The 44,693-nt window shown below is 70.9% G+C and carries 47 protein-coding genes and 1 rRNA gene (1 of these 48 only partly in view); 16 read left to right on the top strand and 32 right to left on the bottom strand.

The window, feature by feature from the left end; all coding sequences use genetic code 11:
- Together H343_RS0112800 and H343_RS0112795 are read right to left on the bottom strand one after the other, a co-directional pair.
- Positions 1 to 119 (bottom strand): 16S ribosomal RNA (locus tag H343_RS0112800); the annotation flags it as partial.
- 402 nt (positions 120 to 521) lie between these two features.
- Positions 522 to 1,217, bottom strand: a complete 696-nt coding sequence (locus tag H343_RS0112795; RefSeq protein WP_028431479.1) for a DNA-3-methyladenine glycosylase — start codon at positions 1,215 to 1,217, stop codon at positions 522 to 524.
- Between the two features lie 163 nt (positions 1,218 to 1,380).
- Between H343_RS0112795 and H343_RS0112790 the strand changes: the two genes are divergently transcribed.
- Complete coding sequence (locus tag H343_RS0112790; RefSeq protein WP_028431478.1) at positions 1,381 to 2,163, top strand: sporulation protein; 783 nt, start codon at positions 1,381 to 1,383, stop codon at positions 2,161 to 2,163.
- Positions 2,164 to 2,267: 104 nt separating this feature from the next.
- Here the strand turns inward: H343_RS0112790 and H343_RS0112785 are convergent, their stop codons facing one another.
- Positions 2,268 to 2,708: a barstar family protein gene (locus H343_RS0112785; RefSeq protein ID WP_028431477.1), complete on the bottom strand. Its 441-nt coding sequence runs from the start codon at positions 2,706 to 2,708 to the stop codon at positions 2,268 to 2,270.
- Positions 2,709 to 2,820: 112 nt separating this feature from the next.
- Between H343_RS0112785 and H343_RS0112780 the strand changes: the two genes are divergently transcribed.
- Together H343_RS0112780 and H343_RS0112775 are read left to right on the top strand one after the other, a co-directional pair.
- Complete coding sequence (locus tag H343_RS0112780) at positions 2,821 to 3,360, top strand: YbhB/YbcL family Raf kinase inhibitor-like protein (protein WP_028431476.1); 540 nt, start codon at positions 2,821 to 2,823, stop codon at positions 3,358 to 3,360.
- 425 nt (positions 3,361 to 3,785) lie between these two features.
- Complete coding sequence (locus H343_RS0112775; RefSeq protein WP_028431475.1) at positions 3,786 to 4,322, top strand: HNH endonuclease; 537 nt, start codon at positions 3,786 to 3,788, stop codon at positions 4,320 to 4,322.
- A 74-nt stretch (positions 4,323 to 4,396) separates the two neighbouring features.
- Here the strand turns inward: H343_RS0112775 and H343_RS0112770 are convergent, their stop codons facing one another.
- The 4 genes from H343_RS0112770 to H343_RS0112755 form a co-directional block, all read right to left on the bottom strand.
- On the bottom strand, positions 4,397 to 5,164 hold the full coding sequence (locus tag H343_RS0112770; protein WP_028431474.1) for a sulfite exporter TauE/SafE family protein: 768 nt from the start codon (positions 5,162 to 5,164) through the stop codon (positions 4,397 to 4,399).
- A 73-nt stretch (positions 5,165 to 5,237) separates the two neighbouring features.
- Positions 5,238 to 6,194 (bottom strand): SPFH domain-containing protein, encoded by a 957-nt coding sequence (locus tag H343_RS0112765; protein WP_028431473.1) that lies wholly within the window; start codon positions 6,192 to 6,194, stop codon positions 5,238 to 5,240.
- A 97-nt stretch (positions 6,195 to 6,291) separates the two neighbouring features.
- On the bottom strand, positions 6,292 to 6,717 hold the full coding sequence (locus H343_RS0112760; RefSeq protein WP_037903476.1) for an NfeD family protein: 426 nt from the start codon (positions 6,715 to 6,717) through the stop codon (positions 6,292 to 6,294).
- A gap of 21 nt (positions 6,718 to 6,738) precedes the next feature.
- Positions 6,739 to 7,530, bottom strand: a complete 792-nt coding sequence (locus H343_RS0112755; RefSeq protein WP_028431471.1) for an ABC transporter ATP-binding protein — start codon at positions 7,528 to 7,530, stop codon at positions 6,739 to 6,741.
- Positions 7,531 to 7,637: 107 nt separating this feature from the next.
- Here H343_RS0112755 and H343_RS0112750 point away from each other — a divergent pair, with 107 nt between their 5' ends.
- Positions 7,638 to 8,483 carry a hypothetical protein gene (locus H343_RS0112750; RefSeq protein WP_028431470.1) on the top strand — a complete coding sequence of 282 codons (846 nt, stop codon included), beginning with the start codon at positions 7,638 to 7,640 and terminating at the stop codon, positions 8,481 to 8,483.
- A gap of 37 nt (positions 8,484 to 8,520) precedes the next feature.
- Here the strand turns inward: H343_RS0112750 and H343_RS0112745 are convergent, their stop codons facing one another.
- Together H343_RS0112745 and H343_RS0112740 are read right to left on the bottom strand one after the other, a co-directional pair.
- Complete coding sequence (locus H343_RS0112745) at positions 8,521 to 9,159, bottom strand: response regulator transcription factor (RefSeq protein WP_028431469.1); 639 nt, start codon at positions 9,157 to 9,159, stop codon at positions 8,521 to 8,523.
- Positions 9,152 to 10,345, bottom strand: a complete 1,194-nt coding sequence (locus tag H343_RS0112740; RefSeq protein ID WP_028431468.1) for a GAF domain-containing sensor histidine kinase — start codon at positions 10,343 to 10,345, stop codon at positions 9,152 to 9,154. The genes H343_RS0112745 and H343_RS0112740 overlap by 8 nt, the downstream gene beginning before the upstream one ends.
- A 371-nt stretch (positions 10,346 to 10,716) precedes the next feature.
- Here H343_RS0112740 and H343_RS0112735 point away from each other — a divergent pair, with 371 nt between their 5' ends.
- A complete protein-coding gene (locus H343_RS0112735) occupies positions 10,717 to 11,415 on the top strand; it encodes a lytic transglycosylase domain-containing protein (protein WP_051265066.1) in 699 nt (232 codons plus the stop codon).
- A gap of 131 nt (positions 11,416 to 11,546) precedes the next feature.
- Here H343_RS0112735 and H343_RS0112730 read toward each other — a convergent pair whose 3' ends face one another.
- Positions 11,547 to 14,219, bottom strand: a complete 2,673-nt coding sequence (locus H343_RS0112730) for an FHA domain-containing protein (RefSeq protein WP_028431466.1) — start codon at positions 14,217 to 14,219, stop codon at positions 11,547 to 11,549.
- A gap of 281 nt (positions 14,220 to 14,500) precedes the next feature.
- Between H343_RS0112730 and serB the strand changes: the two genes are divergently transcribed.
- Positions 14,501 to 15,799 (top strand): phosphoserine phosphatase SerB, encoded by a 1,299-nt coding sequence (serB, locus tag H343_RS30335; protein WP_078505537.1) that lies wholly within the window; start codon positions 14,501 to 14,503, stop codon positions 15,797 to 15,799.
- Between the two features lie 173 nt (positions 15,800 to 15,972).
- Here serB and H343_RS0112720 read toward each other — a convergent pair whose 3' ends face one another.
- The 4 genes from H343_RS0112720 to H343_RS0112705 form a co-directional block, all read right to left on the bottom strand.
- Positions 15,973 to 16,500 (bottom strand): SixA phosphatase family protein, encoded by a 528-nt coding sequence (locus tag H343_RS0112720; RefSeq protein WP_028431465.1) that lies wholly within the window; start codon positions 16,498 to 16,500, stop codon positions 15,973 to 15,975.
- Between the two features lie 77 nt (positions 16,501 to 16,577).
- Positions 16,578 to 16,820, bottom strand: coding sequence for a hypothetical protein (locus tag H343_RS0112715; RefSeq protein ID WP_028431464.1), 243 nt, complete (start codon positions 16,818 to 16,820; stop codon positions 16,578 to 16,580).
- Positions 16,821 to 17,010: 190 nt separating this feature from the next.
- Positions 17,011 to 17,127 carry an SGM_5486 family transporter-associated protein gene (locus H343_RS35905; RefSeq protein ID WP_486586885.1) on the bottom strand — a complete coding sequence of 39 codons (117 nt, stop codon included), beginning with the start codon at positions 17,125 to 17,127 and terminating at the stop codon, positions 17,011 to 17,013.
- Between the two features lie 17 nt (positions 17,128 to 17,144).
- The gene (locus tag H343_RS0112705; RefSeq protein WP_486586889.1) at positions 17,145 to 18,446 is read right to left on the bottom strand and encodes a CynX/NimT family MFS transporter; all 1,302 of its coding nucleotides are present in this window, start codon (positions 18,444 to 18,446) and stop codon (positions 17,145 to 17,147) included.
- A gap of 90 nt (positions 18,447 to 18,536) precedes the next feature.
- On the opposite strand from H343_RS0112705, the gene H343_RS0112700 reads away from it, so the two are divergent.
- On the top strand, positions 18,537 to 19,226 hold the full coding sequence (locus H343_RS0112700) for a FadR/GntR family transcriptional regulator (RefSeq protein WP_028431462.1): 690 nt from the start codon (positions 18,537 to 18,539) through the stop codon (positions 19,224 to 19,226).
- Positions 19,227 to 19,341: 115 nt separating this feature from the next.
- Here the strand turns inward: H343_RS0112700 and fabI are convergent, their stop codons facing one another.
- Positions 19,342 to 20,103: an enoyl-ACP reductase FabI gene (gene fabI / locus H343_RS0112695; protein ID WP_028431461.1), complete on the bottom strand. Its 762-nt coding sequence runs from the start codon at positions 20,101 to 20,103 to the stop codon at positions 19,342 to 19,344.
- Positions 20,104 to 20,105: 2 nt separating this feature from the next.
- Positions 20,106 to 20,810 (bottom strand): 3-oxoacyl-[acyl-carrier-protein] reductase, encoded by a 705-nt coding sequence (gene fabG / locus H343_RS0112690; protein WP_028431460.1) that lies wholly within the window; start codon positions 20,808 to 20,810, stop codon positions 20,106 to 20,108.
- A 339-nt stretch (positions 20,811 to 21,149) separates the two neighbouring features.
- Between fabG and tyrS the strand changes: the two genes are divergently transcribed.
- Positions 21,150 to 22,568 (top strand): tyrosine--tRNA ligase, encoded by a 1,419-nt coding sequence (tyrS, locus tag H343_RS0112685; protein ID WP_028431459.1) that lies wholly within the window; start codon positions 21,150 to 21,152, stop codon positions 22,566 to 22,568.
- Positions 22,569 to 22,628: 60 nt separating this feature from the next.
- Here the strand turns inward: tyrS and H343_RS0112680 are convergent, their stop codons facing one another.
- Positions 22,629 to 22,910, bottom strand: a complete 282-nt coding sequence (locus H343_RS0112680; RefSeq protein WP_028431458.1) for a GlsB/YeaQ/YmgE family stress response membrane protein — start codon at positions 22,908 to 22,910, stop codon at positions 22,629 to 22,631.
- A 239-nt stretch (positions 22,911 to 23,149) separates the two neighbouring features.
- Here H343_RS0112680 and H343_RS0112675 point away from each other — a divergent pair, with 239 nt between their 5' ends.
- A complete protein-coding gene (locus H343_RS0112675; RefSeq protein ID WP_028431457.1) occupies positions 23,150 to 23,506 on the top strand; it encodes a DUF3099 domain-containing protein in 357 nt (118 codons plus the stop codon).
- Positions 23,507 to 23,765: 259 nt separating this feature from the next.
- Positions 23,766 to 24,032, top strand: coding sequence for a hypothetical protein (locus H343_RS0112670; RefSeq protein ID WP_051265064.1), 267 nt, complete (start codon positions 23,766 to 23,768; stop codon positions 24,030 to 24,032).
- On the opposite strand, the gene moaA is transcribed toward H343_RS0112670, so the two are convergent.
- From moaA to H343_RS0112655, 3 genes are all read right to left on the bottom strand, one after another.
- Entirely contained in the window at positions 24,015 to 25,004 is a 990-nt protein-coding gene (moaA, locus tag H343_RS0112665; protein ID WP_028431455.1) for a GTP 3',8-cyclase MoaA, read from the bottom strand. The two genes, H343_RS0112670 and moaA, sit on opposite strands and share 18 nt — an antisense overlap.
- A 134-nt stretch (positions 25,005 to 25,138) precedes the next feature.
- On the bottom strand, positions 25,139 to 26,800 hold the full coding sequence (locus H343_RS0112660) for a sodium/solute symporter (RefSeq protein ID WP_028431454.1): 1,662 nt from the start codon (positions 26,798 to 26,800) through the stop codon (positions 25,139 to 25,141).
- Positions 26,797 to 27,147, bottom strand: a complete 351-nt coding sequence (locus H343_RS0112655; RefSeq protein ID WP_028431453.1) for a DUF485 domain-containing protein — start codon at positions 27,145 to 27,147, stop codon at positions 26,797 to 26,799. The genes H343_RS0112660 and H343_RS0112655 overlap by 4 nt, the downstream gene beginning before the upstream one ends.
- Positions 27,148 to 27,397: 250 nt before the next feature.
- On the opposite strand from H343_RS0112655, the gene H343_RS0112650 reads away from it, so the two are divergent.
- Positions 27,398 to 28,939: a S8 family peptidase gene (locus tag H343_RS0112650; RefSeq protein ID WP_486586884.1), complete on the top strand. Its 1,542-nt coding sequence runs from the start codon at positions 27,398 to 27,400 to the stop codon at positions 28,937 to 28,939.
- 148 nt (positions 28,940 to 29,087) lie between these two features.
- On the opposite strand, the gene H343_RS30330 is transcribed toward H343_RS0112650, so the two are convergent.
- Positions 29,088 to 30,050, bottom strand: coding sequence for a sterol desaturase family protein (locus H343_RS30330; RefSeq protein ID WP_051265062.1), 963 nt, complete (start codon positions 30,048 to 30,050; stop codon positions 29,088 to 29,090).
- Between the two features lie 278 nt (positions 30,051 to 30,328).
- Between H343_RS30330 and H343_RS0112640 the strand changes: the two genes are divergently transcribed.
- Genes H343_RS0112640 through H343_RS0112630 form a run of 3 tightly spaced genes read left to right on the top strand, consistent with a single transcriptional unit; the run spans position 30,329 to position 33,148 of the window.
- Positions 30,329 to 31,423 carry a DEDDh family exonuclease gene (locus tag H343_RS0112640; RefSeq protein WP_078505535.1) on the top strand — a complete coding sequence of 365 codons (1,095 nt, stop codon included), beginning with the start codon at positions 30,329 to 30,331 and terminating at the stop codon, positions 31,421 to 31,423.
- An 18-nt stretch (positions 31,424 to 31,441) separates the two neighbouring features.
- Positions 31,442 to 32,338, top strand: a complete 897-nt coding sequence (locus tag H343_RS30325) for an SURF1 family cytochrome oxidase biogenesis protein (RefSeq protein WP_078505509.1) — start codon at positions 31,442 to 31,444, stop codon at positions 32,336 to 32,338.
- 48 nt (positions 32,339 to 32,386) lie between these two features.
- Positions 32,387 to 33,148: an SDR family oxidoreductase gene (locus tag H343_RS0112630; protein WP_028431450.1), complete on the top strand. Its 762-nt coding sequence runs from the start codon at positions 32,387 to 32,389 to the stop codon at positions 33,146 to 33,148.
- Positions 33,149 to 33,261: 113 nt separating this feature from the next.
- On the opposite strand, the gene amaP is transcribed toward H343_RS0112630, so the two are convergent.
- From amaP to H343_RS0112605, 5 genes are read right to left on the bottom strand one after another with little or no spacing between them, the layout of a single operon-like run.
- Positions 33,262 to 33,867, bottom strand: coding sequence for an alkaline shock response membrane anchor protein AmaP (gene amaP, locus H343_RS0112625; protein WP_028431449.1), 606 nt, complete (start codon positions 33,865 to 33,867; stop codon positions 33,262 to 33,264).
- A gap of 5 nt (positions 33,868 to 33,872) precedes the next feature.
- The gene (locus H343_RS0112620; RefSeq protein ID WP_078505507.1) at positions 33,873 to 34,559 is read right to left on the bottom strand and encodes a DUF6286 domain-containing protein; all 687 of its coding nucleotides are present in this window, start codon (positions 34,557 to 34,559) and stop codon (positions 33,873 to 33,875) included.
- Positions 34,556 to 34,924, bottom strand: coding sequence for a hypothetical protein (locus tag H343_RS0112615; protein ID WP_028431447.1), 369 nt, complete (start codon positions 34,922 to 34,924; stop codon positions 34,556 to 34,558). Before H343_RS0112615 ends, H343_RS0112620 begins: the two co-directional genes overlap by 4 nt.
- Before the next feature lie 40 nt (positions 34,925 to 34,964).
- Positions 34,965 to 35,153, bottom strand: a complete 189-nt coding sequence (locus H343_RS0112610) for a hypothetical protein (protein ID WP_028431446.1) — start codon at positions 35,151 to 35,153, stop codon at positions 34,965 to 34,967.
- A gap of 60 nt (positions 35,154 to 35,213) precedes the next feature.
- Complete coding sequence (locus H343_RS0112605; RefSeq protein ID WP_028431445.1) at positions 35,214 to 35,714, bottom strand: Asp23/Gls24 family envelope stress response protein; 501 nt, start codon at positions 35,712 to 35,714, stop codon at positions 35,214 to 35,216.
- A gap of 203 nt (positions 35,715 to 35,917) precedes the next feature.
- Between H343_RS0112605 and H343_RS0112600 the strand changes: the two genes are divergently transcribed.
- The gene (locus H343_RS0112600) at positions 35,918 to 36,820 is read left to right on the top strand and encodes a hypothetical protein (RefSeq protein WP_028431444.1); all 903 of its coding nucleotides are present in this window, start codon (positions 35,918 to 35,920) and stop codon (positions 36,818 to 36,820) included.
- Between the two features lie 111 nt (positions 36,821 to 36,931).
- On the opposite strand, the gene H343_RS0112595 is transcribed toward H343_RS0112600, so the two are convergent.
- The 6 genes from H343_RS0112595 to H343_RS0112570 form a co-directional block, all read right to left on the bottom strand.
- Positions 36,932 to 37,711 (bottom strand): enoyl-CoA hydratase/isomerase family protein, encoded by a 780-nt coding sequence (locus H343_RS0112595; RefSeq protein WP_028431443.1) that lies wholly within the window; start codon positions 37,709 to 37,711, stop codon positions 36,932 to 36,934.
- Between the two features lie 74 nt (positions 37,712 to 37,785).
- The gene (locus tag H343_RS0112590; RefSeq protein ID WP_028431442.1) at positions 37,786 to 38,007 is read right to left on the bottom strand and encodes a helix-turn-helix domain-containing protein; all 222 of its coding nucleotides are present in this window, start codon (positions 38,005 to 38,007) and stop codon (positions 37,786 to 37,788) included.
- Positions 38,008 to 38,364: 357 nt separating this feature from the next.
- A complete protein-coding gene (locus H343_RS0112585; RefSeq protein WP_028431441.1) occupies positions 38,365 to 39,963 on the bottom strand; it encodes an ABC-F family ATP-binding cassette domain-containing protein in 1,599 nt (532 codons plus the stop codon).
- Positions 39,964 to 40,124: 161 nt separating this feature from the next.
- Positions 40,125 to 41,594 (bottom strand): hypothetical protein, encoded by a 1,470-nt coding sequence (locus tag H343_RS0112580; RefSeq protein WP_037903591.1) that lies wholly within the window; start codon positions 41,592 to 41,594, stop codon positions 40,125 to 40,127.
- 271 nt (positions 41,595 to 41,865) lie between these two features.
- Positions 41,866 to 43,068 carry an alpha/beta hydrolase gene (locus tag H343_RS0112575; protein ID WP_028431439.1) on the bottom strand — a complete coding sequence of 401 codons (1,203 nt, stop codon included), beginning with the start codon at positions 43,066 to 43,068 and terminating at the stop codon, positions 41,866 to 41,868.
- A 121-nt stretch (positions 43,069 to 43,189) separates the two neighbouring features.
- Positions 43,190 to 43,831: a class II aldolase/adducin family protein gene (locus tag H343_RS0112570; RefSeq protein WP_028431438.1), complete on the bottom strand. Its 642-nt coding sequence runs from the start codon at positions 43,829 to 43,831 to the stop codon at positions 43,190 to 43,192.
- A 209-nt stretch (positions 43,832 to 44,040) separates the two neighbouring features.
- On the opposite strand from H343_RS0112570, the gene H343_RS30320 reads away from it, so the two are divergent.
- Positions 44,041 to 44,693 carry the 5' portion of an inorganic phosphate transporter gene (locus H343_RS30320; RefSeq protein ID WP_078505505.1) on the top strand. Its footprint extends 718 nt past the window's final position, so 653 of the gene's 1,371 nt are visible here — the first part of the coding sequence; it begins with the start codon at positions 44,041 to 44,043; the stop codon falls past the right edge of the window.

The raw sequence follows: 44,693 nt of genomic DNA, 5'->3' as shown, positions 1-44,693 counted from the left end.
CCACGTGTTACTCACCCGTTCGCCACTAATCCACCCCCGAAAGGGCTTCATCGTTCGACTTGCATGTGTTAAGCACGCCGCCAGCGTTCGTCCTGAGCCAGGATCAAACTCTCCGTGAATGCTTCATCAGCAACCACCGAAGAGCGGCACCACCGGGAGGAATCATCCCGGCATGCACAACATCCTCGCTGATCAATCTCAAAGAAACCCCACCCCACAAAACTGTGAGGCACGAGGTATCAACATATCTGGCGTTGACTTTTGGCACACTGTTGAGTTCTCAAAGAACGGACGATCCCTTCAAAACCCCTCACAGGGCCTCTCCGGACGTTTCCCTCTCGGTGTCCACTACTTTAGCGGATTTCCCTGCCGACTCCTAATCGGAGCCCCTGGACCGAATTTCGGCATGCCGAATGCGATCCCGTATGGGAAGTCGTAGGTAGTGTTTGGTCGCATCCGGGGCATCCGCTCGGCTTGACGCCTGGGCGATTGCCTGCCCGGTTTCAGCGACTCGGTCAACGTTAGACCTTCGGTCGACCGGAGTCAAGCGACCTCCGGCGCTGCCGGGGCTGGTGAGCACGGTAGGGGCTCACCGTGGGATCGCCGTCGGTCCAGTACCGCCACGGGTGGAGTGCTCCGGCACCGCCCACACCCGTACGGGGCCCGCTGCGCACCCGGTCGCCAGGGACGGGATCACCGGCCAGGACGCCGAGCGGAGCCTTGTCGTCCGGGGAGCAGAGGTCGATGCCGTTCAGTGCCTTGTCCACGTCCAGCGCCGTCGCCAGTCGCGCCGGGCCCTTGGCAAGCTCCGCGTCGTTGCGGGCCTTGGGCCGGCGTCTGCGGGCGTGTTCCTCCCCGGTCAGGACCTCGCCCGCGCGCAGGAGGACACCGCCGGCGTGGCCCTCCGGTCCGCACACGAGGTTGAGGCTGAACCACATCCCGTAGATGAAGTACACATACGCGTGGCCCGGGGGGCCGAACATCGAGGCGTTGCGGCGGGTGCGCCCGCGGAAGGCGTGCGAGCCGGGGTCCGCCTCCCCCGCGTACGCCTCGACCTCGGTGATGCGCAGGACGATCCGGCTCCCGTCGCCCGTGCGGACCAGATGGCGGCCGAGCAGATCGGGCGCGACCTCGAGGACGGGGCGGTCGAAGAAGGAGCGGGGCAGCGGTGTGTGGCCGCCATCGCTCCTTCGCGTACGGTCTCGGCCAGCGATCATGCCGCCCGAGGGTAACGGAGGAAGGGGAACGTGCTGCGCCTTCGCCGGTTCGGCTCTTGCGTCCGGGATGGAACCGCCGGGGCCCGGAGGGCGTAAGTCGTAGCAGGAACCGCCCGGCTGTGATCGCCGGAGACATGAGAAGTGCCTGGGAGGGACTGGAGAGATGGGTTTCAAGAAGCTGTTCGCGAGTCTGGGCGTCGGAAGTGCGTCGGTGGACACCGTGCTGCACGAGCCGAACGTGGTACCGGGCGGGGTCGTGCAGGGTGAGGTGCACATAGAGGCCGGCTCCGTGGACCAGCAGATCCAGGGGCTGTCCGTCGGCCTCATGGCGAAGGTCGAGGTCGAGACCAACGACGGGGAGATGAAGCAGAACATCGAGTTCGGCCGGCAGCAGCTCGGGGGCGCCCTGGAGCTGAAGGAGGGGGCGAAGCACACCGTGCCCTTCCAGCTCGCCGTGCCGTGGGAGACACCGGTCACGATGTTCATGGGGCAGCAGCTGACCGGCATGAGCATCGGCGTCTCGACCGAGCTGGCGATCGCCCAGGCCGTCGACTCCACGGACATCGACCCGGTGAACGTGCACGCCCTGCCCGCGCAGCAGGCCATCCTGGACGCCTTCGGGTCGCTCGGGTTCCGCTTCAAGTCGGCCGACATGGAGAAGGGGCGCATCCGCGGTACGCGGCAGCAGCTGCCCTTCTACCAGGAGATCGAGTTCTTCGCCCCGCAGCAGTTCCGCGGGCTCTCCCAGGTCGAGCTGTCGTTCGTGGCCGACGGCCACGAGATGGACGTCGTGATGGAGATGGACAAGAAGCCGGGCCTGTTCACCGGTGGCAGCGACTCCTTCCGCGCGTTCCAGGTGAACCTCGCCGACTACCAGGGCACGGACTGGACGGCCTTCATCAACCAGTGGCTGACCGAGGTCGGGGGGCGGCGGAACTGGATGTGATCCGGCGGCCGGACCGGCGGCCGGGCTGAAGTCCTCGTGACCGGCCGGGTGGGGTGCGGCGTACTCGCCGCCCGCCGCCCGGCCGCGTGCCTGTACGGGCCGGGTCAGCCGAGAAGAACGGTCAGCGGCGCGTCGCGCACCGCCCAGTAGCCGACCGCCGCGGTGAAGACGTTGACGGCGGTGGCGGCGGCGTTGGGGTCCGCCTGTTCGAAACCCGGCCAGCCCGCGGTCATCAGCAGATATCCGTTCGTCTCCCCCCACCACGACAGGTCGGTGAGGGAGTCGGCGAGCGCGTCCCAGTTGCGTCCGAACCAGTCGGGCAGCTCCAGCCCCGTGACGCAGCGGTTCATGAACTCCGCCTTGTCGGTCACGTCGCTGAGGTCGATCACGGCGCCGGTCCAGTTCGCGGCCTCCGCCTGCATCAGCACGTCCGGGCCCACGGAGGCGCAGCGGTACACACCGGGCGGAACGGTGCCCTCGAAGAGGCCGGGCAGGCCCTCGTCGGGCAGTTCTGGCAGTTCTGGCAGGTCCACGGGACTGGTCATCGTCGCACCACCGCTTTGCAGGTCTCGTCGTAGCCACCATGGTGACAAAGACCGGGACAATGGCTCGTTAGGCTGGCCGGTGCAGCGATTCGTGCCATCAGGAGGTTCCGACGTGACCGAGCAGAAGCAACCGCCGCTCCCCCACGACTTCCACCCGCCCGTGGCCTCGTTCGAGGTGGTGAGTGAGGACGTCTCCGAGGGCGGCCGGCTGCGTCCGGAGCAGTTGTACGCGAAGGGCAACATCTCCCCCCATCTGCGCTGGGAGGGCTTCCCCCCGGACACCCGCAGCTTCGCGGTGACCTGCTTCGACCCGGACGCCCCCACGGGCAGCGGCTTCTGGCACTGGTCCGTCTTCGACATCCCGGTCTCCGTCACCGAGCTGCCCGCCGGTGCCGGCACGGGTGACATGCCGGGGCTTCCCGAGGGTGCGGTGCACGTACGCAACGACTTCGGGACCCGGGACTTCGGGGGAGCCGCGCCGCCGCCCGGGGACGGTCCGCACCGCTACGTCTTCACCGTCTACGCGGTGGGTGAGGAGAAGCTGGGGCCGGACGCGGACGGCTCCCCCGCATTCGTGGGCTTCAATCTGCGCTTCAAGACCATCGGGCGTGCCCAGTTGATCGGGCTGCACGAGGAGCCCGACGGGAGCTGATCCGGGAGCGGGCAGGGCAGCAAAACCCTTTGCGCCCCGCCGTCCCTGATCGCACAGTGGTGCCGGGCAGCCGGCACCGCAGTGCGGGGACGGCGGGGCGCTCGTGTCTGCGCCGGCCGTCCGCCGGAGTCGGGCCGGGGGCCGGACGACCGCGTCGGCTGCCCCTTGTTCCGCGAAGGCCCGCCGCTGGCTGCCTTCTTTTCATGCCGCTGATTCGGTGCCCGGAGTCGCCGGCTCCCGCAATTCCCTCCGGGGAGGCCGAATTCTCTTCCCGGTGTCCGGATTCCGTGTCCCGCCTTCATCTTTTCCGCCTCTCCGCTCCATCTTCCGTACAGCAGGCTGAAATTGCGTTGTTCCGGAGATCGGGCAACGGCACAGTGGAGCCACCGCCACGGAGGCGGGAGGGAATCGGGGAGGTGCAGGGGATGCGCGAGACACTGGTCCTCAACGCGAGCTTCGAGCCGCTCTCGACGGTCTCGCTGCGACGCGCCGTGGTCCTGGTGATGCAGGACAAGGCTGTCGTGGAGCACTCGCACCCCGGTCTCCGCGTGAGGGCGGCGAGCATCGATCTTCCCGTGCCGCAGGTGATCAGGCTCTGCAGATATGTACGGGTCCCGTTCCGACAACGGGCCCCGTGGTCGCGGCGCGGTGTCCTCGTCAGGGACCGGCACAGGTGCGCGTACTGCGGGCGCCGTGCGACCACGGTGGATCACGTGCTGCCGCGTTCGCAGGGCGGCGCGGACACCTGGCTCAACACGGTCGCGGCCTGCGCGGCGGACAATCACCGTAAGGCTGACCGTACGCCCGCGCAGGCGGGCATGGCGATGTCGGTGAAGCCCTTCGAGCCGACCCCCGCCGACGCGCTGCTTCTGGCACTGGGCCTGCGGGACGGGGAGACGCTGCCCGAGTGGCTCACGGTGTCCGCACCGGCGGCCTCCGCGGCACTGCCCGCCACCGCCTGACCCCGCGCGGAGGGCGTGCCGGACGTGCCGGACGTGCCGGACGTACCGGACGTACCGGACGTACCGCGCGGGCCTCAGCGCAGCAGCAACTGGACGATCGCGACGGTGCCGACCGCCACGATCACGGCCCGCAGCGCGGCCGGCGGCATCCGGCGTCCGATCAGGGCCCCGAACTGGCCGCCGACCGCGCTGCCCACGGCGATCAGCAGGACGGCCGTCCAGTCGAAGTCGGCGACGAAGAGGAAGAAGGCGGCGGCGGCGCCGTTGACGATCGCGCCGAGGACGTTCTTGACGGCGTTGATCCGCTGCAGGCTCTCGTCGAGGAACATCCCCATCAGGGCGAGGTAGATGATGCCCTGGGCGGCACCGAAGTACCCGCCGTAGGCGCTGGCCAGCAGCAGTCCGCCCGGCAGCAGCGCGCCGCCGTTCGGATGAGGCGTGGTGCCGCGCCGCTCACGTCGGCGCTGGGTGAGGCGGGCCAGCCACGGCTGGAGTACGACGAGGAAGAGCGCCACGCCGATGAGGGCGGGGACGATCATGTCGAAGGCGCTGGACGGAAGCGTGATGAGCAGCGCGGCACCGGCGAGGGCTCCGGCGAGAGCGACCACGCCGAGGAGCAGTACGCGCCGCCTCTGCCCCCGCAGTTCGCGCCTGTAGCCGATGGCGCCGCTGACCGAACCGGGAACGAGCCCGAGGGCGTTCGAGACGTTGGCGGTGACGGGCGGAAGGCCGACGGCGAGCAGCACCGGGAAGGTGATCAGGGTTCCGGAGCCGACGATGGTGTTGATGGCTCCGGCGCCGACGCCCGCGACGGCGACGGCGAGTGCCTCCCAGATGGTCACACGAAACGCCCCTCCTGATCAGTGCCTGCACACTGATCATGCATGAGGGGCGTCCGGTGTGCGTCAGCGGGTCTCAGTCGATCTTCGGCCTCTCCCGTGGCGGCTTGACCATGCTCGCCGCGTCCCCGCCGCCGCTGTTGCCTCCGTTGCCGCCGCCCGGCCGGAATCCGTCGAGCGCGCCGCCGAGGCCCTTGAGCGCGTCGCCGATCTCGCTGGGCACGATCCACAGCTTGTTGGCGTCGCCCTCGGCGATCTTCGGGAGCATCTGCAGGTACTGGTACGACAGCAGCTTCTGGTCCGGGTCGCCCGCGTGGATCGACTCGAAGACCGTACGGATGGCCTGCGCCTCGCCCTCGGCGCGCAGGGCAGCGGAGCGGGCCTCGCCCTCGGCGCGCAGGATCGAGGACTGCTTCTCGCCCTCCGCGGTGAGGATGGCCGACTGCCTTACGCCTTCGGCCTGGAGGATGGCCGCGCGCTTGTCGCGGTCGGCGCGCATCTGCTTCTCCATCGAGTCCTGGATGGAGGTCGGCGGCTCGATGGCCTTCAACTCGACGCGGTTGACGCGGATTCCCCACTTTCCGGTGGCCTCGTCGAGCACACCGCGAAGCGCCGCGTTGATCTCCTCACGGGAGGTGAGGGTCCGCTCCAGGTCCATGCCGCCGATGATGTTGCGGAGCGTGGTCACGGTGAGCTGCTCGATCGCCTGGATGTAGCTGGCGACTTCGTACGTGGCGGCGCGGGCGTCGGTGACCTGGTAATAGATGACGGTGTCGATGTTGACGACCAGGTTGTCCTGGGTGATCACCGGCTGCGGGGGGAAGGGCACGACCTGTTCACGCAGGTCGACCCTGTTGCGGACGGTGTCGATGAAGGGGACCACGATGTTCAGGCCCGCGTTGAGCGTACGGGTGTAGCGGCCGAAGCGCTCGACGATGGCGGCGCTGGCCTGCGGGATGACCTGGATCGTCTTGATGAGTGCGATGAAGACAAGCACCACCAGGATGATCAGGACAATGATGATGGCGTCCATCGCCGTCCCCCTGCACGTATGTCACTGATAATGACGTCGATAAGATCGAAGAACATCGTCGCACGGCAACGCGCCGTGTACGTACGGTTGTTGGCCGCTATCCCATCACGATCGCCGTGGCTCCGTCGATCTCGACCACGTCGACCTGGCTGCCCGGCTCGTACGCCTGTCCGCCGTCCAGCGCCCGGGCCGACCAGACCTCGCCGGCCAGCTTGATCCGCCCGCCCTGGCCGTCCACCCGCTCCAGTACGGTCGCCTGCCTTCCGCGCAGCGCGTCCACGCCGCTGCTCATGGCAGGGGGCTGGGTCCGCGAGCGCCGCGCCATGGGCCGTACGACCAATATCAGGGCGCTGGAGACGATCGCGAAGACGAGCACCTGCGCGACCATTCCCCCGCCCAGCCCGGCCGTCACGGCTCCGGCGACACCGCCGACCGCGAGCATTCCGAATTCCGGCATCGCGGTGAGGACGAGTGGAATCCCCAGCCCTACCGCGGCAATCAACCACCACACCCATGCGTCCACACAGCCATGGTAGGCGCGCGCTCAGCTCAGCGGCAGACCCTGAGCGGTCCAGCGGTCGCCCCTCTTCTCCACCACCAGGGGAAGTCCGAAGCAGCGGGAGAGGTTTCGGGAGGTCAGTTCGGTCTCCAGCGGGCCGGCGGCGAGAACCTGTCCCTGGCGGATCATCAGAACGTGGGTGAATCCGGGGGCGATCTCCTCGACATGGTGGGTGACCATGATCATCGAGGGGGCGTACGGATCCCGCGCGAGACGCCCCAGCCGGCGCACCAGGTCCTCCCGCCCGCCGAGGTCGAGGCCGGCCGCCGGCTCGTCCAGGAGCAGCAGTTCGGGGTCGGTCATCATGGCGCGGGCGATGAGGGTCCGCTTGCGTTCGCCCTCGGAGAGGGTGCCGAACCTGCGGTCGAGGTAGTCGCTCATGCCGAGCCGGTCGAGGAAGGCGCGGGCGCGCTCCTCGTCCACCCGCTCGTACTCCTCCTGCCAGTGGGCGGTCATGCCGTACGCGGCCGTGAGCACTGTCCGCAGCACGGTCTGGTTGCGCGGCAGCTTGTCGGCCATGGCGATGCCCGCCATCCCGACGCGCGGGCGGAGTTCGAAGACGTCGACAGCGCCGAGCCGTTCGCCCAGGACCGTGGCGGAGCCCGTGCTCGGGAAGAGATAACTGGAGGCCATGTTCAGCAAGGTGGTCTTGCCGGCGCCGTTGGGACCGAGGATGACCCAGCGCTCGCCCTCCTTGACCGACCAGGAGACGTCGTCCAGCAGAGCGTGGCCGTCGCGGACCACGGATACGTCCACCAGCTCCAGTACTTCGCTCATGAGCGCGTTGTCTCCCATAGCAGTCGCCGTTTCCCGTGCCTTGTGGGCACAGTCCCCAGACAAAACCTACGCCACGCGTTCGACGGCCCGTTCTTTAGGCTGGTCTCATGCTCGACGAACCTCGCTCGGGGCGGCTGGCCGCCTGGGGAAACGCGCTCCTCGCAGGGATGATCTCGCCCGACGAGGCGGCGGACCGGATCGCCGGCGACGACGCCGTGCACCGGGTGGAGCACCTGCCCTCCTCCCCGGGGCCGGACGCGGCACCGGAGCCCTCCCCCGTCGGACTGACACTGGCGCTGGGGCGGCTGCGCTCGCTGGGCACGGCGGGGCTGCGGGTGGCGCTCCCCGCGCCCGGCCATCCGCTGGGGCTGAGCGGTCCGCCGGAGTTCAACTCCCTGGCGCTGGAGGCCGGTGAGGCCGTCGTGGCCACCGGCGCGGGCCTCGGTCTGACGCCCGAGGTGCACGCGGCCGGCCCGGAGGGCGACCAGCATGTGGAGGTGGTCTGGCGCTGCCTTCCCGTACGGGAGGGGCCGCCGGCCGATGTGCCCTCGCTGAGCGAGGCGGAGCGTGAACTGGCCGAGGCGCTGCGGGACGCCACGCAGGTACTCACGGACCTGGACGTGGCGGGGTCCGGGCCGGTCGCCGACGCCGCGCTGGAGGCGTACCGGGCGCGGATGGAGGCGGGGAGGCGGCTGCTGGCGCCCGGATATCCGCCGCGTGCGGTGCGGGTGCTGGAGCTGGCCCAGCGGGTGGGGGCGCTCGTGGCCATCGCCCACGGCCGGGCGGGCGGGGGCGGCGGCACGGGCGACGGCCGTGAGCACGGGGGTGCCGTGAGCGCCTCGCAGATCGCCGCCCGGGCCGAGGCGCTGCGGCCTGTGGAGCGTACGGCGAGGCGGGCGCAGGTCGCCGCGTACAACGCCTACGCGGAGGAGCTCGAGCGCAAGCGGTCGTGAGAAGCGGCGGGCGGAGAGGTGCCGGGCGTCGGGCCGGTCATGTCGCCAGTCCGTGGCGAACGGCCCACAGGGCCGCCTGTGTACGGTCGGCGAGGTCGAGTTTCATCAGGATGTTCGACACATGGGTCTTGACCGTCTTCTCGGAGAGCACCAGGCTGCGGGCGATCTCGCGGTTGGAGCGTCCGTCCGCGATGAGCCCGAGCACCTCGCGCTCCCGGTCGGTCAGGGCGCTGCTCCGGCCGGCGCCGCCGCCCGCCCCGTCCGAGAGCAGCGCGCCCGCCAGCTCGGGCTGGAGCAGCACGTGTCCGGCGTGCACGGAGCGGATGGCGCCCGCGAGAGCGTCCGGGTCGACGTCCTTGTAGACGTAGCCCGCGGCTCCGGCGCGGAGCGCGGGGACGACCGTGCGCTGCTCGGTGAAGCTCGTGACGACGAGAACGCGCGCGGGATTGCCCAGTTCACGAAGGCGCCGCAACGCCCCGATGCCGTCGGTGCCGGGCATCTTCACATCCATCAGGACGATGTCGGGGCGCAGTTCCTCGGCGCGCGCGACACCCTCGTCGCCGTCGACGGCCTCGCCGACCACCTCGATGTCCTCCTGGATCTCGAGGAAGGTGCGCAGGCCGCGCCGTACGACTTGGTGGTCGTCGACGATCAGTACGCGGACGGGGTCAGCCACCGGGCACCTCCAGCTCGATCACGGAGCCCTCACCGGGCTGGGATTCCACGGTCAGCCTGCCGCCCACTCCGCCGGCCCTGTCGCTCATGGAGACCAGTCCCAGGTGGCGTCCCGCTTTGCGCACGGCCTTCGGGTCGAAGCCCCGGCCGTCGTCGCTGACGCGCAGCCGCGCTCCGGTGCTGCCGTAGGAGAGATCGACGCGGACGCGGGTCGCGGAGGCGTGGCGCAGCGCGTTGTGCAGGGCCTCCTGGGCGACGCGCAGCAGCGCCTCGTCCTGGGCGGCGGGCAGCGCGCGCAGGGCGCCGGCGGTGGTGAAGGTGACCTCGGCGGTGTGGGCGCGGTGCAGGACCTGCACCTGGGTGCGCAGGGTGGCGACGAGGCCGTCGTCGTCGAGCGCCGCGGGGCGCAGTTCGACCACGGCCGCACGCAGTTCCTCGGAGGCCTCGGCGGCCATGCGGCCGATCTCGTGCAGTTCGTCCTTCGCCCGCTCCGGGTCGCGGTCGACGAGCGCTGTGGCGGCCTGGGCCGTGAGGCGGAGCGAGAAGAGTTCCTGGGCGACGGCGTCGTGCAGGTCGTGTGCGATGCGGGCGCGCTCTTCGGCGATGGTCAGTTCCCGGCTGCGTTCGTGGAGACGGGCGTTGGTCAGGGCGATGGCGGCGTGCTGGGCGAGGAGGCGCAGCAGCAGTTCGTCCTCGTCGGAGAAGGAGCAGCAGCGGGGCGGGCCGTCCCCGCGGGCGTCATCCGTGCGGACCGGGGCCTGCCGGCTGCTTCCGTGCGGGCAGCGCTTGTTGGCGAGGAAGAGGGCGCCGAGCACGTCCTCACCGTCTGCGACGGGCATGCCGAGGAAGTCGGCCAGTTCGGGGTGCGCCCGGGGCCATCCCTCGAAGCGGGGGTCCGTCCGGACGTCCGCGAGCCGCTGCGGTGTGGCCTCGTGCAGCATCGCGGCGAGGATGCCGTGCTGGCGCGGGAGCGGGCCGATGGCGCGCCACTGCCGGTCCGTCACGCCGTCCACCACGAACTGTGCGAAGCCGCCCTGGTCGTCGGGTACGCCCAGGGCCGCGTACTCGGCGTCCAGCAGGTCGCGGGCGGAGGCGACGATCGTCTGCAGGACCTCGCGCACTTCGAGCTGCCTGTTCATGGCGAGCAGCGCGGCGCTGACTGCGGTCAGCCCTGAGCGGGGGAGCATGCGGTCACCGTACCGGCGGGGCGGCCGGCCGGGATCAGGCGCGGGAAGGGCGCCGGCGTGGGTCGGTGGGACCAGGACCGGAGACCCAGGAGTGTGACCCTGCGTTTATATCTTCTACACACTGCGTACATGTAGCCACTGTGCGGTGTGAGTCACCGCATAGGACCCAGATCACGTACGAGCTTGCTTAGTAGATGTTGTCTACAGACCGGACGTGCAGTGCAGGCACGTCAAGGCATCCGCTCTGCTCCCAATCCACTACCAACGTTAGTAATGGTGATTTTTGCTCGGTGACTGAAGGCAGCTGAGAATTACTGCCGCCGCTGCGGCCACTGTCGCTGCGGTCCGCAAACTGGAAGAGGTTTCCTCCCATGAGCGTTCCCACTCCCGAACGCCACGGCAAGCTGTCCCGTCTGCACAAGATCTCCGCCGCGACCGGTGCGGCGGCAGTCGGAATGACGGCTCTCGCCTTCACCGTCGTCCCAGGTCAGAAGGACAGCGGAAGCGAGAATGCCGGATCGGAGATGGTGGCCGCCCCCGTCGCGTTGCAGACCGCCGCCGAAGGCCCGTCCGCGCAGAAGGTGAGCATCGACGCTCAGACCTCGGCCGCGGACGAACGGGCACGCGCGGACGCCAGGGCCGAAGCGGTGAAGAAGGCCGAAGCACGGGCCGAGAAGCGGGCCGAGGCGGCGGAGCAGGCGAAGAAGGCCGAACGCGACCGCGAGCGCGAGCAGGCCGCGAGCCGGTCCGCGAAGCGCAGCACGTCCTCCGACGCGGCCCCCTCGGGCTCGCCGAAGCAGATCGCCCGGCAGCTGATCGGCAGCGGTTCGCAGTTCCAGTGCTTCTCGAACATCGTCGAGCACGAGAGCGGCTGGGACGTGCACGCCCAGAACCCCAGCGGCGCCTACGGTCTGATGCAGGCGCTGCCCGGCTCCAAGATGTCCTCCGCGGGCCCCGACTGGCGCAACAACGCCGCCACCCAGATCAAGTGGGGGCTGGGCTACATGGAGGACCGCTACGGCAGCCCCTGCGGTGCCTGGTCCTTCTGGCAGTCCAACAACTGGTACTGAGCTCCCCGCAGGGGGCCGCGCACGGGCCCTGCGGCACAGTGCCACGCACGCACACGTGAGGGCGGCGGCTTCCCGGGGGAGGCCGCCGCCCTTCTCGGCGCTCTCGGCGCCGAAGGAATTCGCCTGCGCTGCTACTTGCGCATGACCTCCGGCTCGTGGCGGCGCAGCAGACGCGCCACGACGAAGACCAGCACCACACCGAGCCCCAGCAGGACACCCATGTCCAGCGCGTAGGTGCCGGCAGTGTGCTCCCACAGCGGGTCGGGGTTGCCCTTCTCCCACGGCAGCAGCGTGTTCATGTCGGCGGTGGAGCCCATCGCGGCCACCGCCCAGCGCGACGGCATCAGCCAGGCGAACTGCGCGACGCCTGGGGTGTCGAAGAGCTGGAAGAGGACACCGGTGAAGACGACCTGGACGATGGCGAACATCACCAGCAGCGGCATGGTCTTCTCGGCGGTCTTCACCAGCGAGGAGATGATCAGGCCGAACATCATCGAGGTGAAGCCGAGCGTGATGACGGCGAGCGTCATCTCCAGGGCCGGCAGGTTCTCCGCGACGACGCCCTCCTCGGGCAGCTCGCGCGGGCCGAAGCCGATGGCGGCGATGATCAGGCCCTGCACGGCCGTGACGATCCCGAGCACGATCACCTTGGACATCAGGTAGGCCGAGCGCGAGAGGCCGGTGGCCCGTTCACGCTCGTAGATGACCCGCTCCTTGATCAGCTCGCGGACGGAGTTCGCCGCACCCGAGAAGCACATGCCGACCGCGAGGATGAGCATGATCGTACTGGCGTCGCGGTTGGTGAGGGCCTTGCGCTCCGGCCCGTAACCGAGCCCGAAGTCGCTCGGGATCAGCGTGCTGACCCCGCCCAGGACGACGGGCAGGATCACCGTCAGCGCGAGGAAGCCCCTGTCGGAGGCGATGACCGAGACGTAGCGGCGCACCAGTGTCCAGAACTGCGAGCCCCAGCTCTGCGGCTTCTGCGTACGGGCGGGGGGCGCCTGCTGCTGCGCGAGCTGCTGCGGTGCGACCGAGTCGAGGTCGGCGGCGTACATCTGGTAGTGCTGGGAGCCCTGCCAGCGGCCCATCCAGTCGTAGTCGCGGTAGTTCTCGAAGGCCGAGAAGACATCCGCCCAGGTGCCGTATCCGAAGAAGTTCAGCGCCTCCTCCGGCGGCCCGAAGTAGGCCACGCCGCCGCCCGGCGCCATCACCAGCAGCCTGTCGCACAGGCCGAGTTCGGCCACCGAGTGGGTGACGACGAGGCACGTGCGGCCGTCGTCGGCGAGCCCGCGCAGAAGCTGCATGACGTCGCGGTCCATACCCGGGTCGAGGCCGGAGGTGGGCTCGTCGAGGAAGATCAGCGACGGCTTCGTCAGCAGCTCCAGGGCGACCGAGACGCGCTTGCGCTGGCCGCCGGAGAGCGAGGTGACCTTCTTGTCCGCGTGGATGTCGAGCTTGAGTTCGGCGAGGACCTCCTCGACACGGGCGTTGCGCTCCGCCTCCGCCACGTCACCGGGGAAGCGCAGCCGCGCGGCGTAGCGCAGGGCGGTGCGCACCCGCAGCTCCTTGTGCAGGATGTCGTCCTGCGGAACCAGGCCGATGCGCTGCCGCAGTTCGGCGAAGTGCTGGTAGAGGTTGCGGTTGTCGTAGAGGACCTCGCCCACATCCGCGGGGCGGTAGCCGGTCAGGGCACGCAGGAGTGTCGACTTGCCCGAGCCCGACGGGCCGATCACGCCGATCAGCGACTTCTCCGGGACGCCGAAGGTGACGTTGTTCAGGATCACCTTGTCGTTGTCGACCTTCACCGTGAGGTGCCGGGCCGAGAAGGAGACCTCACCGGTGTCGACGAACTCCTCCAGCCGGTCACCGACCAGCCGGAACGTGGAGTGGCCGACGCCGACGGTGTCCTGCGCGGTGATGACGGCGGAACCGGACTTGGGCAGCGGCTGGCCGTTGACGTACGTGCCGTTGTGGCTGCCCAGGTCGTGGATCTCGAAGCGGCCCTGGGGCGTGGCGCGGAACTCCGCGTGGTGCCGGGAGACCTGGAGGTCGGAGACCACCAGTTCGTTCTCCAGCGAACGGCCGATCCGCATGACACGGCCCAGGGAGAGCTGGTGGAAGGTGGTGGGGCTGCGGTCCCCGCCCTGCGGGTGCGGCGGCGGGGCGGCCGGGCCACCGTGGCCCTGCGCCGCTGGTCCGCCGTGCTGGTGCATGTGCGCCTGCGCACGGGCCTGCTGCGGCACGGGAGGCTGCTGCACGGGCTGCTGCTGCGGCATCTGCTGCTGCGCGGGCGGCGGCCCGGCCGCGTGGCCCTGCTGGGGCACGCCCGGCTGCTGCTGCCAGCCGGGGCTGGGCTGCGGCTGCTGCCCCCAGCCGGGGCCGGCGGGTCCGCCCGGCCCGGGCTGCACGCCTCCGCCCGGTGCTCCCCCCGCTTGCCGCTGGGGCGCCTGGTGCGGCTCCGGTGCGACGGTGTGGGCGCTGTGGACGTCCGCACCCGGGGCGCCGGCCGCGCCCGTCCCCGAGAGGTCCAGCCGCGGACCGTCGGTGGCGTTGCCCAAGTGGACGCTCATGCCGGGGGCGAGTTCCATCTGCTGGATGCGCTGCCCGCGCGCGTACGAGCCGTTGGTGCTGCCCTGGTCCTCGATGATCCAGCCACGCCCGCCCCAGCGGATCGTGGCGTGCCGCCAGGAGACCCTGGCGTCGTCGATCACCACGTCACCGTGCGGATCGCGGCCCAGGCTGTAAGCCCTGGACGGTTCGAGCGTCCAGGTTTGTCCGTTCAATTCCAGTACGAGTTCCGGCACTCCATGCCCCAAAAGTTGTCCCCCGAGTGACTCCCCGAACCGGGAGCCTAGGGATGGTGAACATCGGGAGGAACTATTTCAGGCCCGCACCCCGGACAGGAAGTCGGCCCATGTCACAACCCCACTTCGTCCGTGACGGGCCCGGAACGGCCACCGCGGGAGGCGGAATGCGGCCACCGTCCGTCGTGAACGAGCCGGAGCGCCGGAATCCGGGCAGAGTTCCGGGCGGATGGCAGCCCCGGCAGGTGGCGCGGGCCGCGCAGCGATACCGTAAGAACATCATGACCACATCGCCGGCCACTCCGCCTTCGTACGCCGACACCCCCACCCTTCTGGTCAAGATCTTCGGCAGGGACCGGCCGGGCATCACCGCCGGACTCTTCGACACCCTCGCCGCCTTCGCGGTGGAGGTCGTCGACATCGAGCAGCTCGTGACCCGGGGCCGCATCACGCTGTGCGCCCTGGTGACCGCCCCGGGCACGGAGACGGGCGGCGGAGCGTCCACCGCGAGTGAGGGCGAACTGCGGGCCACCGTGCACGGCTGGGCGGAGTCGATGGGCCTGGAGGCGGAGATCATCTCCGGCACGGGCGACAACAAGCCGCGCGGCACCGGCCGTTCACATGTGACCGTGCTGGGACAGCCGCTCACCGCCCGGTCGGCCTCCGCCATCGCCGCCAGCATCACCGCCACCGGCGGCAACATCGACCGTATCTTCCGGCTCGCGAAATACCCGGTCACGGCCGTCGAGTTCGACGTCTCCGGCACCGAGACCTCCACGCTGCGCACCTCGCTCGCGCTGGAGGCGGCCAGGCACCGCGTCGACATCGCGGTCGTCGCCTCCGGGCTGCAGCGCCGTGCGCAGCGGCTGGTCGTCATGGACGTCGACTCCACCCTCATCCAGGACGAGGTGATCGAACTCTTCGCCGCTCACGCGGGATGCGAGGAAGAGGTCGCCGAGGTCACCGCACGCGCGATGCGCGGCGAGCTGGACTTCGAGCAGTCCCTCCACGCGCGGGTGGCACTGCTGGAAGGGCTGGACGCATCGGTGGCGGAGACCGTGCGCAAGGACGTACGGCTCACGCCCGGCGCACGGACCCTGGTGCGCACCCTCAAGCGTCTCGGGTACCAGGTGGGCGTCGTCTCCGGCGGCTTCACCCAGATCACCGACGCCCTGCGGGACGAACTCGGCCTCGACTTCGCCGCCGCCAACACCCTCGAGGTCGTGGACGGCAAGCTCACCGGCCGCGTCACCGGCGACATAGTGGACCGGGAGGGCAAGACACGGCTGCTGCGCCGCTTCGCAGCCGAGGCGGGCGTACCCCTGATGCAGACGGTCGCGATCGGAGACGGCGCGAACGACCTGGGCATGCTCAACGCCGCGGGGCTCGGGGTGGCCTTCAACGCGAAGCCGGTGGTCCGCGAGGCGGCGCACACCGCCGTCAACGTGCCCTTCCTGGACACCGTCCTGTATCTGCTGGGCGTGACGCGGGAAGAGGTCGAGGCCGCCGACTGCAGCAGCGACGACGACCGCACCGGCCCTGGCGACGCGGAGAGCCAACTCCTCCGGGGCGGCGACTGAACGGCGGTCCGGCGGCGGCCGACGGGGCGACAGCGTTGCACCGGAGGCGTCCCGACGGCCCCCGTGACCCTCGCGCGGGCGCGCGCCGGTCACGGATCAGACCGGCCGCCCTCCCGGCAACCTTCAGCCGTCCACCGGCCCGTCCTCCCGGGCATGTTGCCCGGACCAGACGCTCACTCGTGCGGTTCGTGCGGCGCCCAGTACTCGCTCAGCGTGGCCACGCCCGGCTCGACGGACTTCCACGAGCCGTCGAAGCGGAGCACGGCGACCGCCGACGTGGGGAAGCCGTTGCGCGCCATGCGCTCACCGGCGTCGCCCTCGGCGGCACCCGAGAGCGCCTCGGCAACTCCCTGGATTCCGGGGTTGTGTCCGACCACGAGCAGGTCGTGCACGTCCTCGTCCACGTCGTTGAGCACTGCGATGATCTCGCCGGGAGAGGCCTCGTACAGCCGCTCCTCGTAGACGGTCCTGGGGCGGTGGGGAAGGTGGTGGACGGCCAGCTTCCAGGTCTCACGGGTGCGGACGGCGGTCGAGCAGAGGGTCAGCCCGGGGTCGACGCCGTGTGCGGCGAGCCACTCACCCACCGCCGGGGCGTCCTTGCGGCCCCGGTCCGCGAGAGGACGCTCGTGGTCTGCCACCTCTGGCCAGTCGGCCTTGGCGTGCCGGACAAGGACGATACTGCGGGGAAGATCGACGCTCATGCATCCCAGCTTCGCATGAAACGCCGCGCGGAGCGGAGGGTGTTGACAGAGCACGAAGGGCTGACGTCTCCCGTGCGTCAGCCCAGCAGGGCCTGCTCCACCCGCTCGAGGACCTGGGCGAGCACGTACACCCCGGCCCGGCCTTCCGCGGCGTTCGCCTCCCCGCCGCCGAGGAGCGGGGCGAGCAGCACGGCGAAGGCCAGGACCGGCAGCACCGCGGCCCACCAGGGCAGCCGTGTCTGCCCGCCGGCGGGGCGGGTGTGCGTGCGGGCAGCGCTTCCGCCGGGTGCGGGCCGGGTGCGGGCACGGGCCGTGGTCATGGCCTCGCCCTCCTCATTCCGTGAGTCGTCGAGCGTGTACCCACACGCTACGAAGACGGGGCGTGCCCTCCCATCCGGTGAGCCACCCACTTCCCCCTGACCCAGCCCCCCTAGGGGGGTGGGGCCAGCACCACCACGGTGCGCGGGGCGGGTGGCTCGGGCTGCCTCGGGGCCGGCGGTCCGGGACGGTTCAGGGGGCGGCGATGCTCGCGATCACCCCGATGACGACCATGATTCCGAAGATCACGCCGACGATGAGGAGCAGCTTCTTCTGCCCGTTCTGCGGCTCGGGTTCCAGCAGTGGCATACCGGCCAGTGTCGCACTCAGCGTCCGTCCTCGATCACGCGGTCCCGGCCGGCCAGTACGCCCATCACCGTCTGCGCGAGCAGCAGCGCCGTCATCAGCATCAGCGGTAGGTGCCAGCCGCCGCTCGCGTCGCGCAGTGCCCCGACGAGCAGCGGGCCGGGGACGGAGAGCAGATAGCCCGTGCTCTGTGCGAAGGCGGAGAGCTTGACCACCCCGGCGCTGGACCGCGAGCGCAGGCTGATCATCGTGAGCGCGACGGGGAAGGCGCAGTTGGCGATACCCAGCAGCAGCGCCCACAGCCAGGCTCCGGCGGCGGGGGCGAACCACAGCCCGGCATACCCCGTCAGCCCGCACAGGGCGAGCACGACGACCAGCGGGCCCTGATGCCGCATACGGGTCGCGAGCCTGGGCACCACGAACGCCAGCGGCACACCCATGCCCATGGTCAGGGCGAGCATCAGGCCCGCCGAGGAGGCGGAGACCCCCGCGTCCCTGAATATCTGCGGCAGCCAGCCCAGGACGATGTACGCGGCGGAGGCCTGGAGCCCGAAGAACCCGCTGAGCGCCCAGGCGGTGGGTGAGGCGCCGATGCGGATGCGGGCGGGCGCGGACGCGGGAGCGCCCGCCGGGGCGCCGCTGCCCGCCGCGGGCGGGGGACGGCGGCTGCCCGGGTCCTTGAGGACGGCGGCCCAGGGCAGGATCGCGAGTACGCCGAGCAGCGCCCAGGCACCCAGTCCCGCACGCCAACTGCCGCCCAGGGCGCCGGTCATGGGTACGGTCACGGCCGCGGCGCACGCCGTGCCGAGCGCGAGCCCCATCGAGTACAGGCCCGTCATCGAACCGACACGGTGGGGGAACCAGCGCTTGACCACCACCGGCATCAGCACGTTGCTCACCGCGATACCGGCCAGGGCGAGCGCGCTGGAGGCGAGGAAGGTGCCGGTGCCGCCGGCGAGGGGGCGCAGCGCGAGTCCCGCGGTGATGGCGACCATGCCCGCCAGTACCACCGGGGCGGACCCGCGGCGACGCGCGAGCCGTGGTGCGAGGCTGCCGAAGGCGGCGAAGCACAGCGCGGGCGCGGACGTCAGCAGCCCGGCGACGAGGCCGCTCATGCCGAGGTCGGCCCGCACCTCCTTCAGCAGGGGCCCGAGCGCGGATATGGCGGGCCGGAGGTTGAGGGCGGCGAGGAGGAGTCCGGCGGCGACGAGGCCCGCCACCCAGCGCGGGACGTCCGGGGAGCCGCCCGTGGCGGCTTTCCCGGATACCGGGGAACCGTCGGTGTTCTTCAGGCCTTCTTCCGTCATCGCCATGGAACCCATCATAGAATCATGGGATGAATGGACGTTACCGCGTCCCGCCACGCCAGAGAACCCGCCGGAACCCGCCGGCGAACTCCTCCCGGGAGAGAGATGACCCTGTCCTCGCCGCAGCGCTCCGCCCTGTCCGACCAGGTGATCTCCGCGCTGCGCGCCCAGATCACCTCGGGAGAGTGGCCGGTCGGCGCCCGTATCCCCACCGAGCCCGAACTCGTGGACCAGCTCGGGGTGGCCCGCAACACCGTCCGCGAGGCGGTGCGCGCGCTCGCGCACAACGGTCTGCTGGACATCCGGCAGGGCTCGGGCACCTACGTCGTGGCGACCAGTGAGCTGGCCGGGGTGATGCACCGCCGCTTCGCGGACGCCGATCCGCGTCATGTCGCCGAGATGCGGGCCACCCTGGAGTCCTCCGGCGCACGGCTGGCTGCGCTGCGGCGCACGCAGAGCGACCTGGGACAGCTCGACGCGCTGCTGGAGCGGCGCGAGGCGGCCTGGGTCTCCGGGGACGTCGAACGCTTCGTGGAGGCCGACGCGGGACTGCACCTCGGGGTCGTCGCCGCGTCGCACAACGAGGTGCTGACCGCCGTCTACGCCGACCTCGGCGAGGTGATGCGCGACTTCCTCCGCACGGATGTGGGCGAGGAGCTGCGCCCCGGGAAGCACATGGATCACGCGGGTCTGATCGAGGCAGTCAGGGCGGGCGATCCGGAGGCGGCGGCGAGCGAGGCCGCTTCTCACACGAAGGAGTGGGGCTGCGGGGTGCGGGGGACAGCTCGGGGCTGACGCTGCCGCTGGAGCATACGCGCAAGGGCCCGGTACCGGGACGCGGGTGCGTCCGGATGCCGGGCCCTACGCCGGGAAGCGGGCGCGCGTACAGACGCGCCGGCGTCCCCGTCGCTCAGGCGCCCATCATGTGCACGCCGCCGTCGACGTGGACGATCTCCCCCGTCGTCTTCGGGAAGAAGTCCGAGAGCAGACCGACGACTCCGCGCCCGGTCGGCTCGGGGTCGCTCAGGTCCCAGCCGATCGGGGCGCGGTGGTTCCACACCTCCGCCAACTCCTCGAAGCCCGGGATGGACTTGGCCGCCATCGACCTGACCGGCCCGGCGGAGACGAGGTTGCACCGCACGTTCCGCCCGCCCAGATCGCGCGCCAGATAGCGGTTGGTCGACTCCAGAGCCGCCTTGGCCACGCCCATCCAGTCGTACTTGGGCCAGGCGATCTGCGCGTCGAAGGTCAGGCCGACCACGGAGCCGCCGCGCGGCATCAGCGGAAGGCAGGCCGTGGTCAGGGACTTGAGCGAGTACGCGGAGATCTGTACGGCCGTGGCGACGTCCTCCCAGCTCGCTTCGAGGAAGTTGAAGACGCCCTCCGGTCCGAAGGCGATGGAGTGGACGATGCCGTCCAGTTCGCCGACGTGCTCGCCGACCCTGTCGGCGAGGGAGTCGAGGTGCTCCTGGTTCGTCACGTCCAGCTCGATGACGGGAGCTTCCTTCGGGAGACGCTTGGCGATCCGCCGGACCAGGCTGAGGCGTCCGAATCCGGTCAGTACGACCTCCGCGCCCTCCTCCTGGGCGATCTTCGCGGCGTGGAAGGCGATCGACCCGTCCGTGAGGACTCCCGTGACGAGGATGCGCTTGCCTGCGAGGATTCCGCTCATCTTCAGTGGCCCATGCCCAATCCGCCGTCGACAGGAATGACGGCTCCGGTGATGTACGCGGCTTCGTCGGAGGCGAGGAAGCGGACGGAGGCGGCGACCTCCTCGGGCTGGGCGTAACGGCCCAGCGGCACCTGCTCGACGATGTTCGCGCGCTGTTCGTCTGTGAGGGCCTGCGTCATGTCGGTGTCGACGAAGCCGGGCGCGATCACATTGCAGGTGATGTTACGTGAGCCCAGCTCACGGGCGAGCGAGCGGGCGAAGCCGACCAGACCGGCCTTGGACGCGGCGTAGTTGGACTGTCCCGCGGAGCCGAGCAGCCCGACCACGGAGGAGATCAGCACGATACGACCGGTGCGCGCCCGCAGCATCCGCTTGGCGGCGCGCTTGGTGACCCGGAAGGTGCCGGTGAGGTTGGTCTCCAGCACCGAGCTGAAGTCCTCCTCGGACATCCGCAGCAGCAACTGGTCGCGCGTCACACCGGCGTTGGCGACCAGTACCTCGACGGGGCCGTGCTTCTCCTCGATCTCCTTGTAGGCCCCCTCCACCTGTTCGGGGTCGGTGATGTCGCACCTGACCGCCAGGAAGCCCTCCGGCGGCTCCCCCGAGCGGTAGGTGACGGCAACCTTGTCCCCTGCGTCGACGAAGGCGCGGGCGATGGCAAGGCCGATGCCCCGGTTGCCTCCGGTGACGAGTACGGAGCGGCTCAAGGTGGGTCCACCCTTTCTGCGGTCTCCGTGTCCCGCGCGCAGTGGGCGCCGGCCACGGCCGATGTCTGTCCGTACGCAAACTATCGGCCGGGACCGCCTTCCAGTGACTCGGGCAGCGACAGGGGGCCGCGCGGGCTCCTGTCGGATCTCTACAGTCCGACGACGGTGCCGGCGGGCCTGGCGAGGCACGTGGCGGGCTGCGGGAACGCTCACACCGGGAACACCCGGCGGGGAAAGCTCTGCCTGCCGCCCGTACGAGGGCCGCAACTCACAAGGAGCGCCCGCGCACGAATAGAATCTCGGGCGGCCCCTTCCACATACGACTCCCCAGGACAGAACGTGACACGCCTCGGCGACTCCGTACAGCGCGCCAGCCAGCTGCTGACGCAGGACCTCTCATCCGACGAGACCGTCGAGCGGCTGCTCGCGGAGACGGGGTCGCGGCGCCGTCTCGATCTGAGTGATCTTCCCGCGAAGGAGCAGGCGGCACTGGTCGGTGCGCGCGCGGTGGACGTGCTGCCGGGTGTGGACAAGCTCGCCGAGGAGATCGAGGCGAAGCGCGCGCAGGGCAAGGGACTGCACGTGAAACTGGGCATCGACCCGACCTCGGCCGATGTCCATCTCGGTCACGCCGTCCCCATCATCGTCCTCAGCCGCTTCCAGCGGATGGGGCACGACGTCACGCTGATCATCGGCGACTTCACCGCGAAGATCGGCGACCCCTCAGGACGTACGGCCGAGCGCCCGGCCCTGACGGACGAGGACATCGCCAAGAACCTCTCGGGCTACCAGGACCAGGTCAGGCCCTTCTTCGACTTCGAGCGGGTGAGCTTCCGCCACAACAGCGACTGGCTCGGCAGGATCGGCTTCGCGCAGCTGATCACCCTGCTCGCGCAGGTGCCCGCCTCGGCGCTGCTGCAGCGCGACGACTTCCGCAACCGGCTCGCGCAGGGTTCCGGACTGACCATGTCCGAGCTGATCTACCCGGTGGCGATGGCGATGGACTCCGTCGAGCTGGACTGCGACATCGAACTCGGCGGCGTCGACCAGCTCTTGAACATGCAGATGGGCCGCCGTGTGATGGAACTGCACGACCAGCGGCCGCAGATGGTCGCGTCCATGCCGCTGATCGAGGGCACGGACGGCTCGGGCGCCAAGATGTCGAAGTCCAAGGACAACTACATCGGGCTCACGGCCGACGCGGACGACGTCTTCGGGAAGATCATGTCAATTCCGGACCGGCTGACGGTGCCGTACCTGCGCGCCTGGACGGAGTGGACGGACCCCGAGATCGACCGGGCGACCGCCCGTGTCGAGGCGAAGTCGCTGCACCCGATGGACCTGAAGAAGATCCTCGCGGGCGAGGTCGTCACCGCACTGCACGGCGCGGACGCGGCGAAGGCGGCCCGCGCCGGCTTCACCGCGCAGTTCTCCAGGAAGACCTTCGGGGACCTGGAGGCACTGCCGTCCGTGGACGCCGGTGTCCACGGCGGCGAGGGCATCGCCGCGATCCTCACGCGCGTCCTGGAGTTCACACCGAGCGCGTCTGCGGCCCGGCGTATCGCGAAGCAGAACGGGCTGAGGCTCGTCGTCGAGACGGCCGGCGGAAGCGGCGAGCAGCGCTCCATCGTGCTGCCCGAGGCGGACGCGCTGCGCCCGCTCGCCGAGGTCGTGCCGGAGAAGCTGGCCGAGGCAGGGGTGAGCGGAACGGTGTACCTCAAGGCCGGGCGGCGGGTCGCCCAGATCGACGGGCTGTGAGGACGCTCCCGCACCCGGCGTCGCCGTGGTCGGGCGGCGGCGGTGTCCCCCGCGGCGGGGTCAGGCGCGGGGGCGTGTGCTCCTCCCCCTGACCGTCGCCCACAGCGGCGACCCCAGGGCGACGATCACCACGGCGCCCGCCAGTTGCAGCACGTGCCGGATCCAGTCGATGCCCTTGGTGTCGCCCACCCCGGCCCATGTGGCGACGGCGTTCCCGAGGACGCTTCCCAGCAGTCCGAAGAGCACCGTCAGCCACAGGGGGATGCCCTGCCGGCCGGGGAGGACCGCCCGCGCGATGACGCCCAGGACCAGCCCCACGAGGATCGCCCACAACCAGTCCATCGTGCCTCCGTCGACGTACTGCCCTCGCCGCGCCGCTACGGCGGGCGTGCGCCGTCAGCTTGGCGCCGGGCCGGCTACGCCGCACTGCGGAGTGCGCCGTACGGGCGGTGGCGCATCCGCGCCGGCCGGGGCGGATGCGCGGCCCGCCCTCGAAGGCCGCCGGGGCGGGGCGTACGGTGAGGAACGTGCGCAAGCCCGGCAGGGGCGCGCCGGCCGGCCCGGTGAGGTGGTGGAGAGCGATGCGGAAGAAGCGTGAGGACGAGGTCTTCCGGATCACCGGCGCCCGGCAGGGTCTGGCCGACGACGTCCGCGGGCGGCAGCGGCGCTATGTGATCTCTATGCTGATCCGGACGCTTTCGGTCCTGCTGACCGTGGTGCTCTGGAACGTCGAACGGCCGCTTGCCGTGGTGACTCTCGTGGTGGGCGCGCTTCTGCCGTATGTGGCCGTCGTCATCGCCAACGCGGGCCGGGAGCAGCCTCCTTCACTGCCGTCCTCCTACATGCAGGCGCCCGTGCGGCCCGCGCTCGGGCCGTCCGAGCCCGTGGCGGAAGCTCCGGGCGGCAGGCCCGAAGGCCCTGCGGCCGACGGCCGTTGAGCCGGAAGAGCACCGTCGCCGCCGAACGGACGGCGGCCGGCAGCACAACAGGCGGCACAACCGGTGGCCAAGCCCCCCGGCCACCCTCAAGAAATGCTCAGATCAATCATGTTGTTCCGCTGCACCTGGCAGGGGTCCCCATGCCATACTTCATAAGCGCTCCGCATCCCCCGTCGGAGCGACAGACCGACGCCGGGCGGCTCCCCCCGTGGCTGCCCGGCGTCGCTTGTCGTCCGCTTCCGGGTGTTGGATAGGGACCGTGTTTCCCTCAACTCCCCCGTCTTCCCCAGCAGAAGACCCCGAGAGCCCGATCTGCTCCGCCAAGGGCTGCCGTGCGGCCGCCGTGTGGGTACTGGCCTGGAACAATCCCAAGCTGCACACCCCGCAACGCCGCAAGACCTGGCTGGCCTGCGAGGAGCACCGCGAACACCTCTCGTCCTTCCTGGGCATGCGCGGCTTCCTCAAGGACGTCGTGCTGCTCACCGAGTGGAGGGAGGGCGGCCCGGACTCAGCCGCCGATGGCTGACATCGGACGGTCCGGCTGCACGAAGGACGGGTCGTCGATACCGGCGCCCGCCTTCTTCCCCCACATGGCGAGCCTCCACCGCGCCGCGACCTCACTGTCGTCCGCTCCCCCGCGCAGCGCACCGCGCAGATCGGACTCCTCGGTGGCGAAGAGGCAGGTGCGGACCTGACCGTCCGCGGTGAGGCGCGTACGGTCGCAGGCCCGGCAGAAGGGGCGGGTGACGGAGGCGATGACGCCGACCCGGTGCGGGCCTCCGTCGACGATCCAGCGCTCCGCCGGCGCCGAACCGCGTTCGTCCGCGCCCTCGGGGGTGAGGGTGAAGCGGGTGCGCAGCGACTCCAGGATGTCGCCCGCGGTGATCATCCCGTCGCGCTGCCAGCCGTGCTGTGCGTCCAGCGGCATCTGCTCGATGAAGCGAAGTTCGTAGTCGTGGGCGACGGCCCAGGCGAGAAGCTCGGGTGCCTCGCCGTCGTTGGCCCCCGGCATCAGAACGGAGTTGATCTTGACGGGGGTCAGACCGGCCTCGTGGGCCGCGGCCAGCCCGCGCAGCACGTCCGCGTGCCTCTTGCGGCGGGTCAACTGCTGGAAGACCTCGGGCCGCAGGGTGTCGAGGGAGACGTTGACCCTGTCCAGACCGGCGTCGCGCAGCGCCCCGGCCGTACGCTCCAGGCCGATGCCGTTGGTCGTCAGGGAGAGCCTGGGACGCCCCGGCAGGGCGGCGCAGCGCTCGACGATGCCGGTCAGTCCGGGCCGCAGCAGCGGCTCACCTCCGGTGAACCGCACTTCTTCGACGCCGAGTTCACTCACGGCGATGTGCACCAGCCGGACGATCTCGTCGTCCGTGAGCAACTCCGGTTTGGCGAGCCACTGGAGGCCCTCCTCCGGCATGCAGTAGGTGCAGCGCAGGTTGCAGCGGTCTGTCAGCGAGACGCGCAAGTCGGTGGCGACTCGGCCGTATGTGTCGAGCAGCATGCTGGCGGCCCTCCCACGATTGCCAATGCTTCGCAGCGTACGGGACGCCACCGACATTCAACAGGTTGTTGAACCTCGGTGGCGTCCACACGTCCGGTGTGACGAGCCGCCCCGTCACACCTCCGGCTTCACCGTCAGTGCGCGCCGAAGCCCGTCATGGAGCGCACCTCCAGCTCGGCGTACTTCTTGGTCGCCGCCTCCTCCTTGGAGATCATCGAACCGATCCAGCCGAGCAGGAAGCCCAGCGGGATGGAGATCAGTCCGGGGTTCTCCAGCGGGAACCACGCGAAGTCGACGCCCGGGAACATCGAGGTCGGCTTGCTGGTGACGACGGGCGAGAAGAAGACCAGCGTCACGGACGAGATGAGGCCGCCGTAGATCGACCACGTCGCGCCCCGGGTGGTGAACCGCTTCCAGAAGAGGCTGTAGAGGATCGTCGGCAGGTTCGCGGACGCGGCGACCGCGAAGGCGAGCGCGACGAGTCCGGCCACGTTGAGCTTGCCCGCGAAGATGCCCAGCGCGATCGCCACGGCCCCGATGAGGACCGCTGAGTAGCGCGCCGCCCGGACCTCCTCCTTCTCCGTCGCCTTCCCCTTGCGGATGACGTTGGCGTACAGGTCGTGCGCGAAGGACGAGGACGAGGCGAGGGTGAGCCCCGCGACCACCGCCAGGATGGTGGCGAAGGCGACGGCCGAGATCATCGCGAGCAGTACCGCACCTCCGGTCGAGTCGGCGCCGCCGCCGATCTCCTGGGCGAGCAGTGGTGCGGCCGTGTTGCCCGCCGCGTTGGAGTCGGTGATCGTCTTCTGGGAGAGCAGCGCCGCGGCGCCGAAGCCCAGCGCGATCGTCATCAGGTAGAAGGCTCCGATGATGCCGATGGCCCAGATCACCGACTTGCGGGCGGCCTGAGCCGTCGGGACGGTGTAGAAGCGGATCAGGATGTGCGGGAGCCCGGCGGTTCCCAGCACGAGCGCGAGTCCCAGCGAGATGAAGTCGATGCTCGAGGTGGCGCTCACCCCGTACTTCAGGCCGGGCTCCAGGAAGGCGGCTCCCTTGCCGCTGTTCTCCGCCGCGGCACCCAGCAGGCTGGAGAGGTTGTAGTTGAACTTGTGGAAGACCAGCACGGTGACGATCAGCGTTCCGCCGATGAGCAGGCACGCCTTGATCATCTGCACCCAGGTGGTGCCCTTCATGCCGCCGATCGTCACGTAGAGCACCATCACGATGCCCACGAGCACGACGATGAGGTTCTTCCCCGTGTCGCTCGTGATGCCCAGCAGCAGCGCGACGAGCGCTCCCGCACCGACCATCTGGGCGAGCAGGTAGAAGATCGAGACGGTGATCGTGGAGATGCCCGCGGCGGTACGGATGGGGCGCTGCCGCATCCGGAAGGCCAGGACGTCACCCATGGTGTACCGGCCGGAGTTGCGCAGCGGCTCGGCGACGAGCAGCAGCGCGACGAGCCAGGCGACGAGGAACCCGATGGAGTAGAGGAAGCCGTCGTACCCGGCCAGGGCGATCGCGCCGGCGATACCCAGGAACGAGGCGGCGGACATGTAGTCGCCGGAGATGGCCAGCCCGTTCTGGAACCCGGTGAACTGGCGGCCGCCGGCGTAGAAGTCCGTGGCGTCCTTGGTCTTGCGCCCGGCCCACACCGTCACACCGAGCGTGAGCAGGACAAAGACCGTGAACAGTGTGATGATCAGGGGGCGGTGCTGGCTCGCGTCCTCGGCCGCGAACTGCAGCTGCAGCTGCAGCTGCGCCGGAGCGGCGGCGAGTGAGTGAGTGAGGCTCATCGTGCTTCACCCTCCAGTCGGGTCTTGATGGCCTCGGCCTTGGGGTCGAACCGCGCGGCGGCGACCCGTGAGTACCACCAGGCGATCAGGAAGGTGGTGAGGAACTGGGCAAGACCGAGAACGAAGGCCACGTTGATGGTGCCGACCAGCTTGGTCGCCATGAACCCGCCGGCATAGATCGACAACAGCACGTACAGCAGGTACCAGATGACGAAGCCGACGGTCAGAGGGAAGGCGAAGGAACGGTAAGTGCTGCGCAGTTCGCCGAACTCGGCGCTCTGCTGCACCTCTGTGTAGTCCGGGCCGTCGGGCGGGCCGGACCTCTCCTTCTCTGATGCTGAGTCCACGGGAACTCCAGTCGATGTGTGTGCACGGTGAGGAAAATGAGCAGGTCGGGATGTACTTGCCAGCGGCCGGTGCGGCGCATCGTAGATCCACGTCAGCTCTGAGCAACAGGGGTAAGTCGTTGAATCACGGAGAGAGTTGTGCGGCAGACCGTCTCATCCGCATCTCATCTTTCCGAATCCGTTGCTGTGCGGCTCCGAACAGCGCTAAGTTCCCAGCTCTGTGGTCAATTTCGGACAACATGGAGACCCCATGGATTCACAACCTTCCAGACGGTGGCGCACCCTGGCGATGCCGCTCGGACTGGTTCTGACCGCCTCCCTCGGGCTGGCGGGAGCCGCTGTCGCAAGCGGCCAGGAAGAGGCACCCGCCACCTCCGCGAAGGACGGAGAGAAGCTGAGCTACGTCGTCAACACCGAGACGGACGCCGGCACGATCAAGCGAGTGAAGAAGGAGATCGCGAAGGCCGACGGCGAAGTCGTCACCACGCACAAGAAGATAGGCGTCATCGTCGCCCACTCCACGAACGCGGAGTTCGGTGACACGATGCGCGCGGTCGAGGGCGTCGACACGGCGGGCGCGACCCGTACCGCCCCCCTGAAGGCCGCGAGCACCACGGACGTCGGCAAGCCGAAGTACCTGAAGGTGCCCAAGTCGGCGACCGGTCCCGAGGCGAGAGCCAAGGCGAAGGCCGCGGACAAGGAGCCGCTGGAGTCCCTGCAGTGGGACAAGCGGGCCATCAGGGCCGACAAGGCCAGCAAGATCAGCGAGGGCAGCAAGAAGGTCACTGTCGGCGTCATCGACACCGGTGTCGACGACACGCACCCCGACCTCCAGCCCAACTTCGCGGCCGGCCAGTCCGCCAACTGCGTGGGCGGCAAGGCCGACACCTCGCCGGGCGCCTGGCGTCCCTACGACCCCGCGAACGACTACCACGGCACCCACGTCGCGGGCATCGTCGCCTCACCCCGCAACGGGGTCGGCATCGCCGGCGCCGCCCCGGGCGTGAAGGTCGCCTCCCTGAAGGTCTCGGAGCCGGACACCTCGCTCTTCTACACCGAAGCGGTGGTCTGCGCCATGGTCTTCGCTGCCGACAACGGCATCGAGGTCACCAACAACAGCTACTACATCGACCCGTGGCTGTACGCGTGCCGGGACGACGACGACCAGAAGGCACTCGTCGACGCGGTGAGCCGGGCCATGAACTACGCGACGGGCAAGGGCACCGCCCACGTCACCTCTTCGGGCAACTCCTCGCACGATCTCGCCGCCAGCGAGATCGTGGACGACTCCAGCCCGAACGACACCGAGCCCGTCGAGCGCACCGTCGATCCGGCCGAGTGCCCGGACATGCCGACCATGCTGGACGGCGTGACCTCCGTCTCCTCCACCGGCGGCGAGAACGGGAAGTCCTACTTCTCCAACTACGGCCTGGACCAGATCGACGTCGCCGCACCGGGCGGTGACCGCCGCTACCAGACGCCGGACGACCCGGCCAAGGACGGCGGCGTGCTCTCCACCATGCCCGACGGCGACTACGCCTACCTGCAGGGCACCTCGATGGCCGGACCGCAGGTCGCCGGCGTCGCGGCGCTCATCAAGAGCAAGCACCCCGAGGCGAGCGCCAAGGAGCTCGCGTGGATGCTGAAGGCCCAGGCGAAGAGCGTGGCCTGCCCGGACGAGTTCGACCCGGACGGCGAGGGCACGTACGAGGCCGAGTGCACGGGCCTCAAGGGCAACAACAGCTTCTACGGCCACGGCATCGTCGATGCCCTCTCGGCCGTCAAGAAGTGATGTGACGCCGCTCCGCGGAGCGGGTGCAGGAAACTGAACGGAGGCCGGTGCACGGCGGCGACGCCGTGCACCGGCCGGCCGGAGGGCGGTTCGGGCCGGGCCGGTCGGGTCAGGCCGGTCGGGTCAGGCCGGTCGGGCCGGCGGCACGTCAGGAACCGACGCGCTCGCCGGGCGTACCGGCCGCCGAGCCGGAGGCCGGGCCCGAAGCCGGGCCGGTTGCCGTGTCAGCCACTGAGGGGCCGGGCCGCGCAAGCGGCCCGGCCCCTTCCGTGCTGTCCTCCCCGGGCTGCCAGCCGGGCCCGCGGAAGACCCTTCCGGCACGCTCGTGCCAGGTGCGTGCCGACCGCAGATCGCGTCCGATCGCGGCGTATTCGTGCGTCGCCACCCGCAGCGGGTTGTACGTCCCGATGTTCTTGGTGAGCCCGTAGACGCAGGGTTCGGTCTCCGGTGTGAACGAGCCGAAGAGACGGTCCCAGAGGATCAGGATGCCACCGAAGTTCCGGTCCAGGTAGCTTCCTTGGGAAGCGTGGTGGACGCGGTGGTGCGAGGGCGTGTTGAAGACGAACTCGACGGGACGCGGCAGCTTCCCGATCCGCTCCGTGTGGATCCAGAACTGGTAGACGAGGTTCGCCGAGGAGCAGAAGGCGAGCGCGGCCGGATGCACGCCGAGTGCGATCAGCGGCACGTAGAACGGCCAGACGGTCAGCGAGGTCCACGGCTGTCGCAGCGCGGTGCTGAGGTTGAACTTCCGGCTGGAGTGGTGCACCACGTGGCAGGCCCACAGGATGCGGATGACGTGGTGGCCGCGGTGCGACCAGTAGTAGAAGAAGTCCTGCGCGAGCAGCATCAGCGGCAGCGTCCACCACAGGACGGGGACACGCAGCGGAGTCAGTTCGTAGACGCCCGCGTAGATCGCCACGACCGGGATCTTCCAGAGGGCGTCGAACGCCAGGCTGCCGAGCCCCATTCCGATGCTCGTGGCAGCGTCCTTGGCCTCGTATCCGGCGGCGTCCTCGTCCGGATGGAGGCGGTAGCTGACGATTTCCACCACCGTCAGCAGGATGAAGGCGGGTATCGACCAGAGAACGACATCGGGCAACTGAGACGGCATGTCAGCAAGGTAAGCGCGGACAGGGCGCCCGGCTAGGGGTTGTTACCGACAAGTACAAACTGAGTCGACGTCAGGCGGCCCCCGCCCCGGCCGTCCGGAAGGCGCACACCCGCGCCGAGCAGGGCTCTTCCGGCCCGGCTGTACGGGCTCCCCCGCGCGGCGCCCGGAAGCCGCCACCGGCGTCAACCAGACTCGCCCGCACGGACATTGACGCCGAATCGGCACTCGGCCGCACGCGATGCGAGGGCTGTCAGTGCCGGCCCGTATTCTCTGTGACCATGCTCGAAGACCACACGGCACGCCCGGACGAGCCGGCGGACGGGAGCGCGGCTCGTGGCATCCCCGCCCAACAGCCCTCCGCGGGGCGGGTGCCCCGGGCCGGCTGGCCCGAGGGGTATCCCCGCGGGTACGCGGTGGTCGACGTCGAGACGACCGGGCTGGCCCACGACGACCGCATCGTCTCCGCCGCCGTCTACCGTCTGGACGAGAGGGGCGACGTCGAGGACCACTGGTACTCGAAGGTCAATCCGCAGCGCGACCCCGGCCCGACCTGGATTCACGGACTCACCTCCGAAGTCCTCGCCGACGCCCCGCTGTTCACGGACATCGCCGACGACTTCGCCGCGCGGCTGACCGACCGCGTCCTCGTCGCGCACAACGCCGTCTTCGACTGGTCGATGATCGCGCGGGAGTACGCACGGGCGCACCGCACCCCGCCCGTGCGCCAGCGGCTGTGCACGATCGCCCTCGCCAAACAGCTCTCGCTCCCGCTGCCCAACCACAAACTGGAGACGCTCGCCGCGCACTACGGCGTCTCGCGGAGGCGGGCCCACCACGCGCTGGACGACGCCCGCGTACTGGCCGAGGCGTTCCGCCCCAGCCTCCACCTCGCCGTCCAGCAGGAGGTGCGGCTTCCGCTGCTCGCCTGCCGGCCGATCTCGGAGTGGTCGGAGGGCACCCGCCGGACCGGCCGGGGCACCGGCTCCGGCAGCGGCGGGGGCCGTGGTGGTTCCGGGGCGCCCGGCCCGCGTCCGTACGCCCACAGCTGGCGCCCCTCTCGCAGGCGGCCCGCCTGCCCCTACCCCAACCCGGGGCGGTACGAGCCCGGCGGCAGGCTCGTACAGGGGATGCGCGTCGCCATCTCGGGTGACACCTCGACCGAGCGCGACCTGCTGGAGGACCGCGCCGTGGAGGCGGGCCTGCACATCGCCTCGAGCGTCTCGCGCCTGACGAGTCTCCTGGTCACCAACGACCCGGGCTCCCTCACCTCCAAGGTCGTCAAGGCCCAGGCGTACGGCACCCCCGTCGTGGACGAGGCGGGGTTCGGGCAGCTCCTGCTCGACGTGGCCCCCGCGCCGGGCTCCGGGGAGTGAGGGGTACCGTCAATAGGCGTGTACCGCTTCCTGTTGTCCCGGCAGTGGGTGATGCTGACCCTCCTCGGCCTCGCTCTCATCCCCGTGATGATCGAGCTGGGTTTCTGGCAGCTGCACCGGCACGAGGCGCGCGTGGCGCACAACGAGCTGATCGCCTCCAGCCTGAACGCTCCGCCCGTGGCGTTCGAGCGCCTCAGCGGCGGGGAACGCGGGCCGGCGGAGGAGGACCAGTTCCGTACGGCCAGGGCTTCCGGGACCTACGACACCGAGCACGAGGTCGTGGTGCGCCAGCGTACGGGTGCCGACCAGCAGTCCATCGGTTACTTCGTCCTCACGCCGCTGGTCGGGGACGACGGCGCGGTCGTGCTCGTCAACCGGGGCTGGATCGAGGCGGACGGCAATCTGACCGAGTTCCCCGAGGTGCCCGAGCCGCCGCGCGGGGAGGTCACCGTCACCGGCCGGTTCATGCTGGACGAGACCAGCGAAGCCAGCGGCATCAAGGACAAGCCCGGGCTGCCGCCCCGCCAGGTGATGCTGATCAACAGCCGTCAGCAGGCCGGTGTCCTGGACCGTCCGGTGCACAGCGGATATCTCCAGCTGACGGAGACCTCGCCGAAGCCGCGGGGCGTCCAGCCGGAGGTCGTCCCCGAACCCGACCACAGCAGCATCGGCGCGCACATGGCCTACGCCGTCCAGTGGTGGCTCTTCGCGGCCGCGGTGCCGGTCGGCTGGGTCGTGCTGGTCCGCCGCGAACGCCGGGACCGTCTCGCGGCGGCGCAGACCGGCGGGCACACCGCCCAGGCCGGGGAGGACACATCGCGGGCCGACGGGCGCGCGCACCCGGCCGCGGCCGTGGAACGGCCCGCTGCCGAGCCCTCCACGGCCGCGGCCGGCAGCCCGCGCCCGCCGGGCTGACCGGACCCTGCATGCGCGCCCGTCTCGCGGTGGCGCACACTGTGAGCCATGGATCTCGGGCTGAAGAACCGCGTATACGTCATCACCGGAGCCACCCGCGGGCTCGGCTTCGCAGCAGCGGAGCAACTCGTCGCCGAGGGGGCCAAGGTCGTCGTCACCGGACGCACCGACGAGGCCGCCACGGAAGCCGCCGCACAGCTCGGCGCGGGGTCGGCCGTGGGCCTCGGCGCCGACAACGCCGCACCGGAGACCGCCGCCCGCCTCGTGGAGACGGCACGGTCACGCTTCGGACGCTTCGACGGAGTGATGATCAGTGTCGGCGGCCCGCCCGCCGGCGTACCGGCCGACTCACTCACCGACGAGCAGTGGCAGTCCGCCTTCGAGACGGTCTTCCTGGGCGCCGTGCGTCTGGCCCGTACGGCTGCCGGTGAGTTGGGCGAGTCGGGTGTCATCGCCTTCGTGCTCTCCGGCTCCGTGCACGAGCCGGTCCCGGGTCTCACCCTCTCCAACGGGCTGCGCCCGGGGCTGGCGGGCTTCGCCAAGACCCTCGCCAACGAGACCGGGCCGCGGGGCATCCGGGTGCTCGGACTGCTCCCGGGCCGGATCGCCACGGAGCGGCTGCACTACCTCGACTCGCTCTCGGGCGACGCGGAGACCGTCAGGGAGCAGAACGAGTCGGCGATCCCGCTGCGCAGGTACGGCACTCCTGAGGAGTTCGGACGGGCCGCGGCCTTCGTCCTGTCGCCTGCCGCGTCCTACCTCACCGGAGTCATGCTCCCCGTGGACGGCGGTTTGCGGCGCGGCTTCTGAGGGCGGCACGGCTTCCGAGGCCGGGGCGGCACTCGCGGCCGCAGGCCACCGTGCGGGCGGGTCGGGGCGTGAGGACCCGGGTCCTCACGCCCCGACCCGCCCGCCGCCGTACGTCACAGCACGCGCTCCGGACGGTGCTTCGTCGCGCGCAGCCGCACCTCCGCCGGGAGCGCTTCCAGGGCCACCGACTCCCGTGCGTGCTCCAGCGCCTCGTCGGTGAGCCGCCCCAGCACCGGCCCGGGAGCGGCGTGTGCCGACAGCATCAGGCTCACCGACGCCCGCGGTGCGGTACGCCGGCCGGCCAGCCGCACGGTCGCCCTGTCGACGCCGGGCAGGGATGCCGCCTCCGACTCGATGACGTTCTCCAGCGCTTTGCCGCGCAGCAACGCGCCCTCGCCGTCCCCGCTCTCGACGAGGACCTCGCCGAGTCTGTGCCTGCGCAGCTGCGCCAGCAGCCACCACAGCAGCAGGAGCACCAGCGCGCCGAGCACCGCGAGAACGGTCGGCCACCACCAGCCCTCCGAGCGCCAGCGGGTGCGGTCCGCGTCCGGGAGCACCACGTCCTGCGGCGTGGTCCACGGCCAGCCGGAAGGCATGGATACGTTCAGCCGCTGCGGAAGGTCGAAGCCGCCGAAGAGTGCCGTGAGGCCGAGGGCGAGCAGCAGTACGCCCGTCAGCGCCAGCAGAACGCGGTTGACCGCTCTGAGAGTCGCGCCCATACCGCTCACCGCTTCTTCGGACGTCGCACGTGCACGGAAAGGCCCGGCCGGCGGGCCAGGCCGAGCTGCCGGATGCCGTCCCCCAGGGCGGAGTCGAGGTCGCCGCGGACCTCGTGCAGATCCCTGAAGTGCGCCCGGGCGTACGCCCGCACCTTCCGCCGACCCACCGCGACCCGCACCGACTGGACCCCGGAGACCTGCATCGCGCGGTCTCTCAGCACCAGCCCCACGGCCGAGCGCTCCAGTCCCGCCCGTACGCTCGCCGCCTCGCGGCGCATCGGCATCAGGTCACGCCGGCCGGGCGTGACCGCCAGCGCGATCAGCCAGACCCCCACGAGCGTGACGACGCAGGCCGCCGCGAGCACCTTGGGGTCGTCCACCGCGGTGGACGCCATCTCGTCGGCGAGAGTGCGCCGCCAGGCCATCGCGGGCTTCCCGGCCCGTACGGCGGCGACGTCGTAGAGCAGCAGCCCCGACGCGGCCAGGAGCACCAGCGCGACGATCCCGGCGGGGACGCGCCGAAGGGACCAGAAGCGGCCGGCGCGGTGGCCGGAGCCGCCCCCGTCCGTGCCGGTGCGCGGGTCGTACGCCGCCGCCGAGGTGGCCTGCTCCATGTCGTAGACGACCGCGCCCGTGCCCGTGGTGGTTTCCTTCTCCAGCGTCGGCATCCGCTGGGTGTGCTCTTGGCTCACCGGGCCCTCCCGGATTTCTCGCGGTCCAGTTGCTCGGAGTGCAGCCACTCCACGCCCACGGCGACCTCCGGCACGTCCATGCCGGCCAACTCCTTCACGCGGACGGCGACTTGCCGGCGCACCGCGGCACACTGCGCACCGATGTCGGAAGGGTAGCCCAGCTCGAGGACGACCCTCACCCGTGCGGACCTCCCCTGTACCGCAGCGGTCGCCCTGGGCGGACGGAGAGGGCCGCGGGGCAGCTTGAAGGCAGCGGGTACGGTGCGCAGTGCTTCCCTGGCGGCCTGCGCCGCGACCTTGGCCACGACCCGCTCGACGATCGTGGTCTCACCGCGTTCGGGTTCTGCCACCTCCGTCGCGGTCACCGAGCCACCTCATCCGCGATCACCCGCGATGCACCCGCGTTCACCTGCGCCGGCCTTCGTCGCGGATGCGGAAGAAGTCCTCCGCCCGCAGGTCCCCGTCCAGGAAGCGGCCCGCGACGAAGCCGAAGCCGCCCAGCGCCGCCACCAGCAGGAAGGCCGCGAACCCGCCGAAGTATCCGGCGAAGCCCAGTGCCATCCCTACGATCAAGCCGATCACGGCCATGCTCATCGTGCGCTCCTTCGCTCCGTGCACATGTGTGCCGCTTGCGCCGTAAGCCGCACCCGCCCGCTACTGCAGGCGTGTCCGGCCGCTCTGGTCCTCGCCCTCGTCCTCCGTCTCGTCGGGCAGCTTGACGTCGCTGACCGCGATGTTGACCTCGACGACCTCGAGGCCGGTCATCCGCTCGACGCCGGTGATGACGTTCTCGCGCACGGAGCGCGCGACATCGACGATGGAGACCCCGTAGTCCACGACGATCTCCAGGTCCAGCGCGGTCTGGATGTCGCCGACCTCGGCGCTCACACCCCGCGAGGCGGACCTGCCGCCGCCGGGGACCCTGTCGCGAACGGCGCCGAACGTACGCGAGAGGCTCCCGCCCAGCGCGTTCACACCGACCACGTCGCGCGCCGCCATGCCCGCGATCTTCTCCACGACGCCGTCGGCGATGGTGGTACGTCCGCGGCTGCCCTGGTCGGCCTTGGCCCCGCGGCTCTCCACCGCGCCGTTGCCCGACTGGGTGCGTGAGCCCTGTCCGGCCTCGAAACGGTTCCCGGGCTTGGTCTCAGTCATCGCCTTCACCCCTTTCCGAGAGGAAGCAGCCCAAAATGCTGCTCTTATGTCACATTAGGCGAGCTTGCACCGATTCGCCCTGTGCGTGGACGGTCAGGCGGACGACGTGCGCAGTCGCGCGGCCGAGCCGGGGAGAAGCCGCGCGGAGGCCCGCGGAACGAGCGGAACCGAGCGGAACCGAACAGGAACAGGGAGTGGCACACATGGTCGCCGACCGGCTGGCACAGGCCGTACGGCATCAGCTCGGCCTCGGCCGGCTGTTGCCCCTGGGAGATACGCCGGACGGGGCGTGGCTGGTGGAGAGGGCCGCGGTGGGCGCGCTGCGCGCCGCCGCGTCACGGACGGTGCCGAACGTACGGCTCAGCGGCCTGCGGCTCGCTCTGGCCGCTCCCGACGAGGCCGGCACGCCCGCCGTCCCGGCTCCCCCCTCGGCCCTGCCGCCGGGGCCGCTGCGCATCGAGGCCGAATTCGCGGCCACGGCGGACGCGCCGCTGACGAGCGCCGGGGAGCAGCTGCGCACCGCCCTTCTCTCGGCCGCCGGAGCGGAGTTGGGGCTGCGTGTGAGCGAAGTGGATCTCCGGGTGACGGACCTGCTGGACGGCACGGACGAGGAGGAAGCCCCTCCCGTGGCGGGCGGCGTGGTCCACGGCGGGTCCGGCTTCGCGGCCCCCGGTGCGGACGGGGACGGGCACTCACCCCGCCCGGGGGAGACCACGGAAGCGGTCGGCACGGCGGTCTCCCCCGGTACCGAGGAGCACCCCCCGGCACCGGCGGACCGCCCGCACGCCACAGCGGCGGCGGAGGCCGTGATCGCCGTTCCGGGCGTGACCCGGCTGGCGCCGGTGCTGGGCTCGGCGCTCGGCGGGGTGCCTGGCGAAGGTGTGGGCGTCATGGACCGCGATGTCCCGCGTCCGGGGCGGCACCTGCAGATTCAGATCGCCGTCGCCGAGGGCGTCCGCGCACTGGATGTGGCGCGGGCCGTACGGCGGGCGGCGGCGAGGGCGGCCGCCTGGGACGCGCCGGAGTCGGCTGCGCCGGTCACCGTCGCGGTGCTGGTGAGCGCGATCGACCCGGCGCCCGGCCCCGGCGGCGAGCGCAGGGAGTGAGGGCGCAGGGTGTGAGGGCGCGCTGTGCCCCGGCCCGCCGGCCTGCGCCCCGGCCCGGAGGCCCGGCGTTCCCCCGCGTGGGTTGCCCGTCGGGCTGCCCGGGAGGTCCGCTCAGTCGCTCAGTCCCGCGAGGTCGCGGAGCCGCCGGGTCTGCGCGGCCCGTTCGGCCGCGCGCTGCTCGTCGTACGTCCGTGAGAGCGCTCCGGACAGCAGCGCCTTGGTCTCGATGACGGCGCTGCGGGGCGCGGTCAGGAGGGCGGCCGAGAGGTCGGCCACGGCACCGTCGAGTTCGGCGGGGGGCACGACGAGGTTGACCAGCCCGGTCCGTGAGGCCTCGTCCGCGTGGACGAAGCGGCCGGTGGCGCAGACCTCCAGCGCACGGGCGTAGCCGAGCAGCGCCACCAGCGGGTGCGTGCCGGTCAGGTCGGGGACGAGGCCGAGGCTGGTCTCACGCATGGCGAACTGCACGTCGTCGGCGCACACCCTTATGTCGGTGGCCAGCGCGAGCTGGAATCCCGCTCCGATGGCATGCCCCTGCACTGCGGCGATGCTGATCAGGTCGGGACGCCGCCACCAGGTGAAAGCCTCCTGGAAGGTGGCGATGGCCTCGTCGACCGCCTCGTCGGACGCGCGCGCCAGATCGACGAAGGACAGCTCGCCGTCGATCCCCTCGGGGCTGAAGGCCTGTCTGTCCAGGCCCGCGGAGAAGGACTGACCCTCCGCGCGCAGCACCACGACGCGGACGTCGCCGGGAAGCGTGCGGCCGCATTCGGCCAGCGCACGCCACAGGGCGGGCGACTGCACGTTCCGCTTGGCCGCGTTGGCGAGCGTGACCGTGGCCACGACGCCGTCCACGGCGAGACGTACGCCGTCCTTGTCCAGCAGGGTCATCGCATCCTCCGGTGGTCACTCCGCGACTAAGTTAACCGAAGAGTAACCACCGGGACGGATGCCAGGAAGCCCTGTCAGGCCGAGGTGGACTTCTTTCCTCGTGTGGCTCCGCCGCGACCCCGCAGGGCCACACCGGACTCGCTGAGCATCCGGTGCACGAAACCGTAGGAACGGCCCGTCTCTTCGGCCAGCGCACGGATGCTCGCGCCGCCGTCGTACTTCTTCTTGAGGTCTGCCGCGAGCTTCTCGCGCGCGGTGCCGGTCACCCGGCTGCCCTTCTTCAGAGTCTCGGCCACCCGTGCCTCCTCATGGGAAGTGCGCTTTGTGACTCTCATGATCACCCCTCCCTCAGCTTCTGGCCACCCATTCGGCAAGGTCCGTCGAACCGCCGTGACCGGAGGGCTACTGTCCGTTTTCCCCGCAGGACGGAGCCGCACGGACCGGAACGAGCCGGTCCGCGGCCGGGGAATCGCGAATCGCCTGGTCAGCGACGCTCCCACAGGGCCGTACACCAGCACACCCGGCCCGTGCCACATCCGCGCGGCACAGCGCCGGGGGCACACCGGCGATACGAGCCGCACTCACTCAGATGAAGGATCAACGGTCGGCCGAATGATCCATCGAGGATTGATCAAGGAGCCGTGCAGCCGGGGTCAGGCCAGCGCGACGAGGTCCGCGTACTCCTCGCTCCACAGGTCCTCGACCCCGTCCGGGAGCATGATGATGCGCTCGGGCTCCAGGGCCTGTACGGCGCCCTCGTCGTGGGTGACGAGGACGACCGCGCCGGTGAAGGTGTGCAGGGCGCCCAGGATCTCCTCACGGCTGGCCGGATCGAGGTTGTTGGTGGGCTCGTCCAGCAGCAGCACGTTCGCGGAGGAGACCACCAGCGTCGCCAGCGCCAGACGGGTCTTCTCGCCGCCCGAGAGGACGGACGCCGGCTTGTCGACGTCGTCGCCGGAGAAGAGGAAGGAGCCCAGCGTCTTGCGGATCGCGACCAGATCCATCTCGGGCGCCGCCGACCGCATGTTCTCCAGCACGGTGCGCTCCGGGTCGAGGGTCTCGTGCTCCTGCGCGTAGTAGCCCAGCTTGAGCCCGTGACCCGGGACGACCTTGCCGGTGTCGGGCTCCTCGACGCCGGAGAGCAGCCGCAGCAGCGTCGTCTTGCCCGCGCCGTTGAGCCCCAGGATGACCACCCGTGAGCCCTTGTCGACGGCCAGGTCCACACCGGTGAAGATCTCCAGCGAGCCGTAGGACTTGGAGAGGTCCTCGGCCATCAGGGGTGTCCTGCCGCACGGTGCCGGGTCCGGGAAGCGCAGCTTGGCGACCTTGTCGGACTGCCGCTCCGCCTCCAGTCCGGACAGCAGCTTCTCCGCCCGCCGCGCCATGTTCTTGGCGGCGACGGCCTTGGTGGCCTTGGCACGCATCTTGTCGGCCTGGGAATTGAGGGCGGACGCCTTCTTCTCGGCGTTGGCCCGCTCGCGCTTGCGGCGCTTCTCGTCGTCCTCGCGCTGGACGACGTACTGCTTCCAGCCCATGTTGTAGATGTCGATGGCCGCGCGGTTGGCGTCCAGGTAGAAGACCTTGTTGACGACCGTCTCGATCAGCGCCAGGTCGTGGGAGATCACGATCAGGCCGCCGCGGTAGGTGCGCAGGAAGTCCCGCAGCCAGACCACGGAGTCGGCGTCCAGGTGGTTGGTGGGCTCGTCCAGGAGCAGGGTGTCGGCGTCGGAGAAGAGGATGCGGGCCAGCTCGACGCGCCGGCGCTGCCCGCCGGAGAGCGTGTGCAGGGGCTGTCCCATCACCCGGTCGGGCAGGCCCAGGCTGGCGGCGATCGTGGCGGCCTCGGCCTCGGCGGCGTAACCGCCCTTGGTGAGGAACTCCGTCTCCAGGCGCTCGTACTTCTTCAGCGCCCGCTCCCGGGTGGCGCCCTGGCCGTGCGCGATGCGGTCCTCGTTCTCGCGCATCCTGCGGATGACGACGTCCAGTCCGCGGGCGGAGAGGATGCGGTCGCGGGCGCAGACGTCGAGGTCGCCGGTGCGCGGGTCCTGCGGGAGATAGCCCACCTCGCCGCCGCGCGTGATGGTGCCCGCGGCGGGTGTGCCCTCTCCGGCGAGGCACTTGGTGAGGGTGGTCTTGCCGGCGCCGTTGCGGCCGACGAGACCGATGCGGTCACCCTTGGCGACGCGGAAGGTGGCGGACTCGATCAGGATGCGGGCGCCGGCGCGCAGCTCGAGGCCGGAGGCGGTGATCACGGACTACTCCAGGCAGGGGCGTGAGGACGTACGTACGGGAGGCGGGGGCGGACGTACGGAGCTAATGCGTGAGAGGAGTAGCCATGCCGCCCAGTCTAGCGGCGCTCCGCAACCGGATTTCCCTCCGCCCGGCGGGCCCGGGAACGCCGCACCCGCGCCGCTCAGCGGCCCCCCGTGTGCACCTGGAAGGCCGCCCGGCGAACCGCCTTGGCGAGAGCCGGATCGGGGTGCGCGGCGGCGAGAGCGACCAGGACCTGCACGGTGCGGGGGTGGCCGGTGGCGCGCACCTCCTCCAGCAGGCGGGGAACTGTGCCCTGCACGGCCGTCTCCAAGTGATCCACCAGCAGGCGCTGTTCACCGTGGTCGGTGACGGCCGCCGCGGTGTCCACCCAGAGCCAGGTCGCCTCCTGCCGGGTCAGCACGCCCGGGGCGCCGCCCGCGAGGTCCTCGGGGTCGGCCCCGTCGTGCTCGGCGAGCCACAGCAGCGCGTACGGGCGCAGGGTGGGCTCCTGCGAGACTTCCCGTACGGCCGGCTCGGCCGGGGCGCCGACGACGCGCAGCGCCTCGAAGGCCAGCCCGCGGATGAGGGCGTCCTCGCCCCGGGCGGCGGCGAGGAGTTCGGTGATGGCCGTGCCGGTGGAGCGGGCGGCGAGCCAGGCGCGGTACTCGTCACGGGCGGGCCCCGGCGTCAGCCGCGCGCAGCCGCGCAGCATGTCCGGAGCGGGCTGCTCGATGTTGCCGGCGGGGCTCTGAGCGGCGACGCAGATCTGTTCGAGTTTGGTCCACACCGCCCAGTTGCCCAGGGGGGTGAGCACGGCCGAGCCGTGGCGCACTCCCGCATCCTCCTCGAAGCCCTGCGGCGCGGCAGGCGCCTCCACATCGGGGCAGCGGGTCAGCGCGCCGACGGCGGCGAAGCCGTCGAGCGCCCAGTCGAGCAGGCCCGGGAGGGAGACGTCCGCGGGTGTGCGGGCCGCGGTTGCGTGCGCGGGGGCGCCGCCCGTCCCGCCGCCCGTCCCGGCGGCCGGCTCGGGGACGGGGCCGGGGGCGGGCTCGGAAACGGACTCGGGGCCGCCCTCACGCTCGGAGCCCTCACGCTCGGCACTGTCCCGCTCGGCACCGTCCCGCTCCGCGCGCAGTTCCGTGACGCGCTGGACGAGGAGGTCGTGCAGTGCGGAGAAGGTCAGCGGTCCGGCCGTCAGGTGCATCACCGACAGCAACTGCGGTGCGGCCTCCACCACTTCGGCGACCAGCCCGGGATCGGCCGGGGTGGGCGCGGGATAGGCCAGGGACCACGCGTCGAACAGCGCGACCCAGCCGCGCAGTACGGCGCCGTCGTCACGCTCCCACGCGCGCAGCCGCCAGCCGGGCCGCGCCGTCTCGCCGTGCAGCTCGATGAGTCCGGCGAGGCGCGCTCGGTCCCAGTGGGTGCGTACGTGCCTCACGGGCATACGCAGGGCGTCGGCGGCGCGCTCGGCCTCCGGTCCGCTGCCGGGAAGGGCTCCGTTGCGCTCTGCCCAGCGTGCGAGCAGCACCGCGTCCGCGAGTGCGGACCGTGCGTGCCGGGCCAGCTGCTCGCGGGGCGGCAGGCCCTCCGGCGGCGGCGGGGACGGGCGCGCGCGCCGGGCGGTCACCGTGCGCCGGGCAGCGGCGATGGGCCGCGTGGGGACGAGGCGGAGCGGGTTGTCTCGCGGGGTACGGGACGGCGTCACAGGGGCAGTCTTCACGGTCAGCGGCGCAAACCCCAAACGGGACCCCGGAATGGCCTACTCCGCTTGTTTGACGGGGAGTGAACCTCCGCCTTGCGAAAGGCAGTTGAGGAGCGAAAACGCCGCCCGGAAGGCCTTTCGCAGCGCCCGCCGGCCCGAGGAGGGCGAGGGGCGCCCGCGTGTCCGGTCATCCGGCTCACAGAAGGGGCCGCAGGAAATGCCGGAGCTTCTCCTCGTACTGGAGGGGGCCGGCGTTCCACATCGCGGCGTGCGGCGCGTCCGGCAGGCTGAAGAGGCTGACGAGGTCCTCGCGCGCCTCGGCGAACTCCCTGGAGGTCTGCCATGAGGCGACGGTGTCGTCCGGCCCGTGCAGCAGCAGAGCGGGAACGGTCAGGTCGGCCGGGTCCATCGCCCCGCCGAGCCGGTCCGCGTCGACGTGGGCGCGCCCCTGTGCTGCCCGTACGGCCAGCGGCAGGAGCGGGCGCGGGATGTGCCGGGCGGAGGCCAGGGAGCGCAGAGCGGCCGGCCAGTCCAGCACGGGCGAGTCCAGGACGAGTCCGCTGATCCTGCCCGCGGCACTGCCCTCGCCGGGGGCGGCTCCGGGGCGGAGCCGCAGTTCGTCGGCGGCCCGCAGGGCCATGGAGGCGCCGCTGGACCAGCCGTGCAGGACGACCCTCTCCGCCCCGTGCCGCACCGCGTAGCGCACGGCGGCCTCGACGTCGTGCCACTCGGTGTCCCCGAGGTGACGCACGCCGTCGGGGGGCGCGGGGGCGCCGGGGTCGCCGCGGTAGGACAGGCCGAGCACTGGGAGCTGCAGTCCGGCGTAGAGGGGAAGCAGGGGGAGGGCCTGCTCGGGGCCGGTCCCGAGGCCGTGCAGCGTGATGACCCACAGATCCCGCCGGCCGGGTACGAACCAGGCGGGCAGCGGCCCGAGTTCGCCCGGCACCTCGACGACGTCGCGGTCGGCCCCGACGGCGTCCCCCGGACCTCCCGTGCACACCTGCGGGGTGAGCCACACCTTGCTGCCGGGGACCGGCTCGCCGCGGGTGACCCGCTCCAGGCGGCGTACGACGGTGTCGGCTGTCACCGCCACCGGCTCCCGGCCGTCCGCCCCGGGCTCCAGGACCGGGCCGACAACGGCATGGCAGTCGCGTCCGGTGAGCCCGTAGGTGCCCGGGAGCAGCGAGGTGAGGGAGCGGGTGAGGGAGATGAAGCCGTCACCGGCCTCGTGCACGGTCAGCGCGGGGCCGCCGAATCCCGCCGGGAGCCTGCCGCGTGGTGAGGCTCCGGACCGGGCGGGCCGCAGCGCGGCGTCGGCGGCGTACCGTCCCGCGGCGACCGCTGCCGCTCCGACGCCCAGCACGGAGGTGGCGGCGACGGCCGCCGTACGCAGACGCATCCCGTCAGTGTCGGGCCTGGAGTGCGCCAGGGGCCAGTGGGCGGCGTCGGCCGGGTGATTTTCGTATCCCCGCCCGGCATCCGCCACCCGGGGCGCCCACGCGGACGGCCGTGGGCCGGGCTCACTCCGGCCGGGGCTGCCCGTAGCCACTCAGCTTCTCCGCCACACGGCGCAGTTCGGCCGGAGGGATCAGGCTGGGCTCGCGGCCGGGGAGGGAGGAGGCGGTGAGCCACAGGCGGCACATCCACTCCAGCTGCGCGGTCCGCTCGTACGCCTGGCCGAGGTCGTCGCCGTAGGCGACCGTGCCGTGGTTCTGGAGCAGGCAGGCGCTGCGGCCGTCGAGGGCGTCGAGCATGCGGGCGGCGAGTTCCTCGCTGCCGTAGGTGGCGTAGGGGGCGACCCGGACGGGGCCGCCCAGCGCGGCCGTCATGTAGTGGACGGCGGGGAGTTCGTCCACGAGGGCGGAGACGGCGGTGGCGTGCACGGCGTGGGTGTGCACGACGGCACGGGCGGCCGTGTGCCGGTAGACCGCGAGATGCACGGGGAGTTCGCTGGTGGGACGCAGACTTCCCGCGGTGCGGCGTCCTTCGAGGTCGACGGCGCACAGGTCGCCGGGCCCGAGCCGGTCGTAGGGGACGCCGCTCGGGGTGACGAGCACCGTGTCCCCCACGCGTACGGAGACGTTGCCCGAGGTGCCCACGACGAGCCCCTCGGCAGCCGTACGGCGGGCGGTGTCCACCAACTCCTGCCAGGCACTGTGCATCCGGCTCCCTCCGGGTGGCCGCGGCGGTCAGCTCACGCCGCGGGACGGCTTGCTGCGGGGGCTGAAGGGGGCGAGGTGACGGGGTGTGGTACCGCTCACAACAGACAGCGGGGAGCGACACGCCGAAGCCTGCCGCAGTTCACCTCCCGTTCACCCACCGTCCCTACGTTCAACGAGTCCTTGACCTTCGACTGATTGTGCCTGGGTGAATGGAACACATCACGCTTCTCATCGGGATCGTGATCGTCACGGCCTTGGTGTTCGACTTTACGAACGGCTTTCACGACACGGCCAACGCCATGGCCACCACCATCTCCACCGGGGCACTCAAGCCCAAGACCGCGGTGGCGATGTCGGCGGTCCTCAACTTGATCGGCGCGTTCCTGTCCGTGGAGGTCGCCAAGACCATCTCTTCGGGAATCATCAACGAAGGTTCCGGCATACAGCCTGAAGTGATCTTCGCCGGCCTGGTCGGTGCGATCCTGTGGAACCTGCTGACCTGGCTCGCCGGGCTCCCCTCCAGCTCCTCGCACGCTCTGATGGGCGGGCTGATGGGCGCCTCGATCGCCGCCGTCGGCTTCGGCTCGATCAACGGCGGAACCGTGGTGATGAAGGTGCTCATCCCCGCTCTCGCCGCTCCGCTCGTCGCCGGACTCGCCGCGCTCTTCGCGACGCGGCTGACGTACCGCGCCGCCCGCAACGCCGACGAGGAGCACACGGCCAAGGGCTACCGGGCAGGACAGATCACCTCCGCCGCGCTCGTCTCCCTCGCGCACGGCACCAACGACGCGCAGAAGACCATGGGCGTCATCACCCTGGCCCTGATCACCGGCGGCGTACTTGCACCCCAGGCGGACCCGCC

Source organism: Streptomyces sp. TAA204, assembly GCF_000424965.1.
This window is presented reverse-complemented; position numbering and strand designations above follow the sequence as displayed.

Coding starts and splice junctions, on each gene's coding strand:
- H343_RS0112660 (WP_028431454.1), bottom strand. CDS start 26,800: ATGAGCCTCACTCACTCACTCGCCGCCGCTCCGGCGCAGCTGCAGCTG.
- H343_RS0112640 (WP_078505535.1), top strand. CDS start 30,329: ATGCTCGAAGACCACACGGCACGCCCGGACGAGCCGGCGGACGGGAGC.
- H343_RS0112755 (WP_028431471.1), bottom strand. CDS start 7,530: ATGAGCGAAGTACTGGAGCTGGTGGACGTATCCGTGGTCCGCGACGGC.
- moaA (WP_028431455.1), bottom strand. CDS start 25,004: ATGCTGCTCGACACATACGGCCGAGTCGCCACCGACTTGCGCGTCTCG.
- H343_RS0112600 (WP_028431444.1), top strand. CDS start 35,918: ATGGTCGCCGACCGGCTGGCACAGGCCGTACGGCATCAGCTCGGCCTC.
- H343_RS0112715 (WP_028431464.1), bottom strand. CDS start 16,820: ATGACCACGGCCCGTGCCCGCACCCGGCCCGCACCCGGCGGAAGCGCT.
- H343_RS0112630 (WP_028431450.1), top strand. CDS start 32,387: ATGGATCTCGGGCTGAAGAACCGCGTATACGTCATCACCGGAGCCACC.
- H343_RS0112790 (WP_028431478.1), top strand. CDS start 1,381: ATGGGTTTCAAGAAGCTGTTCGCGAGTCTGGGCGTCGGAAGTGCGTCG.
- H343_RS0112675 (WP_028431457.1), top strand. CDS start 23,150: ATGCGGAAGAAGCGTGAGGACGAGGTCTTCCGGATCACCGGCGCCCGG.
- H343_RS0112595 (WP_028431443.1), bottom strand. CDS start 37,711: ATGACCCTGCTGGACAAGGACGGCGTACGTCTCGCCGTGGACGGCGTC.
- H343_RS0112650 (WP_486586884.1), top strand. CDS start 27,398: ATGGATTCACAACCTTCCAGACGGTGGCGCACCCTGGCGATGCCGCTC.
- H343_RS0112605 (WP_028431445.1), bottom strand. CDS start 35,714: ATGACTGAGACCAAGCCCGGGAACCGTTTCGAGGCCGGACAGGGCTCA.
- amaP (WP_028431449.1), bottom strand. CDS start 33,867: ATGGGCGCGACTCTCAGAGCGGTCAACCGCGTTCTGCTGGCGCTGACG.
- H343_RS0112575 (WP_028431439.1), bottom strand. CDS start 43,068: ATGCGTCTGCGTACGGCGGCCGTCGCCGCCACCTCCGTGCTGGGCGTC.
- H343_RS0112680 (WP_028431458.1), bottom strand. CDS start 22,910: ATGGACTGGTTGTGGGCGATCCTCGTGGGGCTGGTCCTGGGCGTCATC.
- H343_RS0112705 (WP_486586889.1), bottom strand. CDS start 18,446: ATGGGTTCCATGGCGATGACGGAAGAAGGCCTGAAGAACACCGACGGT.
- H343_RS0112735 (WP_051265066.1), top strand. CDS start 10,717: ATGAGCGTTCCCACTCCCGAACGCCACGGCAAGCTGTCCCGTCTGCAC.
- H343_RS0112750 (WP_028431470.1), top strand. CDS start 7,638: ATGCTCGACGAACCTCGCTCGGGGCGGCTGGCCGCCTGGGGAAACGCG.
- H343_RS0112765 (WP_028431473.1), bottom strand. CDS start 6,194: ATGGACGCCATCATCATTGTCCTGATCATCCTGGTGGTGCTTGTCTTC.
- H343_RS30330 (WP_051265062.1), bottom strand. CDS start 30,050: ATGCCGTCTCAGTTGCCCGATGTCGTTCTCTGGTCGATACCCGCCTTC.
- H343_RS0112740 (WP_028431468.1), bottom strand. CDS start 10,345: ATGCTCCCCCGCTCAGGGCTGACCGCAGTCAGCGCCGCGCTGCTCGCC.
- H343_RS0112570 (WP_028431438.1), bottom strand. CDS start 43,831: ATGCACAGTGCCTGGCAGGAGTTGGTGGACACCGCCCGCCGTACGGCT.
- H343_RS0112785 (WP_028431477.1), bottom strand. CDS start 2,708: ATGACCAGTCCCGTGGACCTGCCAGAACTGCCAGAACTGCCCGACGAG.
- fabI (WP_028431461.1), bottom strand. CDS start 20,103: ATGAGCGGAATCCTCGCAGGCAAGCGCATCCTCGTCACGGGAGTCCTC.
- H343_RS0112775 (WP_028431475.1), top strand. CDS start 3,786: ATGCGCGAGACACTGGTCCTCAACGCGAGCTTCGAGCCGCTCTCGACG.
- H343_RS0112700 (WP_028431462.1), top strand. CDS start 18,537: ATGACCCTGTCCTCGCCGCAGCGCTCCGCCCTGTCCGACCAGGTGATC.
- H343_RS0112610 (WP_028431446.1), bottom strand. CDS start 35,153: ATGAGCATGGCCGTGATCGGCTTGATCGTAGGGATGGCACTGGGCTTC.
- H343_RS0112720 (WP_028431465.1), bottom strand. CDS start 16,500: ATGAGCGTCGATCTTCCCCGCAGTATCGTCCTTGTCCGGCACGCCAAG.
- H343_RS35905 (WP_486586885.1), bottom strand. CDS start 17,127: ATGCCACTGCTGGAACCCGAGCCGCAGAACGGGCAGAAGAAGCTGCTC.
- H343_RS0112795 (WP_028431479.1), bottom strand. CDS start 1,217: ATGATCGCTGGCCGAGACCGTACGCGAAGGAGCGATGGCGGCCACACA.
- serB (WP_078505537.1), top strand. CDS start 14,501: ATGACCACATCGCCGGCCACTCCGCCTTCGTACGCCGACACCCCCACC.